Source organism: Flavobacterium profundi (assembly GCF_006491645.1).
GTDB classification, from domain to species: Bacteria; Bacteroidota; Bacteroidia; order Flavobacteriales; family Flavobacteriaceae; genus Flavobacterium; species Flavobacterium profundi.
This window is the reverse complement of record NZ_VDCZ01000004.1, coordinates 230,686-288,356: the sequence shown is the minus strand read 5'-3', so window position 1 is coordinate 288,356 and position 57,671 is coordinate 230,686. Positions and strand designations below refer to the sequence as shown.

At 31.5% G+C, this 57,671-nt stretch carries 47 protein-coding genes, 1 tRNA gene and 1 riboswitch (1 of these 49 running past the window's edge); of the genes, 8 read left to right on the top strand and 40 right to left on the bottom strand.

Annotation, left to right across the window (positions count from 1 at the left end; translation table 11 throughout):
* Both kynU and queA read right to left on the bottom strand, forming a co-directional pair.
* Positions 1-719, bottom strand: the 5' portion of a protein-coding gene (gene kynU / locus FHG05_RS07920) for a kynureninase (RefSeq protein ID WP_140997478.1). The gene continues 571 nt to the left of window position 1, outside the view; only the first 719 of its 1,290 coding nucleotides appear in the window; the start codon lies at positions 717-719; the stop codon falls past the left edge of the window.
* 200 nt (positions 720-919) lie between these two features.
* Positions 920-1,969 (bottom strand): tRNA preQ1(34) S-adenosylmethionine ribosyltransferase-isomerase QueA, encoded by a 1,050-nt coding sequence (gene queA, locus FHG05_RS07915; protein ID WP_140997477.1) that lies wholly within the window; start codon positions 1,967-1,969, stop codon positions 920-922.
* Positions 1,970-2,332: 363 nt separating this feature from the next.
* Between queA and FHG05_RS07910 the strand changes: the two genes are divergently transcribed.
* Positions 2,333-2,406: transfer RNA gene (locus tag FHG05_RS07910), tRNA-Pro, on the top strand.
* Positions 2,407-2,413: 7 nt separating this feature from the next.
* On the opposite strand, the gene aroA is transcribed toward FHG05_RS07910, so the two are convergent.
* The 12 genes from aroA to FHG05_RS07850 all read right to left on the bottom strand — a co-directional run bounded on the left by aroA (position 2,414) and on the right by FHG05_RS07850 (position 16,046).
* On the bottom strand, positions 2,414-3,661 hold the full coding sequence (aroA, locus tag FHG05_RS07905) for a 3-phosphoshikimate 1-carboxyvinyltransferase (protein WP_140997476.1): 1,248 nt from the start codon (positions 3,659-3,661) through the stop codon (positions 2,414-2,416).
* Positions 3,662-3,715: 54 nt separating this feature from the next.
* The gene (locus FHG05_RS07900; RefSeq protein ID WP_140997475.1) at positions 3,716-4,042 is read right to left on the bottom strand and encodes a nucleotide pyrophosphohydrolase; all 327 of its coding nucleotides are present in this window, start codon (positions 4,040-4,042) and stop codon (positions 3,716-3,718) included.
* A complete protein-coding gene (locus FHG05_RS07895) occupies positions 4,042-6,051 on the bottom strand; it encodes a DUF3857 domain-containing protein (protein ID WP_140997474.1) in 2,010 nt (669 codons plus the stop codon). The genes FHG05_RS07900 and FHG05_RS07895 overlap by 1 nt, the downstream gene beginning before the upstream one ends.
* A gap of 5 nt (positions 6,052-6,056) precedes the next feature.
* Positions 6,057-8,003 carry a DUF3857 domain-containing protein gene (locus FHG05_RS07890; protein WP_140997473.1) on the bottom strand — a complete coding sequence of 649 codons (1,947 nt, stop codon included), beginning with the start codon at positions 8,001-8,003 and terminating at the stop codon, positions 6,057-6,059.
* A gap of 3 nt (positions 8,004-8,006) precedes the next feature.
* Positions 8,007-9,905 carry a DUF3857 domain-containing protein gene (locus tag FHG05_RS07885; RefSeq protein ID WP_140997472.1) on the bottom strand — a complete coding sequence of 633 codons (1,899 nt, stop codon included), beginning with the start codon at positions 9,903-9,905 and terminating at the stop codon, positions 8,007-8,009.
* 2 nt (positions 9,906-9,907) lie between these two features.
* Positions 9,908-10,360 carry a D-aminoacyl-tRNA deacylase gene (gene dtd / locus FHG05_RS07880; RefSeq protein ID WP_140997471.1) on the bottom strand — a complete coding sequence of 151 codons (453 nt, stop codon included), beginning with the start codon at positions 10,358-10,360 and terminating at the stop codon, positions 9,908-9,910.
* Positions 10,361-10,365: 5 nt separating this feature from the next.
* Positions 10,366-11,346, bottom strand: a complete 981-nt coding sequence (rsgA, locus tag FHG05_RS07875; protein ID WP_140997470.1) for a ribosome small subunit-dependent GTPase A — start codon at positions 11,344-11,346, stop codon at positions 10,366-10,368.
* 152 nt (positions 11,347-11,498) lie between these two features.
* Complete coding sequence (locus tag FHG05_RS07870) at positions 11,499-12,020, bottom strand: hypothetical protein (protein ID WP_140997469.1); 522 nt, start codon at positions 12,018-12,020, stop codon at positions 11,499-11,501.
* A gap of 70 nt (positions 12,021-12,090) precedes the next feature.
* On the bottom strand, positions 12,091-13,173 hold the full coding sequence (locus FHG05_RS07865) for a bifunctional 3-deoxy-7-phosphoheptulonate synthase/chorismate mutase type II (protein WP_140997468.1): 1,083 nt from the start codon (positions 13,171-13,173) through the stop codon (positions 12,091-12,093).
* A gap of 52 nt (positions 13,174-13,225) precedes the next feature.
* Positions 13,226-14,080, bottom strand: a complete 855-nt coding sequence (locus FHG05_RS07860) for a prephenate dehydrogenase (protein ID WP_140997467.1) — start codon at positions 14,078-14,080, stop codon at positions 13,226-13,228.
* Positions 14,080-15,222, bottom strand: a complete 1,143-nt coding sequence (locus FHG05_RS07855; protein ID WP_140997466.1) for a pyridoxal phosphate-dependent aminotransferase — start codon at positions 15,220-15,222, stop codon at positions 14,080-14,082. Before FHG05_RS07855 ends, FHG05_RS07860 begins: the two co-directional genes overlap by 1 nt.
* Positions 15,219-16,046, bottom strand: a complete 828-nt coding sequence (locus FHG05_RS07850) for a prephenate dehydratase (RefSeq protein WP_140997465.1) — start codon at positions 16,044-16,046, stop codon at positions 15,219-15,221. The genes FHG05_RS07855 and FHG05_RS07850 overlap by 4 nt, the downstream gene beginning before the upstream one ends.
* Before the next feature lie 264 nt (positions 16,047-16,310).
* On the opposite strand from FHG05_RS07850, the gene gldA reads away from it, so the two are divergent.
* Positions 16,311-17,222: a gliding motility-associated ABC transporter ATP-binding subunit GldA gene (gldA, locus tag FHG05_RS07845; protein ID WP_140997464.1), complete on the top strand. Its 912-nt coding sequence runs from the start codon at positions 16,311-16,313 to the stop codon at positions 17,220-17,222.
* 3 nt (positions 17,223-17,225) lie between these two features.
* Here gldA and FHG05_RS07840 read toward each other — a convergent pair whose 3' ends face one another.
* The 15 genes from FHG05_RS07840 to epsC all read right to left on the bottom strand — a co-directional run bounded on the left by FHG05_RS07840 (position 17,226) and on the right by epsC (position 34,725).
* On the bottom strand, positions 17,226-17,675 hold the full coding sequence (locus FHG05_RS07840) for a hypothetical protein (protein WP_140997463.1): 450 nt from the start codon (positions 17,673-17,675) through the stop codon (positions 17,226-17,228).
* A 199-nt stretch (positions 17,676-17,874) separates the two neighbouring features.
* The gene (locus FHG05_RS07835; RefSeq protein WP_140997462.1) at positions 17,875-18,264 is read right to left on the bottom strand and encodes a tetratricopeptide repeat protein; all 390 of its coding nucleotides are present in this window, start codon (positions 18,262-18,264) and stop codon (positions 17,875-17,877) included.
* 286 nt (positions 18,265-18,550) lie between these two features.
* Complete coding sequence (gene metF / locus FHG05_RS07830) at positions 18,551-19,507, bottom strand: methylenetetrahydrofolate reductase [NAD(P)H] (RefSeq protein ID WP_140997461.1); 957 nt, start codon at positions 19,505-19,507, stop codon at positions 18,551-18,553.
* 74 nt (positions 19,508-19,581) lie between these two features.
* Positions 19,582-22,260, bottom strand: coding sequence for a methionine synthase (gene metH / locus FHG05_RS07825; protein ID WP_140997460.1), 2,679 nt, complete (start codon positions 22,258-22,260; stop codon positions 19,582-19,584).
* Positions 22,260-23,249, bottom strand: coding sequence for a homocysteine S-methyltransferase family protein (locus tag FHG05_RS07820; protein WP_140997459.1), 990 nt, complete (start codon positions 23,247-23,249; stop codon positions 22,260-22,262). The genes metH and FHG05_RS07820 overlap by 1 nt, the downstream gene beginning before the upstream one ends.
* 67 nt (positions 23,250-23,316) lie before the next feature.
* Positions 23,317-23,423: riboswitch (SAM riboswitch) on the bottom strand.
* Positions 23,424-23,593: 170 nt separating this feature from the next.
* On the bottom strand, positions 23,594-24,691 hold the full coding sequence (locus FHG05_RS07815) for a homoserine dehydrogenase family protein (protein ID WP_140997458.1): 1,098 nt from the start codon (positions 24,689-24,691) through the stop codon (positions 23,594-23,596).
* Positions 24,692-24,696: 5 nt separating this feature from the next.
* On the bottom strand, positions 24,697-25,650 hold the full coding sequence (locus FHG05_RS07810; RefSeq protein ID WP_140997457.1) for an alpha/beta fold hydrolase: 954 nt from the start codon (positions 25,648-25,650) through the stop codon (positions 24,697-24,699).
* Between the two features lie 85 nt (positions 25,651-25,735).
* Complete coding sequence (locus FHG05_RS07805; protein WP_140997456.1) at positions 25,736-26,206, bottom strand: OsmC family protein; 471 nt, start codon at positions 26,204-26,206, stop codon at positions 25,736-25,738.
* Positions 26,207-26,208: 2 nt separating this feature from the next.
* Positions 26,209-27,501: an O-acetylhomoserine aminocarboxypropyltransferase/cysteine synthase family protein gene (locus FHG05_RS07800; RefSeq protein WP_140997455.1), complete on the bottom strand. Its 1,293-nt coding sequence runs from the start codon at positions 27,499-27,501 to the stop codon at positions 26,209-26,211.
* A gap of 495 nt (positions 27,502-27,996) precedes the next feature.
* Complete coding sequence (locus tag FHG05_RS07795) at positions 27,997-28,620, bottom strand: precorrin-2 dehydrogenase/sirohydrochlorin ferrochelatase family protein (protein WP_140997454.1); 624 nt, start codon at positions 28,618-28,620, stop codon at positions 27,997-27,999.
* Between the two features lie 8 nt (positions 28,621-28,628).
* Complete coding sequence (locus FHG05_RS07790) at positions 28,629-30,278, bottom strand: NADPH-dependent assimilatory sulfite reductase hemoprotein subunit (RefSeq protein ID WP_262710449.1); 1,650 nt, start codon at positions 30,276-30,278, stop codon at positions 28,629-28,631.
* 83 nt (positions 30,279-30,361) lie between these two features.
* Positions 30,362-32,059, bottom strand: a complete 1,698-nt coding sequence (locus tag FHG05_RS07785; RefSeq protein ID WP_140997452.1) for a diflavin oxidoreductase — start codon at positions 32,057-32,059, stop codon at positions 30,362-30,364.
* On the bottom strand, positions 32,049-32,867 hold the full coding sequence (cobA, locus tag FHG05_RS07780) for a uroporphyrinogen-III C-methyltransferase (protein ID WP_140997451.1): 819 nt from the start codon (positions 32,865-32,867) through the stop codon (positions 32,049-32,051). The genes FHG05_RS07785 and cobA overlap by 11 nt, the downstream gene beginning before the upstream one ends.
* 111 nt (positions 32,868-32,978) lie before the next feature.
* The gene (cysK, locus tag FHG05_RS07775; RefSeq protein ID WP_140997450.1) at positions 32,979-33,890 is read right to left on the bottom strand and encodes a cysteine synthase A; all 912 of its coding nucleotides are present in this window, start codon (positions 33,888-33,890) and stop codon (positions 32,979-32,981) included.
* Positions 33,891-33,900: 10 nt separating this feature from the next.
* A complete protein-coding gene (gene epsC, locus FHG05_RS07770; protein WP_140997449.1) occupies positions 33,901-34,725 on the bottom strand; it encodes a serine O-acetyltransferase EpsC in 825 nt (274 codons plus the stop codon).
* Between the two features lie 557 nt (positions 34,726-35,282).
* Here epsC and metK point away from each other — a divergent pair.
* The gene (gene metK / locus FHG05_RS07765; protein ID WP_140997448.1) at positions 35,283-36,533 is read left to right on the top strand and encodes a methionine adenosyltransferase; all 1,251 of its coding nucleotides are present in this window, start codon (positions 35,283-35,285) and stop codon (positions 36,531-36,533) included.
* A gap of 72 nt (positions 36,534-36,605) precedes the next feature.
* Here the strand turns inward: metK and FHG05_RS07760 are convergent, their stop codons facing one another.
* Both FHG05_RS07760 and FHG05_RS07755 read right to left on the bottom strand, forming a co-directional pair.
* The gene (locus FHG05_RS07760) at positions 36,606-39,314 is read right to left on the bottom strand and encodes a TonB-dependent receptor (RefSeq protein ID WP_140997447.1); all 2,709 of its coding nucleotides are present in this window, start codon (positions 39,312-39,314) and stop codon (positions 36,606-36,608) included.
* A gap of 101 nt (positions 39,315-39,415) precedes the next feature.
* Entirely contained in the window at positions 39,416-40,252 is an 837-nt protein-coding gene (locus tag FHG05_RS07755) for a GLPGLI family protein (RefSeq protein WP_140997446.1), read from the bottom strand.
* A 118-nt stretch (positions 40,253-40,370) separates the two neighbouring features.
* Between FHG05_RS07755 and FHG05_RS07750 the strand changes: the two genes are divergently transcribed.
* On the top strand, positions 40,371-41,858 hold the full coding sequence (locus FHG05_RS07750; RefSeq protein ID WP_140997445.1) for a sensor histidine kinase: 1,488 nt from the start codon (positions 40,371-40,373) through the stop codon (positions 41,856-41,858).
* Positions 41,848-42,528 (top strand): response regulator transcription factor, encoded by a 681-nt coding sequence (locus FHG05_RS07745; protein WP_140997444.1) that lies wholly within the window; start codon positions 41,848-41,850, stop codon positions 42,526-42,528. The genes FHG05_RS07750 and FHG05_RS07745 overlap by 11 nt, the downstream gene beginning before the upstream one ends.
* Positions 42,529-42,530: 2 nt before the next feature.
* Here FHG05_RS07745 and FHG05_RS07740 read toward each other — a convergent pair whose 3' ends face one another.
* Positions 42,531-43,436: a GLPGLI family protein gene (locus FHG05_RS07740; protein WP_140997443.1), complete on the bottom strand. Its 906-nt coding sequence runs from the start codon at positions 43,434-43,436 to the stop codon at positions 42,531-42,533.
* A 126-nt stretch (positions 43,437-43,562) separates the two neighbouring features.
* On the opposite strand from FHG05_RS07740, the gene FHG05_RS07735 reads away from it, so the two are divergent.
* From FHG05_RS07735 to FHG05_RS07725, 3 genes are read left to right on the top strand one after another with little or no spacing between them, the layout of a single operon-like run.
* On the top strand, positions 43,563-44,348 hold the full coding sequence (locus FHG05_RS07735; RefSeq protein WP_140997442.1) for a hypothetical protein: 786 nt from the start codon (positions 43,563-43,565) through the stop codon (positions 44,346-44,348).
* On the top strand, positions 44,348-44,962 hold the full coding sequence (locus tag FHG05_RS07730) for a deoxynucleoside kinase (RefSeq protein WP_140997441.1): 615 nt from the start codon (positions 44,348-44,350) through the stop codon (positions 44,960-44,962). Before FHG05_RS07735 ends, FHG05_RS07730 begins: the two co-directional genes overlap by 1 nt.
* A 56-nt stretch (positions 44,963-45,018) precedes the next feature.
* Positions 45,019-45,609, top strand: a complete 591-nt coding sequence (locus FHG05_RS07725) for a carboxymuconolactone decarboxylase family protein (protein WP_140997440.1) — start codon at positions 45,019-45,021, stop codon at positions 45,607-45,609.
* Here FHG05_RS07725 and FHG05_RS07720 read toward each other — a convergent pair.
* The 8 genes from FHG05_RS07720 to FHG05_RS07685 form a co-directional block, all read right to left on the bottom strand.
* A complete protein-coding gene (locus FHG05_RS07720; protein ID WP_140997439.1) occupies positions 45,606-48,071 on the bottom strand; it encodes a beta-mannosidase in 2,466 nt (821 codons plus the stop codon). The two genes, FHG05_RS07725 and FHG05_RS07720, sit on opposite strands and share 4 nt — an antisense overlap.
* The gene (locus FHG05_RS07715; protein ID WP_140997438.1) at positions 48,064-48,735 is read right to left on the bottom strand and encodes a copper homeostasis protein CutC; all 672 of its coding nucleotides are present in this window, start codon (positions 48,733-48,735) and stop codon (positions 48,064-48,066) included. Before FHG05_RS07715 ends, FHG05_RS07720 begins: the two co-directional genes overlap by 8 nt.
* Before the next feature lie 12 nt (positions 48,736-48,747).
* Complete coding sequence (locus tag FHG05_RS07710; RefSeq protein WP_140997437.1) at positions 48,748-49,740, bottom strand: isoaspartyl peptidase/L-asparaginase family protein; 993 nt, start codon at positions 49,738-49,740, stop codon at positions 48,748-48,750.
* Between the two features lie 121 nt (positions 49,741-49,861).
* A complete protein-coding gene (locus FHG05_RS07705; protein WP_140997436.1) occupies positions 49,862-52,402 on the bottom strand; it encodes a sodium-translocating pyrophosphatase in 2,541 nt (846 codons plus the stop codon).
* A 111-nt stretch (positions 52,403-52,513) separates the two neighbouring features.
* A complete protein-coding gene (locus FHG05_RS07700) occupies positions 52,514-53,044 on the bottom strand; it encodes an inorganic diphosphatase (RefSeq protein ID WP_140997505.1) in 531 nt (176 codons plus the stop codon).
* A gap of 108 nt (positions 53,045-53,152) precedes the next feature.
* Positions 53,153-53,758 (bottom strand): DNA-3-methyladenine glycosylase family protein, encoded by a 606-nt coding sequence (locus FHG05_RS07695; protein WP_140997435.1) that lies wholly within the window; start codon positions 53,756-53,758, stop codon positions 53,153-53,155.
* A 107-nt stretch (positions 53,759-53,865) separates the two neighbouring features.
* The gene (locus FHG05_RS07690; RefSeq protein ID WP_140997504.1) at positions 53,866-56,352 is read right to left on the bottom strand and encodes a DUF5686 and carboxypeptidase-like regulatory domain-containing protein; all 2,487 of its coding nucleotides are present in this window, start codon (positions 56,350-56,352) and stop codon (positions 53,866-53,868) included.
* Between the two features lie 71 nt (positions 56,353-56,423).
* Entirely contained in the window at positions 56,424-57,401 is a 978-nt protein-coding gene (locus tag FHG05_RS07685; RefSeq protein WP_140997434.1) for a pyruvate dehydrogenase complex E1 component subunit beta, read from the bottom strand.
* Positions 57,402-57,671 lie beyond the last annotated feature (270 nt).

Below are 57,671 nucleotides of genomic sequence, written 5' to 3'. Positions count from 1 at the left end.
TCCACATTCCAATCGTGTAATTTCAGTTCGATATTTCCAGCCGCATGTGCTAAATCCCAACCTACAAAGGCACCCACTTTATGTCCAGCTTCTGTAATGGTTTTCATATCAAACACTTGACCGGTATAGTAATTAACCCCGCCAATTAAAACTAAAGCCAATTCCTCACCAACTTCTTCAATTTTAGAAAGTACATCTTCGAGCCGAATATTGTGTTCTCCTTCTCTTCGTTTGATTTCAACAATGGCTTCTTTTGGATCAAATCCAATACTTTTCGCATGAAATGCTACTTGCGATTGAAACATGTATTGATCGGATGGAAAAGCTTTCTCTTCACAAATAATTTTAAATTTTTTTGATGAAGGTTGGTAAAAAGACACCATCAACAAATGAAGATTTACAGTTAGGGTATTCATTACACCTACTTCTGTAGGTTTAGCTCCTACAATTTCGCTTAACGGCTGGCAAAAACGTTCTTGGTAATCCCACCAAGGTTTGTCTGCATAAAAATGACCTTCTACAGCTAAGTTTCCCCAATCTTGCATAACCTCTTCCACATATTTTTTAGCTGCTTTAGATTGCAAACCCAGGGAATTACCCGTAAAATAAATGACATTTTTTCCGTTTACTTGAGGAAAAATAAATTCTTCTCTATATTTCGCTAATTCGTCTTGACGATCTAACTCTTGAGCAAATTCTCTCGTATTTTGAAAATTCATTGTGTTTATATTTGCACGTAAAAGTATTGAAAAGTTTAAAGGTTTGAAAGTTTTTATAAAAGTTAAAATTGTAATTTACATTAACCACAACTTAATACATAAAGAAAGTTTGTCGTTTAAAAAACAATTTGAAATCTCTCCTAAATAAAAAAATCTCACCATTGCTGATGAGATTTTATTTATCTTGAATTAATACTAAATTACAAAATTAACATCGCATCTCCATAAGAGTAAAACTTATACTTTTGCTCAATCGCTTCAGCATAGGCTTTCTTCATTAAATCATGGCCGCAAAATGCAGAAACCATCATTAATAAAGTTGATTTTGGCGTATGGAAATTCGTTACCATACAATCAGCAATACTAAAATCATACGGAGGATAGATGAATTTATTGGTCCAACCTATATAAGGATTTAGTGTTCTTTGAGAAGAAACCGAACTTTCCATCGCACGCATAGAAGTTGTTCCAATACAGCAAACTTTCTTCTTTGAAGTTTTAGCTTTATTTACTATATCGCAAGCTTCCTGACTGATAATCATTTCTTCAGAATCCATTTTGTGTTTTGATAAATCTTCCACTTCCACTGGATTAAAAGTACCTAAACCAACATGCAAGGTAACTTCTGCAAAATTAATTCCTTTAATTTCTAAACGTTTTAATAAATGCTTAGAAAAGTGTAATCCAGCAGTTGGAGCAGCTACCGCACCTTCCTCTTTTGCATAAATCGTTTGGTAACGTTCTGCGTCTTCAGGAGTAACTTCTCTGTTGATATATTTAGGAATTGGAGTTTCTCCAAGTTCAACTAATTTTTCTCTGAATTCTTCATAAGAACCATCATATAAAAAACGCAAAGTTCTTCCTCTAGAAGTTGTATTATCAATTACTTCAGCAACTAGAGAATCATCATCACCAAAATACAATTTATTACCAATTCTAATTTTACGAGCTGGATCAACCAATACATCCCATAAACGTTGTTCTGCATTAAGCTCTCTTAATAAAAATACTTCAATACGTGCCCCTGTTTTTTCCTTATTACCATATAAACGAGCAGGAAAAACTTTCGTATTATTTAATACCATTACATCACCATCATCGAAATAATCGATAATATCTTTAAACATCTTATGCTCAATTGTTCCTGTCTTACGATTAACAACCATCAAACGAGATTCATCTCTGTTCTCAGCTGGAAATTCTGCTAATAATTCTTCAGGTAAATTAAAATTGAAATGTGATAACTTCATAGTTAAATTTTAAATTTAAGATTTTAGAAATCAGATTTTTTCTGAAATCAAAACGGGTGCAAATATACGATTGTGAAATAGGGGTTGTCAAGTAAAATGAGATTTATTTTTAACAAACCTCTATTTACCTAGCAACCCCTAAGCATTTATTTAAAAAAAACTTACTTTTTACTGATTTTTTTATAGATACAGCCTTATTTTACTTCTGTACGCTTATGTAATTCGCTATAAATTTTTGTAAAAAATTATAATCTTATTTATTTAAAATATGATATTGAATGCAATAGGAACCAAACAATGAAAAACCATTTTAAATCAAATTCAAATTGTAAAACGATAAAATTTATTTACATTTGCAGCGTTCGGGATGTAGCGCAGCCTGGTAGCGTACTAGCATGGGGTGCTAGGGGTCGCTGGTTCGAATCCAGTCATCCCGACTTTATTTTAATTTTCTTCGATTGTAAATCCTACATTTCTTAAATCATTCCAAAAATCAGGATAGGATTTACTTACCACTTCTGCTTCTTCAATAACAATAGGAACTTTCAATGCTAAAGGCGCAAAAGCCATGGCCATCCTATGATCTTGATACGTCGCAATTTTTACATTTTCTAAAGGATTTTCCTTTGAGACTTTCAAATGCAAAGAATCATTAGTAACTGAAATAGCAGCTCCTAATTTTGATAATTCCTTTTGTAGTGCCTCTAAACGATCTGTTTCTTTAATTTTCAACGTATGCAAACCATATAAATCGCAACCCATTCCTAGACCAAAACAGGTTACCGCAATAGTTTGAGCAATATCTGGAGAATTATTTAATTCAAAACGAACTACTTCATCTAATGCCCCTTTAATTTTAGAAAGGGTAATAGAATGATTAGCATTAAAAACAGTTTCGACTCCAAATTTTTGATACATTTCAGCTAAGGCAGCATCCCCTTGCAAACTATTTTTTTTATAACTAGATAACGTAACTTGAGTGCCCATTTCCGACAAAGCAATTATTGAATACCAATAAGATGCAGAACTCCAATCACTTTCAACCGTTACTACTTGACTGGCCACTTCTGCTTTTGGTTTTACTATAATTTGATTACCTTCAAAATGTGTAGAAACCCCTAATTCTTCCAATAAAGCTAACGTCATTTTTAAATAAGGCATTGAAGTAATGGTTCCCTCTAAATTGAGCTGCAAACCGTTTTCTAATTGAGGCGCAATTAATAATAAGGCTGAAATATATTGACTACTGATGTCTGCTTTGAGCGTAACTTCATTAGCGGTTATTTTTTTTCCTTTAATACGTATGGGTGGATATCCCATGTTTTTCTCATAGGTGATTTCCACACCGAGTTGTTGCAAAGCCTCTACCAAAATTTGAATAGGTCTTTCTTGCATTCTTTGAGACCCCGTTAAAACCACATCACTTAAAGCCTTAGTAGCAAAATAAGCGGTTAGAAAACGCATAGCAGTTCCGGCATGATGAATATCGACAATTCGTATATCTGAAGACTCTGCTTTTTCTTGTAATGCATTTTGCATGGCTTCAGAATCATCAGAATTAGAAATGTTTGCTACATGTAGGTTTGGAAACAAAGCCTTCAAAAGCAATAAACGATTTGTTTCTGATTTTGAACCTGTAATTTTTATAGTTGTCTGTGGATAAACAGTTGTTTTTTTTAAAGTTGCATTCATAATTTAGGTGAGTACCTCAAATAATTGTAAAAAAATTAGTTATACATAAAGAAACTATTTCAGTTTTTCGTTATTATGATGACGATCATGATCTCGTTTCGTTTTTAAATCCATTTTTTTATCGAAAGCTGCTTGTAAATCAACACCTGTTTGATTGGCTAAGCATAAGACTACAAATACAACATCAGCTAATTCTTCACCTAAATCTTTACTTTTATCAGATTCTTTTTCAGATTGCTCTCCATATCTACGAGCAATAATTCGGGCTACTTCACCAACTTCTTCCGTTAGTTGAGCCATATTGGTTAACTCATTAAAATAGCGCACTCCATGTTCTTTAATCCAAGTATCTACTTCTTCTTGAGCATTTTTGATATTCATTATATTTTCTTTTTAAGAATTATTTTTTCAGATTGCTTATCTAACATCATATTGTAAAAGCTTTTTAATCCTTTGTAATTTTTTGAAGGTACTGCAGGAGTATTTACCTCAAAAGTGATTGCTATCTGTAAGGTAGTATTCATTTGTGTAATTTTATACATAAAGGCACCATAATTATTTTCCATAAATAAATTAGCATCTTCAGGTGTAAATTCCACTTCATAACTTTCCGGTATTTTAATATTTATAACATAACTATCTTTAAAGGGAAAATTAAAATCTACGGGATAATTTCTATCTTCCATTTTAAATGGATTTTCTTTTGTTTGAAAAAAAAGAAGAGGTGAAAAATACAATTTATCTCCTATTTTTTCAACATTTTTATGATCCTCAAAACTAAAGGTTTCTGTGATTTTTTTATACAGGTCTTGGTCATTTTCAATTTTGTATTCACTAATCGAAATTCCATCTAATTCGTTTTCTAGAATTTCTAAATAATTCTCTTTATTTACATTCAAGTATTTATCTCTAAATTCAAATGCATAATAATCAGAAAACTGTTTTCTTAATTTTCCTGTAATCTTTGCATTTTCATTAATTTCACAAAGCAAAATGGTATTCGAATTAGATTTCATCTTTGGAATTAAATTTACAACGGTAGAAGATTGATTTTCTCTTATTAATCTACCAAACCAATTCAAATCTCTGAAAGGTAAAATATCAGGTAAGGCTATTTTACTTGTTGCATCTAATAACACTAAATTTTCTTTTAATTCGACTCCGCATACAACATAATTAAAAGCGTATCGATTTGGAAAAACGGGTATTCCATTAGAGCGTGTACTGATTAAAACTGGGTTGGCTTCAATACCAGCATATTTTAGCATAGCGATTAACATTAAATTAATTTCGGCAGCATTTCCTACTTTGTTTTTATATGCACTTTTAACTCCTTCATCACATGAATAACCATAAAATTTATTCCAATTCATTCTTGTTTTCACATATTCAAAAATACTGATAATTTTTTCGTCTTCACTATTAATTCCCTGTAGTAAATTATCAATGTCGCTTTTAAAATAATCTTGTTTTTTCAATTCATTCCCAAAATCCTCATCAGTCATAATTGTTTTAACAACAGATTCCCAATCTACCGAATAGTTTTGAATTGCTTGTTTAGGCATTTGTACAGATGACAATTCATGATGCAATGAAGAAACATAATTTTCAATATTATTTACATATTTTTCTTCTTTTATTGCAGGAACATTTCTTAAGGTATAAGATGTCATATATTCTTTGTATTCAATCTCATAGCTTTCTCTATCAAATGAAAAACCTCCAGGGTTATTTTTTTGAGCAGTATATCTACCTGAAAATGTTTTCGTTTTACTATCTGTTTCTATAACTGGGTTATAACTTCCTTTAAACTGATTATTATAAACAAAGTATTCGGGAATATTGGTTTCAAATGACGAATATTTAACTGGTATTTTGTATTGAAACTTCCATATGGGAAATATCCCATAACTAGGTGATTTTATCGTATACTTATACTCTATTATGGAGCCTTCTTTCACATTAGGCATTGTAATTTTTTTTATTGACCAATATTTATTCTTTTTTTCGTCAAATTCACCATCACTTTTTAATTTAGATTTTACAATTTTGCCATCTTCAAGATTATACGTTATTGCTTTTGTAAAAGTTACCTTTTGTTCTGCATTTCCTACTATGTAATAAGGAACTATTTTTGTAGCCCATTCGAATCCTTCTTTGGTATACACTTTAATTTTGGTTTCAACTTCTGTTAATGTGTAAAAACCTGTGTTAGTATCAAATTGAAAATAAGTTTTACCATTTTCAAACAAAATAGCAGCCTCCGCTGAAGAATCGTTTGGATATTGTTTTTCTTTTAATTCTTCTATAGTTACGTCCCCTAATTCATTTTTCTGAGCAAAATTAGCAACTGTAAAAAATAAAAAGATATAGTATATGTGTTTTTTCATTTAAATTAATTTTTCATTCTTAAAATAATTTTATCCGTTTGTTTTTCAACAATCAATCTAAAAAAATCTTTTAATGCTTCATAATTTTCTGCAGGAAAGTAAAAAGTATTAACATCTAAATTAGCTACTAACTGAATGTTATTATTAGTTACTGATATTAGATATTTAAATGTTGCATAATTGTTTTCTAAAGCAACACTTGTACCTTCGGGCAAATATTCTACTTCAAAACCTTCAGGTATTTTAATTGAAATATTGTAAGTATCTTTAAAAGGGAAAGGAAAATCTACTGGATATTTTCTCTGATTTAATTTAAAAGGGTTTTCATCCAATGCAAAAAACAATAAGGGCTTTATGTATATTTTATTACCTATTAATTCTACATCATTTTCATGCAGAAAGGTATATTGTTCAATTACAGGTTTGTTTAAATCCTTCAAATTATCAACCTTATACTCTTCAATACTTATTCCTTTATATCTATTTTCTAATTTTTCTAAATAAGAGTCTTCATTTACGTTTGTATAATTTTCTCTATGCATAAAAGAATTATAATCTGTTAAAACTCTTCTCAATTGCCCTTCAACTTTACCATCTTCTTTTATTTCTGCTAGAATAATTACATTATCTTTAGAAATTGGTACATCTAATAAGTCAATTTCGTTAGAACTCCCTCTTTCTCTTATAATTCTTCCGCTCCAATTTACTGCTCTTAATGGTATTAAATCAACTGTCGCATTCTTGTTTGTTGCATCTAATAGCAGTACATCATTTTTTACTTCTACTCCTGCTATTACATAATTGAATGCCGTTCTATTAGGAAATAACGCAATTCCATTTCTTCTCGTACTTAATAGAACAGGATTGGCTTGAATATTTGCATATCTCAACATGGCTGTCAACATCAAATTGATATCTGCCACATTTCCTGTTTTTTCTTTATATGCTTTTCTAACCCCTTTATCTGTGATTACTCCATTAGATTCATTCCAAGTCATTCTATTCTTTACGAAATTAAAAATAGCCTTAATTTTTTCTTCATCAGTAGCAAGTCCTTCCAATATAATTTTTAAATCATCTTCAAAATAGGATTTATTTTCTAATTCGTTCCCAAAATCTTCATGATCATATATACTTTTTACAACATCATCCCAAGTAATTGCTAAGTTTCTAATGGGTTCGTTTGGATAACTAATAGAAGCCAATTCATGTTTTAAAATAGCCGTATAGTTGTCAATATTGTTGATATAACTTTCTTCCTTAATTGGCGGTACATTATCAACTGTATACGTATACTTTTGTTTTAAAAACTGACCTAAAGCTACACTCTCATTTTTTGAATTTACTGTTTCATAACCCGTTAAAACGGTTCTATATTGAAAATATCCTGGAATAAAAATGCGGTATTCTACATGATTCATAGGTATATCTCCTTGAAAATACCAATCATCGATAGTAGTAATATTTGGCGAATTAAAAATATAGGTAAATTCAATAATTGATCCTTCTCTAACTTGAGGCATTGTAATCTTTTTTACTTTTACATTTTCATTTATTTCTTCTTTAAACTCACCATCTGATTTTAATTTTGTCTTTTCAATTTTACCATCAACTAGATTGTATGTATAAGCATTTTTAAAGTTTACTATTTCATTTCTGGCCCCTCCAGAATAATAAGGAACTGAATGTGTTGCGTAATCAAAACCTTCTTTTTTATAAAACTTAATTTTATAATTTACTTCTGTTGTAACTTTCCATTCGCCATCATTTGTTAAGAAAAAATCAGTTTTACCTGTTTTAAAAATAACAGCTGCAGCAGCCGAAGAATCAATAGGATGCTTTGTTTCTTTTAATTCATCAATTGTTACATTTCCCAATTCATATTTTTGTGCATTCCCCAGAAAACAGAAAAAAGCAAGTAAAAAAGTAATGTATGTTCTTTTAAAATTCATTGTCTATTTTTTTATTAACACCAATTTTAAATTATCATTTTTAGCAATTTGTTCTCTAAATTTTCGATAGGCTTCATAACTATCTTTTGGGAAACCACCACTATAAATGGTTAGGTCTCTCTTATAATACAACAAGTTATGTGCTTTTTTTTCGATAGAAATGGAGTAGGTTCCAAATTCTGTAGTCAGATCCACTTGATCTGGTAAAAATTCTATTTCGTAATCATTTGGTAGCGTAATTTCAATTGCGTCAGAATCGTAATAACCTCTATCGATTTCAAAATCATTTTTTCTATTCCTATATTTATCTGGAATATTTTCATTCTTATTAAAAACATTTATTGCAAAATATACGGTGTTACCTGCTTTATTACAATAATTTTCAGCTGAAAAAGAAAAATTTTCCACTAATTCTACAGCTTCTCTATTCTCCTCTATAGCGATGTTTTCAATATTTAGATTACTAATCCAACTCCATCTGTTTTTATAGGTTTTATGCAACTGTTTTTCATCGTTTATTCTAGATAAATATGCTCTTCTATCATATTGAATTCCTCCAGATTTAATTTGAGCACTAGCTTTCAAATTACCATCATTGTCTATAGAATAGTTTCCAATGGTTTTCTGATAACTATCTAAAGGTTTAAATTCATTTGTTTTTATGATAAATCCACCTTCAGGTTTTATCATCAAAGCATATCTATTATCTGTAAAAGAGCCGCCAAAAGCAAAAGGATTCGTTTGACTTGTACATTCTAAAAAATAATTCTTTTGATCATGAGGTATAGTTAAGATAATATGATTTCCTTGTTTGGACACAAAATCTTTGTCAAAATTAATAATATTATTATCTCCATATATAACCGTATAATAGGACTTAACTCCTACATTATCTAGCAAAACTCTTGTGTAGTTAGATAAAGCTTTACAATCTCCATAACCTAATCGATCAACATCTTTTACTAACATTGGCTTCCAGCCTCCAATTCCTAATTGAATACTTACATATCTAGTCTTATCTTGAACAAACTTATATATAATCTTTGCTTTTTCAATTGGACTTTCAACATTTTCTGTTAATTGCTTGATCTTATTAATTGTTTCTTGACTAACTTGAGAATCATCATTAATTAACTCTTTAAACCAAATTTTTCCAAATTCTTCCCAGGATTTAGCACTACCTTCAAAACCTTCTAGACTAAATTTTTCAAGACCAAAAATAACATTGGGTACAATATTTTCAAAAGCGGGAGAATAATCTTCAGGTTTTAAAGCTGGTAATTTTTCAACGGAATAATGCAATGAATTAGCATCTTCTTTCTTAATAATATCAAATTGACTAAAGTTATGTTCTTTATATTTAAAACCAAAGTTAGTAGAGAATTTAATAGTAAATTCAGATTTTTGAATACTTTCGAAGTAATGATTTACAACATACCAAGAAGGAAGAAAAGCCGTATTAATGCTTTGCTTTTCACTTTCGTAAACTATAGTAAAGGGATATTGTGTAGGTGTATAATCTAAATACAAAACTCTATTATCCGATAGAATAGAAAAACCGTCTGCTACACTTTGATCTATAAAGTCTTTCCTTTTAAATTTTTTAATTTCTTTGCCAAAAACATCATAAATAATGGCTTCAACAGCATTTATTTTCTCAGAATCGCTAAAATATTCACGAGCACCTATATTCCTTAAACCATATTCATTTAAAACTGTAATTACTTTTTTAGTATTTATTTTATACATTTTTTGAGATACAATTTCAACTTCAATTTTTTGATCTCGCACTACACTATTGGCTTTTTCTTTTAATTCTTTTGGAATCAATAAAGCATTCCAATTTTCCTGAGAAAATACATGTAAACTTACCAATAAGAAAAATAACATTTTCACTTTCATGTCTATTCTTTACTTTTACTATCCATAATTATTGTAACTGGTCCATCATTTACAAGACTTATTTTCATATCAGCTCCAAATTGACCAGTTTGAATGGGTTTACCAAAATCCAAGGCTAACTTTTGAATAAAACTTGTATATAATGGCACAGCAATCTCAGGTCTAGCTGCTTTAATATAACTAGGCCTGTTTCCTTTTTTTGTTGAAGCATGCAGTGTAAATTGACTTATAACAATAATTTCTCCATCCACATCTTTTACAGATAGATTCATTACCTCATTTTCATCAGGAAAAATTCTAAGATTCACAATTTTTGAGGTAAGCCATTCTATGTCTTCGATATTGTCTTCAGCTTCAATACCTACAAGAATAACTAATCCTTTATTTATATTTGCTACTACCTTTTGAGCAATTACGACAGATGCCTCAGCAACTCTTTGAATAACTATTCTCATACATCTTATGATTTTCTAGTTTCATCACTTGCTTTTCTGTCATCAGCATATTCGTCTGCTCTGTAGTTTTCATCATCTCCTTCTAAAATTTGCAAATAACTTTTATAACGGGTCCAAGAAACTTCATCTTTTTCTAGAGCTTCTTTAACGGCACAATGCGGTTCTTCTTTATGCAAACAATTGTTAAACTTGCAATTTTCTTTTAAAGCAAAAAATTCAGGAAAATAGTCTCCTATTTCTTGTTTCTCCATATCCACAACTCCAAAACCTCTTATTCCTGGAGTATCAATAATTTGAGCACCAAAGGATAAATCAAACATTTCTGCAAAAGTAGTGGTATGCTGACCTTGAGAATGCGATTCTGATATTTGCTTTGTTTTTAGATTAAGAGAAGGTTCTATTGCGTTCACCAAAGTAGATTTACCCACACCTGAGTGACCTGAAAACATTGAAACTTTGTGTAACATCAGTTCTTTTAATGCTTCAATTCCTTTGTTTTCTTTAGCTGAAACTCGCAAGCACTTATACCCTATACTTTCATAGGTATATTGTAAAAACAATTGCTCATCTAAAGCGTTATCATCAAAAGTATCAATTTTATTAAATACAAGCACTGCCTCAATTCCATAGGCTTCAGCCGTAACTAAGAAACGATCAATAAAACTGGTCGTGGTGGGTGGATTGTTAATGGTAACCAGTAAAAATACTACATCAATATTTGCAGCAATAATATGCGTTTGTTTAGATAGATTTACGGACTTCCTAACAATATAATTTTTACGTTCATGAATAGCCGTTATTACTCCAGTAGTCTCATCTGTAGAATTTTCGATATGATAATCTACTACGTCACCAACTGCAATTGGATTGGTACTTTTAATTCCTTTGATACGAAATTTACCCTTGATACGGCATTCTAAAAAGCTACCATCTTCTTTTTTTATGGTATACCAACTACCTGTAGATTTATAAACGATTCCTGTCATGCAAAAAATTAGAAATTGAAAGTAGTAAGTTCAATTTCTTTAAACTTATTTACTTTATTGTCTTTTTACAAATATAGTATTAATTAGAAACATTTTAAGATAAAAAAAGCTACTTAAAAAAGTAGCTTTTTAAATGTATAATTTGAATACTATTAATATTTATAAGCGATTCCTTTTTTGATAGCTTGTGAACCTCCTAAAGCATTAGAATTAGCACCAACAGTTGTTTTATCAGCAGTTAATAAAATAAATGCACAACCTTGAGCAGCCGCATCCATTTTTAATTTTTTCTCTGCTTTTTTATCTCCGGTGTTTCCAGTTTGAAAATTAATTAATCCTGTTTTCCCTCTTACTTCACCAGCTTTTTTTAATCCTGCGATGTATGCTTTATCTTCAAGAATAACTACTTTTTCCCAATCTTTCTCACTGTTGATAACAATTTTTTCTGTTACTTCTTCTTCACGACCACTTGCTCCGTATACAATTCTTTCAATTGCATATTTACCGATAGTGTTTTCAGCTTCTTCACCATTATACACAAATACAATTGTATACTCTTCCACTTTTTTTACTTTACCTTCCACAACTTCTCCACTGTGTTTGTAAATTTTGTCTGTTTGTGCATTTGACATAAAGCCAACAAGAAAGACCGCTAATAAAATAATTTTGTTCATTTTTAAAAAATTTTAGTTAATACTTTTTTGCACAATAATACAACTATTATGCCAAAAAAAAATTTTTATTTTAGTTATTCACCACTTTTTCTTGATGGCTAATACTTTCTTGATGTATCGCTTTAAACATCTGCATTACAAATTCGTTACTTAGTCCTTTTTCTTCTCCTTCCAAAATCATTTTTCCTAAAATCTCATTCCATCTTTTATTTTGAAGAATAGCTACATTCTTTTCTTTTTTAAGCGAGCCAATTTTATCTGCAACTTTCATTCTATTGCCTAAAATTTCAAGTAACTTTCCATCGAATTCATCAATCTGCGCTCTTAACTGGGCCATTTTTTGATTGAATTCACTTTCATCATCAGTAACTTTCCTTACTCTTAAATCGGTAAAAATTTGTTTTAAAGTATCTGGAGTAACTTGTTGTGCTGCATCACTCCAAGCATTATCAGGATCAACATGTGTTTCAATAATCAAACCGTCATAATTCAAATCTAATGCCTGTTGGGAAACTTCCTGAATCATATCTCTCTTACCCGTAATATGAGATGGGTCGCAAATAAGAGGTAAATCTGGAAATCTATTTTGCAATTCGATAGCAATTTGCCATTCTGGATTATTTCTGTATTTCGTTTTATCATAGGTAGAAAAACCTCTGTGAATAACACCTAATTTTTTAATATTCGCATTATACAATCGTTCTAGTCCTCCAATCCAAAGTGCTAAATCTGGGTTAACTGGGTTTTTTAACAACACAATCTTATCTGTTCCCTCTAAAGCATCGGCTACTTCTTGAACTGCAAAAGGATTTACCGTTGTTCTAGCACCAATCCACAACACATCTATATCGTGTTCCAATGCTAATTTTACATGCGCAGCTGTTGCTACTTCGGTTGCTAGCAACAAACCAGTTTCTGCTTTTGCTTTTTGTAACCATTTCAATCCAATGGCTCCAACCCCTTCAAAACCTCCTGGTCGCGTTCTTGGTTTCCAAATTCCTGCTCTAAAAATAGAAACATCAGAATCTTTCAATTCGTGAGCAATTTTCAACACTTGATCTTCTGTTTCTGCACTACATGGTCCCGCAATTACTAAAGGATGATCTAATTTAAAATCCTCTAACCATGTTCTTAATTCTTTTTTATTTTCCATAATTTCACTTAATTCTTGAGAAAACTATTAGCTTACTAATACTCAACTCAATTTATTTTAATATTTGTTTTATTCTATTGGTTTCTTCTAATGTGGCAAATACTTCTTCGTATTTTTCTTGCTCTAATAACTCCTTAAAGCTATTCAGATTTGCAATGTATTCTGACAATGATTTAATAACATGATCTTTATTTTGTTTAAAAATGGGCGTCCACATAGCAGGTGAACTTTTTGCCAAACGAACTGTACTTTCAAAGCCACTTCCTGCCATATCAAAAATATCCCGTTCATTTTTTTCTTCTTCTATTACTGTCTTTCCCAACATAAAAGAACTAATATGAGATAAGTGCGACATATAAGCAATGTGTTTGTCATGAGAGATAGGATCCATATATCGAATTCTCATGCCAATTTGTTTAAATAATTCTAAAGCTTTCTCTTGAAAAACAAATGCTGTTTTCTCTACTTCACAAATAATATTGGTTCGCTCCATAAACAAACCTTTCAATGCTGCTTGAGGACCTGAAAATTCAGTTCCTGCAATAGGGTGAGCTGCAATAAAATTTCTTCTGTTTTGATGATTTTTAACCGCTTCACAAATTTGACTTTTTGTAGAACCTACGTCAAAAACGATTGCAGTTGAATTAATTTTATTTAAAACATCTACCAAAACATTCATACTTTTATCTACTGGAACAGCAACTATCACCCAATCCGCTTCTTGTATATCTTCTTGAGTTCCCTCTTTGTCAATAACACCTAATTCTTTCGCTTTTAAAACATGCTCCGAATTAGTATCTATACCTACTACTATTGCATTGGATCTTTTATCTTTAATATCCAAAGCAAAGGAACCTCCAATTAAACCGAGACCAATAACAACAATTTTTTCAACTCTTATTTCCATTACAACCTGCTTATAGCTTCTTTAATTTTTTCTTCTTTAACACACAACGAAAAGCGAATGTAGCCTTCTCCTTGTGACCCAAAAATAGTTCCTGGAGTTATAAAAAGACTTTTTTCGTATAATAACTTATCTATAAATAATTCGGAGGACGATGATTGCGGTAATTTTGCCCAAACAAACATTCCCACTTGTTTCTTATTTACTGCTACTCCTAATTTTTCACACAATAAATAAACAAGCTCTCTTCTTCTTTTATATTGCTCATTCAAACTTTCAAACCAATCATTCCCTAATTTCAAGGCTTCAATAGCTCCTTTTTGAATACCAAAAAACATTCCACTATCCATATTACTTTTCACCTTTAATACAGAAGCAATGTTATCGGAATTTCCAATAACCATACCCACTCTCCATCCTGCCATATTATAAGTCTTGCTTAACGAATTCAACTCTATCGCAATATCTTTAGCGCCATTCACTTGAAGAATTGACAAAGGAGTATCGTTTAAAATAGAACTGTACGGATTATCATTTACAATTAAAATGTGATGTTTTTTACCAAAAGCAATTAATTGTTCGAATAATTCCAAACTCGCCTGAGCACCTGTTGGCATATGAGGATAACACACCCACATTAATTTCACTTTAGACAAATCTTGTTTTTCTAAAGCTTCAAAATCAGGATACCAATGATTTTCTTCAGACAAATCATACAATATCGCTTTGGCACCTACCAAATTACAAACCGATTGATACGTTGGATATCCTGGATTAGGTATTAGGACACCATCACCTTCGTTTAAAAATGCAATGGCAATGTGCATAATTCCCTCTTTAGACCCCATTAATGGTAAAATTTCAGATGTGGAATCAATACTAACGTTGAAATTATTGGCATAGTAATCACAAAAACCTTTTCGTAAATCTGGCAGTCCTTGATAACTTTGATACATATGAGCAGTTGGTTCAAGAAGCGATGCTTGAATGGCATTTATAACGGATGGATGCGGAGCTAAATCGGGACTCCCGATTCCCATATTAATTACAGGCTTACCTTCTGTAATTAATTGATTTACCTCCTTCAGTTTTTTAGAAAAGTAGTACTCTTCCACTGTGTTTAATCTCTTCGCTGTTGTAATCATGGTTTACCTTGTTTGTATTCACCTAAAACTTTAAAATGAGTTGTCATAATTTCTAATAACTTCTTAGCTTTTTCATAGTGCTTGTATTTTTCGAAAATAACGTCCACGAAAAATGCGTATTGAAAAGGCGTTTCTATGATGGGCAGTGATTGAATCTTGGTTAAATTCAATTTACAATTATTCATTACGTTCAAAACAGTAGCTAAACTTCCTGGAGTGTCATCTAATTCAAATTTCAAGGATGCTTTATTGATTTCTTCTTTAGGCAATTCTTTATTCTTTGTTTTGACAACAACAAATCGTGTTTTGTTACTTTTTATCGTATGTATTCCTGCTGCCAAAATCTCCAAATCGTACATTTGTGCAGCAATAGGAGCTGCAACAGCAGCAATTCCTTTTAAGTTATGTTTTTGAATCCGATGTGCAGTTTCAGCTGTATCGATACTTTCAACCAACTTAATATGTGGATGTTGACTAAAAAAAACTTCACACTGTAATAAAGCTATAGGATGAGAATGTACTTCTTTAATATCTTCCATTTTTTGGCCTTTCAAAGCCATTAAATTCATGTGAATATCTAAATAATACTCTCCAATAATATGCAAGTCATTTTTATCAATTAAAGCATAATTAGGTAAAATAGATCCTGCGATAGAATTTTCAATTGCCATAACCGCTTTCTCCGAACGGTTCGCTTTTAGAGCTCGTACCACTTCATTAAAAGAATCACATTCCTCTAAAAGAATTGATTCTCCAAAGTATTGTTGGGCCACCTGATGATGAAAAGAACCCTTTATTCCTTGTATTGCAATTTTTAAATCCATAATGGTTATAAACAAAAAAATCCCGATTTTCATCGGGATTGTATCTTATATTGTATAATTTATTTTAAATTAATGTATAGCATAACAATCCCTTATCTCTCTCCAGAAATAATAAAAAGAATTGTTAAAATAAAATGTTGTTGTTACTAACATTAGTTGCTATAATTTGAAGTAGCTAATATATAAAAAAAAACTTTCCAAAATACTTTTTCAAAAAAAAATATTTTGAGTAAAAAACTTTATTTTTGCTAAAACTTATATGGTATGTCTATTGAAGTAGTTAACATCTCCAAGAACTATGGAGATCAAAAAGCACTAGATCAAATATCCTTTTCAATAAAAAAAGGAGAAATTGTGGGTTTCTTGGGGCCAAATGGAGCTGGCAAATCGACATTGATGAAAATCTTAACTACATATATCGCTGCTGAAGAAGGAACGGGAAAAGTAAATGGATTTGATATTCAAACCGAAACTAAATCTGTTCAAAAATCTGTTGGTTATCTTCCCGAACACAATCCATTATATTTAGATTTATATGTTAGAGAATATTTAAGTTTCAATGCAGATGTATACCATGTTTCTAAAAAAAGAATAGAAGAAGTAATTGTACTAACAGGTTTAACACCCGAAAGCAATAAAAAAATTAGCCAACTATCAAAAGGTTATAGACAAAGAGTTGGATTAGCATGTGCTTTGTTACACGATCCTGAAGTCTTAATTTTGGACGAACCCACAACAGGTTTAGATCCGAATCAGTTAGTGGAAATAAGAGAATTAATAAAAAATATTGGCAAAGATAAAACGGTGTTTTTATCGACTCACATTATGCAAGAAGTGGAAGCCATTTGCGAACGCGTAATTATTATCAATAAAGGCAAAATAGTAGAAGACAAAAATTTAAAACATTTGGTTAAAGAACAACTACATCAAACAATAAGTATTGAGTTTGACCAAATTTTGCAAGAAAAAGAGTTTACAGTTTTCACTAATTTGATAAAACTAACTACACTAACACCTTCTTCATTTGAACTAACTTTTGAATCAAACACCGACATGCGCCCGTTATTGTTTGATTTTGCAAAAGAAAAAGGATTAAAAATTCTACAGTTAAGTTTAAAAAATAAAAACTTAGAGCAAATCTTTAGAGAAAAAACTGCAAATAATAAAACCGTTTAAGGATTAAGAAGTTTTTATTTCAGAAGCAACTTCAGCCAATAGTTTTTCTTTTTTATCAAATTTTGAGACGTATTTATTTCTATACGAATCGTATTTATCACCAATAACTTCAAATAAAGAATGTACTAATTGGTCGTCTAATTTATTTGTATCCAGTAAATCTTGCTTTACCGCTCCAAAGCGATAAATTGAAAACTTTAATACTTTTACAGCCATATTTTCTTTTCCTGATTTGTAAAAACAATCCGCAATATCAAAATAAACTTCTTTCACCATTGCATCGTCATTTTGTACAGATCGAATGGCTTTTAGATAACAATTGATAGCTTTAGTAAATTTTTGTTCTTTTTTAAAAGCTTCAGCTTTAGCTAATTGAACTGAAAAAATGGTATTTGAAAAACTTAAATTCGTTACAAAAAAAAGAAACAGAATGAATATTGCTTTTGTTTTCATAAAAATAGTAATAGTTAATACAACTGGTAATTTGAAAACAAAAATGTGGTAAAATTTGATAAGTATTCTTTTTTTTCGTTCTATAGAAACAAATAATCGTTAAATGGAAAAAAATTGATTATCAATGAATTAAATCCATAAAAAAATGGTTACAACTACTAATTCAAAGTTGTAACCATTTGATTGGGTTTTGTTTTATTTAGTTTAAAGAGGCTATATACTTATTGTGTAAGGTATCTAAATCATCATAAACAATAGCTAGAGCATATTTAGACAATTCAGTATCTAAAGTGTCATTATAAATAAAATCTTCTTCAGAAAAACCATAATTTGTGATTGCTTTTTTGATAAAATTTACTGCTTCATCCTTCTCATTTAACTTGTAATAGCAATTTGCAATTTCGACATAAACATTTTTTAAGTTCTTATCTTCTGTCTTACTTAAATATTGGTTATAAACCGAAATAGCTTCAGAATAATTTTCTTTTGAACTCAATTCTTTAGCTTTATTTAAAAGTGGATCATTTGAGTTAGCATAATTCAATTGGCATGCTAAAGAAAACAACAGGATTAATACAATTTTTTTCATAATGTCTTGTGATTTATTACGTTACGAAAGTATAACATTCGAATGTATCTACCAAATTCACATTATGAAAATCCCATAAAAAACACCAAAAAACAAGGTTTTTGAAGTGTAATTTTAACAATATTGATAAATATATTTTATATTTTAATGTGTTTTTTTAAGTATTTTTCAATATCATCAAGAGAGACGGTGCAAAAAAGTGAAAAATTCGCAAAAATGAAAAAAAAGTGCATTTCATCTAAAAAAACATACTTTTAATCGATGAAATACAACATTTTAGCTTTATCTAAAAAATTTCAGAAGCAATTGCTTTGATATTTTCTGCTTTACCCATTGAGTAATAATGCAATACAGGAATTCCAGCTTGAATTAATGCTTTACTTTGTTGCAAACACCATTCAATACCTATTTGTTTAACAGCATCGTTATCTTTTGCTTTCACCACTTCCATAATTAAATCATCAGGTAAATCAACTTTAAAACGATGCGGAATTAAATTGAGTTGTTTTTTCGTTGCAATAGGTTTCAATCCAGGAATAATAGGAACCGTAATTCCTGCTTTTTTACATTTCTCGACAAAATCAAAAAACTTTTGATTATCAAAAAACATTTGGGTAATTATATAATCGGCTCCGTTTTTTATCTTTTGCTTTAAAAAATGCAAATCGCTATCCATACTAGGTGCTTCCATATGTTTTTCAGGATATCCAGCCACTCCAATACAAAAATTTGTACAGGAAGAATTTTGCAAATCTTCATCTAAATACACCCCCTTATTGAGATTTGAAATTTGTTTTACCAAATCAGAAGCATAGGCATTTCCTTCTTTTTCTGGTTTAAAATAAATTTCATTCTTTAAAGCATCTCCTCTTAAAGCTACCACATTGTCAATTCCTAAAAAATCCAAATCAATTAATAGATTCTCCGTATCTTCTTTGGTAAAACCACCACATAGAACATGAGGAATAGCATCTACTTCATACTTATTTTGAATACCTGCACAAATACCAACAGTACCTGGCCTTTTTTTAACAATTTTCTTTTGTAACAAACCACTTGGCAATTCTTTAAATTCATATTCTTCTCTATGATACGTTACATCGATAAATGGTGGATTGAATTCCATTAACGGATCAATACTATCAAAGATAGACTGAATATTTTGTCCTTTTAAAGGAGGTAAAATTTCAAAAGAAAAAAGAGTTTTCCCGTTTGCTCTTTCTATATGTTGTGTAACTTTCATACTTATGTCTTAAAGTCATAAAGTCAAAAGCTGAAAGTCATTTACTATTTTCAAACATTTGACAATCGACAAATTTAATCTACTATATTTGGTGCCAACCATTTTGAAGCCATTTCTACCGAAATACCTCTACGCTTCGCATAATCTTTTACTTGATCTTCTTTTATTTTTCCCAATCCAAAATATTTACTTTCTGGATGTGCAAAATAATAACCAGAAACCGATGCTGCAGGCCACATTGCCATGCTCTCCGTTAAAGTAACCCCTATATTTTCTTCTACTTGCAACAACTTCCATATGGTTGGTTTCTCCAAATGATCAGGACAAGCAGGATAACCTGGCGCAGGACGAATACCTTTGTACACTTCTTTAATCAATTCTTGATTGTTAAGATTTTCATTTGTTGCATAACCCCAAATTTCTTTTCTCACTTTTAAATGCAAATATTCTGCAAATGCCTCTGCCAATCGATCTCCTAAAGCCTTGACCATAATGGAATTATAATCATCTAACTGTTGTTCAAATAGGGTTGCTTTTTCGTCTACACCAAAACCTGTAGACACACAAAAACAACCGATATAGTCTTGTATTCCAGTATTTTTAGGCGCCACAAAATCAGCCAAAGCAATATTCGGGGCACCAACTGTTTTCTGAGACTGTTGTCTTAATGTTAGAAACTTCTCGTCTCCGCTAGAAGTAATTACGTCAATATCATCATCATTTATTTGATGAGCTGGAAAAATCCCCAAAACTCCTTTGGCTTCAAACCATTTTTCATCTACAATTTGATGCAACATTTTTTGAGCATCTTGGAATAACTGACTTGCTTGCTCTCCTACCACTTCATCATTTAAAATCGCAGGATATTTACCAAACAATTGCCAAGATTGGAAAAAAGGAGTCCAGTCTATAAAATCTACTAATTCCGATAATTGTACTTGAATAACCTTGGTACCTATAAAATTAGGCTTGGAAGGCAGATAATTAGTCCAATCAATTTTATATTTATTTTGACGAGCTTCTTCTATAGATAAGAAATTTTTCTCTCTACTTCTATTTAAATAGCCTTCACGAAGGGTATCATATTCTTCTCTAATTGCTTTAACATAAATTTCCTTGGTTTCCTTTTGAAGCAGGTTACTAGCAACCGTTACTGCTCTTGAAGCATCATTAACATGCACTACAGTTTCTTTATATTCGGGAGCAATTTTCACTGCAGTATGAGCCCTAGAAGTAGTAGCACCACCAATCATTATGGGTATTTTGATGTTTAACTTATCCATTTCTTTGGCTAAATACACCATTTCATCCAAAGATGGCGTAATTAAACCACTCAAACCAATGATGTCCACTTTCTCTTGAATCGCTGTTTCAATAATCTTTTCTGGAGGTACCATAACCCCTAAATCAATGATTTCAAAATTATTACATCCCAAAACCACAGCAACAATATTTTTACCTATATCATGTACATCTCCTTTAACAGTTGCCATCAACACTTTTCCAGCACTAGAAGAGTTTCCAGTTTTTTCTGATTCAATGAAAGGCAATAAATATGCTACTGCTTTTTTCATCACTCGGGCAGATTTTACCACTTGAGGCAAAAACATTTTACCACTTCCAAACAAATCTCCAACTACATTCATACCAGCCATTAAATTGATTTCAATAACTTCAATGGCTTTATTTGATTGCAATCTTGCTTCTTCTACATCAATTTCGATAAATTCATCAATTCCTTTTACTAAAGAATGCGTCAATCGGTCTTGAACACTTCCATTACGCCACTCTTGAATAGCCTTTTCGTTGGTTTTAGCTACATCTCCTTTGTAACTTTCCGCTAATTCTAATAATCTTTCAGTAGCATCTTCCCTTCTGTTAAGCAAAACATCTTCAACGTGTTCTAGCAATTTTGTATCAACCTCATCGTAAATCTCTAGCATTTCAGGATTTACAATTCCCATTGTCATTCCGTTTTGAATAGCATGATATAAAAAAGCAGCATGCATGGCTTCTCTCACTTTATCATTACCTCTAAAAGAAAAAGACACATTACTTACACCTCCTGAAACGCCTGCATAAGGCAAGTTTTCTCTAATCCATTTTGTAGCTCTAAAAAAATCTAACGCATTTAATTTATGCTCTTCCATACCGGTAGCAACAGGAAATATATTGGGATCAAAAATGATATCTTCAGCTGCAAAACCCACTTGATTTACCAATATTTCATACGATCTTTTGCAAATTTCAATACGCCTTTCATAAGTATCGGCCTGACCAAGCTCATCAAAAGCCATCACAATAACAGCCGCACCATATCTTTTTATCAATTTTGCATGATGTACAAAGGTTGCTTCTCCTTCCTTTAAAGATATGGAATTCACAATTCCTTTTCCTTGAATTACCTTTAAACCAGCTTCAATAATTTCCCATTTGGAACTATCAATCATGATAGGAACTCGAGCGATATCTGGTTCAGCAGCAATTAAATTCAAAAATTTAGTCATTGCCATTACACCATCTAACATCCCTTCATCCATGTTAACATCAATGATCTGTGCTCCACCTTCAACTTGGTTTCTTGCAATATCCAATGCCTGATCGTAATTCCCTTCTTTAATGAGGCGAAGAAATTTACGCGAACCCGTTACGTTAGTGCGCTCTCCAACATTAACAAAATTAGTTTCCGGTGTAATAATTAAAGGTTCTAGCCCCGATAATTTTAAATATTTTTTACAATCCCCTTCTTTCATTATGCTTCAAGTTCAACTTTTCTAGGTTTAAATTCTTTGGCAACTTCTGCAATTAATTGGATATGTTCTGGAGTTGTACCGCAACAGCCACCAATAATATTTATAAGATTATCTTGAAGATATTCTCGAATTAAAGATTGCATTTCTTCTGGAGATTGATCATACTGCCCAAAAGCATTGGGCAAACCTGCATTCGGATGTGCAGAAATATTCAATTGGGTATTATTTGCCAATCTTTTTAAATACGGTTTTAACTGATCTGCTCCTAAAGCACAATTAAAACCAATACTTAACAACGGAATATGACTTATTGAAATTAAAAAAGCTTCCACCGTTTGTCCAGACAAAGTACGACCAGAAGCATCAGTAATAGTTCCTGAAACCATTATCGGAATATCTATTTTCCTTACTTCTTTAACTTCTTCAATAGCAAAAAGAGCCGCTTTTGCATTTAAAGTATCAAAAATAGTTTCTACCAAAAGCACATCACAACCGCCGTCGATTAAAGCTTCCACTTGTTGCTTATACGCTTCTTTTAGTTCATCAAAAGTTACCGCTCTAAAACCAGGATCATTTACATCAGGACTCATACTTGCCGTTCTATTTGTAGGTCCAATAGAACCAGCTACAAAACGCGGTTTGTCTGTAAATTCATCCGCCACTTCACGAGCAATTTTAGCTGACTCATAATTTAATTCATAAACTAAATCTTCCAAATGATAATCAGCCATACCAATAGTTGTTCCAGAGAAAGTATTCGTTTCTACAATATCTGCACCCGCTTGAAAATACAAACGATGCACCTCTTTTACCGCTTCGGGTTGTGTAATTGAAAGTAAATCGTTATTTCCTTTCAACGGATGCGGAAAATTTTTAAAGCGTTCCCCTCTAAAGTCTTCTTCTGAAAAATTATTGCGTTGCAACATGGTTCCCATGGCACCATCGAGTACTAATATTCTTTTTTGAATTTCATCCAAAATCTTTGACATATGCATTTATTTGCGCTACAGCATTTATTTTTTTAAAATTTTGTTATCAAGAAAAGGAGACTTTCTTACGTTATCTTTTTCTGAGAAATCAGAATAGAATGTAGCACCTTCTATTAAGGAATAGGGTTGCTAAGCTTTCACAGAGTCTAATCTCTCCAGCTTTCATGATAACAATCAGTATTTTTACGAACTCCGCAAAAGTACTAATGTTTTTATAAAATAGAAATATTTTCTAATTTTAATTTGAACCAAACACAATTTTAGTTTTAAAAACTAATTAACAATAAAAATATAGTTTTTTAGATTGCAATAATTTAAAATCACTTAATTTAATACTATTTCTTCTATACCTCTAAAAGTTGTTTTTTAACCTTAAATTGTTTGGCAATTTTAATAATATCAGACAAAACTCCTCTTGCAGTAACTTTTTTCCCAGCACCAGCCCCTTGAATAACAACAGGAATATCACCATAGGATTCTGTAAAAATTTCAATTAGATTATCTGCTCCTTTAAGTTGTCCTAATGCAGATTGGACAGGAACAGAAACTAATTTAACTTCTAAGTTGTTTTGTAACACATCCAATTCACCTACATATCGCAACACATGATTTTCACTTTGAGTAATTTTGGCAATTTCATAATCTTTATCCAACAGCTCTTTACTAATTGAATAATTTCTTTTAGATAATCCGTCAATTTTTTCAGTGGTAAGCGAGGTAATTTTTACATCTTCAAATTCATTATTTAAATCCAATTCTCTGGAGAGAATTAATAATTTCCTAGCCACATCTTTTCCAGATAAATCTTCTCGAGAATCGGGTTCTGTTAAACCTAATTTTTCAGCTTCAATTAGTATTTTTGAAAAAGAAATGTTTTCATTACCAAATCGATTAAAAATATAACTTATAGTCCCTGAAAAAACACCCCTTATTTTTGTTATTTTTTCCCCTGCCAAATACAAATCTTGTATGGTATTAATAACAGGTAATCCTGCACCAACATTAGTTTCATACAAAAATTGTTTTTCTTTTTTTTCCAAAACTCTTCTTAGTTCTTTATAAAAATCGGAATGTAATGTATTCGCTTTTTTATTAGCTGCAACTATATTGAAATTATTCTGAATAAACGGAATATAATTTTTAACGATACCTTCATCAGCGGTAACATCAACAGCTATAACATTTTCTAACTCATTCTGAAGCACATAATCATAAATATCTTCAACTACATAATTTTGACTTAACGATTTAAATTCATCCACCCAGTTTAAAGGCAATGGCTTTTTAGTAAATAATGCAAATTTTGAATTGCAAACAATAGGTATTCTCAAATTAACCTTAAACTTTTCTTTAAAAAAGTCATGTTTTTCGATAATTTGATCCACAAGTGTACTACCCACATTCCCAATTCCAAAAATGATGATATTTATTGTTGTATTCATAGCTTTTAATTTAAAAAAATTTGTTTTAATATTTCGTTCAGTTGTTGGTATTCCATCAAAAAAGCATCATGCCCATGAATAGAATTAATTATATAATGATTGAAATTGGCATTATTCTCATGCAAGGTTTCGTATTCATCTAAATTATTTTGAAACAGCAAATCAGAATTAATATTAATGGCATGTACTTCAATTTTGGTTTCTTTTAGAAAACGATTCAAATCGAAACCATTTTTCACAATATTAATAGTACCTAATAAGAAATTCATTTGACGATAAGCATTTAAAGAAAAACGTTCCGTTAATAAAATACCATGATAAGACAACCAATCATTTACGGTGTAAATATTTCCTTCTTTTGCATTCTTAAAGCGTTGATTAATCGACAAAGGCGTTCTATACAATAACATAGCGTGTTTTCGAGCAACTGCAATTGGATCCTGACTAAAATTAAGAATATCATCTTGAACACCTACATTTGCAATCACCCAATCACTAGCAAAATAATGAGTAGCAATAGGAATCACTTTTTGAATTCTTTCGGGATGCAAAACAGCCATTTCCCAAGATATTCCACCCCCTAAACTACCACCAATAATTGCGTAAAGATTCGTAATATTTAGTGTTTCCAAACCAAGCCAAAACAACCTAGCAATATCTAAAGTTGAGATTTCTTTATAATCGGAAGACAAGCCATTTTCAGTTTGAAAGTTATTTCCTGGAATATTAAAAGCAATAACGGTATATTGATGTAAATCGATAATATGATCGTAATCAATTACATTTTTCCACCATCCGTTTTCACCTGACACATTTGAATTTCCAGTTAAGGCATGATTAATCAAAATTACAGGGGCGTTACCTATGGGTTTACCAAAAACTTGATAAAACAAAGCAACATCTGCTTTTCTTTTCTCGTTTTCTAAAACAAAATTTGCAATTTCTATTTTTTGTAGCATATTTCTTCCGCTTAACACATTTAAAATTGAAAAAGAGTCTTTGATTTTGTCAACCAAAGACCTTTTCCACAACAAACGTAGCCCTTCATTTCATTTTTAAATTACACTCACTGTATCGAATGCACTTACTAAATCCACTTTCGATAGGAGTTGGGTTAACCAGATTATCATAAACTGGACAACGACTCTCAACTGTTTTTAACCAATTTTCCAATTGTTTTTTAGAAATATCGGCTTCTAATTTAATCGTTGCTTTTAGCTTACTAAAACCAGCTCTCTCTGTAGTTTCTCTTCCATAAAATTTATCAACATCAATATCGCCTGAAACATCAACTTGTAAAGATTTATATTCAATTTTTTGCTCTTTAGCCACTAAAGTCCCCACTGCATTTATACAACCCGCATAACCCGCCAAAACATATTCCAAAGGGCTTGGCGCATCTAAATCAGGATGGTTTTTATTTTTACTAATTCGAATATCGTAGTTTTCTGTTTTTATTAAAAACTGCTCGTCTCTTTTAGCTCTACCATATATAGTTACTGTTTTTGCGCTCATATTTATACTTTTAATCCGTTTTTAACTGTTACAAATGCTTCTTTCAAATCTGCTTTTAAATCTTCAATATCTTCTAACCCTACAGAAAGACGAATTAAATCTTGTGTTACACCTGTAGTCGCTTGTTCCTTTTCAGATAATTGTTGGTGTGTAGTACTTGCTGGATGAATGATTAAGGATTTCGTATCACCAATATTTGCCAAAAGAGAGAATAATTTTGTTTCATCTACCACTTTTTTCGCTGCATCAAAACCACCTTTTAATCCAAAAGTTACAATACCACTTTTACCCTTTGGAAGATATTTATCCGCTAAATCTTTGTATGCAGAAGTTTCTAATCCAGGATAATTTACCCATGCCACTTCCTCTTGTTTTTCTAGCCATTGTGCTAATTTCAAAGCATTTTCAGAGTGTTTTTTAATTCTAATTTCTAAGGTTTCTAAACCTTGTATGGTTTGAAATGCATTAAATGGACTTAAAGCGGCACCAAAATCACGTAATCCTTCAATTCTTACTTTTGCAATAAAAGAAGCTGCTCCTAAAACTTCGTAATATTTTAACCCGTGATATCCTGGAGAAGGCTCAGTAAATTCAGGGAATTTTCCGTTACTCCAGTCAAATTTTCCAGCATCGATAATAACACCACCTAAAGAAGTACCATTTCCTGTAATGTATTTTGTTAATGAGTGAATTACAATATCCGCCCCGTGTTCAATTGGATTTAACAAATAAGGTGTAGCAACAGTATTATCTACAATAAAAGGCACTTTATAATCGTGTGCTTCTTTAGCAATCGCTTTTAAATCTAGTACATCTAATTTTGGATTTCCTAAACTTTCTGCAAAAAAAGCACGTGTATTTTCTTGAACAGCATTTTTAAAGTTTTCAGGATTAGAAGGATCAACGAAAGTAGTTGTAATTCCTAGCCTCGGTAATGTTACATTTAACAAATTGTAAGTTCCACCGTACAAACTACTAGAAGCTACAATATGATCACCAGCTTTTAACAAAACTTGTAAAGCAGTTGCAATTGCAGCAGTTCCTGAAGCCGTCACTACAGCTCCAATACCACCTTCTAAAGCTGCCAATCGTTGTTCTAACACATCATTTGTAGGATTATTCAATCGGGTATAGATATAACCTGCTTCAGACAAATTAAATAAGTTGGCTGCATGATCTGAATTATTAAAAACATAAGAAGTTGTTTGATAAATAGGGACAGCTCTAGTTCCTGAATTTTTAGTAACATCGTGACCAGCATGTAAAGCGTTCGTTGCGAATTTTTGAGTACTCATAATTTTTTGATTTAATTGTTTTTATTATTTATTTTTTTATTTTTTCTCATTAAAAAAACCCTTTTGAAAGTTTTTTCCAAAAGGGTTCAATTTTTAAACATAACTAAAGTTTAACCATTATCTTTTGGACATATTAAGGTGGTGCGCACATGCACATCATCATCATACAACACATTTTATTATTATTTTTCATTTTTATATTTTAAAATTATAGAGATAAAAAAACCTCTGTTTTGTATTACAGAGGTTTTGTATCATTTATTAATATTATGCATACGTTACCTCTGCGGAATGTTCCACATCATTTTACACATCATACACATAATTGTTCTCATTGATTTTGTTTTTATTACTTTGCAAATTTAGAACTAAATTCTACATTTACAAATATATTAGTATATTTTTCTAATTTTTGTTATTTAAAACAATGTAAATAGATTTATATTCTATATTATCATTTGTTAAGCCTAAAAAAATTTACAAGTTGTCCCTTTTTCAGTTTATCGCAAATAATCTTCTGAATTTATTCCAAAAACCCGGTTTCTTTTGAACAGAAAAAGCGGCTGTAATTGTGTTTAAATCTTTTAATTTTTGCTGCAAATCTCCTTTATGATTTGATCTAAACTGATGTAAAACAGCTAAATTTTCATCAATAGTATCTGGGATAATAGCGGTAAAATATTCTCGCATTCGCTTTGCCAGAACAGGAGACTTCCCATTCGTTGAAATTGCAATTTTAAGATTTCCTTTGTTCACAATAGATCCCAGATAAAAATCACATAAATCGGGTTGGTCTGCTGCATTTACCTTAATACCTCTTCCTTTTGCTAAGTTTCTTACATTTAAGTTTACCTCAGCACTATCAGTAGCAATGATTACAAAATCTTTTTCCGCTAAATCATTCTCTTCAAAAGGCCTTTCAAAAAAAGTAATGTTAGCATACGAATCTACAATTTGCTTTAATCTTAGATGTATTTGTATCCCAATAATAGTAATTCGAATAGTAGGATTCTGTCTCAATAAGGTTTCTGTTTTTTCTAAACCAACATTTCCTGCTCCAACAATCAAAAAGTGAGCTGTATCTGTTTTTAAAAAAACTGGAAAAAGTGTGTTCGTCATGATTCAAATTAATTTAAAACCACTCTAAATGCAAAATCACCAAAAGTTTCGTTTTCTAGTTTTTCTTTCACATATTTCCCTAATAAAAGATCAACTTCTTCTAAAATTTGACTTTCAGTTTGCTTTTCTTTATATAGTTTATTCAATCGTTCTCCATATCGATCACCGCCTAGCATAAAATTATATTGTTCTGGACCTGTACCAATAAAACCTAATTCAGCTACATAAGGTCGGCCACAACCATTAGGACAACCCGTCATTCTAATTGATATTTCTTCGTTGGATAGATTATATTTTTCTAGCAACGGTTCTATTTTGGTTACCAAAACGGGTAAATAACGCTGTGCTTCCGCTAAAGCCAAAGGACAAGTTGGCAAAGCCACACAAGCCATCGAACTTTTTCTAAGCGCACTAACATGAGTTTCAATAGCAAACTGTTCCAATAAGGCTACTATTTTTTCCTTTTCACTTTCTTTTATTTCACCAAGAATTAAATTTTGGTTCCCCGAAAAAATAAAATTAGACACCTTTAATTTTGCTACTTCTAACAAAAAGGCTTTTTGATTGGGTTGCACCACACCATGTTCCACAAAAAGAGTATAAAACCAATTTCCTTGATGATTTTTTTCCCAACCATAACGATCATTTCTTTCCGTAAATTGAAAGGGTTTTGCTGCTTCTAAAGAGAAACCAATTCTTTTTTCTAATTCTTTTTTAAATCCATCAACCGTTACTTTTTCGATAGTATATTTCAAACGAGATAATTTTCGATCGGATCGATTTCCAAAATCTCTTTGAATGGTTAGCACTTCATAAACTGCTTTTAAGATTTTTTCTTCAGAATCGATAAACCCAAGTACATTTCCCAAACGCGGAAACGTATTTTCATTTCCATGTGTTGTTCCTAAACCACCACCTACAACAAGATTAAAACCTTTCAACTCCTCATTTTCAACAATCGCAATTAACCCTAAATCATTGGTAAACAAATCCACATCATTACTTGGCGGAATGGCAATTGCTATTTTAAACTTTCTCGGCAAATAACGATCTTCATATAACGGATCTGCTTCAGCCGAACGCTCGTATATTTTTTCTCCATCAATAAAAACCTCATAATACGATTGTGTTTTTGGCAATAATAAGGTTGAAATTTTATCCGCATAATCGTGAATTTGTTTATGCAATGGAGATAATTGCGGATGTGCAGAAACGATAACATTTCTATTTACATCGCCACAAGCTGCAATTGAATCTAATTTTGCTACATTAAAAGACTGAATCGTAGGTCGTAATTGATGTTTTAACAACCCATGTAGCTGAATGGTTTGTCGCGTTGTAATTTTCAATGTTCCCGTTCCATATGATTCTGAAGTTTCATGAATTGCCAACCATTGATCTGCTGTAATTTGTCCGCCAGGAATACGCAAACGAATCATAAAAGAGTACAATTTGTCTAATTTTTTAGCGGCTCTTTCTGCTCTTCTGTCTCGATCATCTTGCACATACATTCCATGAAACTTAACCAATGTTTCATCATCTGGTCGTACATTGCCGGTATGATTATCTAAGTCGATACTTTCTTTTAAAGTTCCTCGTAAACCGTCACTTTTTGTTTTTATAAATTCTACTGGAGATAATTTAGTGCTCATTTTTATTTTAAATTTGATTTTTTTAATGTTCTCGATACATTTTTTGCTTCATTCCCTTCCACAAAAAACACTCGAACCGACGAATGGATTTAATACACGTCTTTTTGATATTTTCCTGTTGCTTCTAACTCTTCTAAAATTTGTTTTGCTTCTGTAGTAGCTATGTTTCTTTCTTTAGACAACACTTCGACTATCGCTTGTTCTACATCAGTACTCATAGGATTTTTTTGTCCGCAGATATAAAGATGAGCACCACTTTCTAACCAAGCATTAAATTCTTTTGCATTTTCTTTAATACGATCTTGAACATATATTTTATGTTCTTGATCTCTAGAAAAAGCCGTATCCAATTTTGTTAAAACGCCAGTTGCAATCCATTCTTGAATTTCGGTTTGATAATAAAAGTCTTGTACAAAATGTTGTTCTCCAAAGAACAGCCAGTTTTTACCTTCTGCACCTGTTGCATCTCTTTGCGATAAAAAACTTCTAAAAGGTGCAATTCCTGTTCCTGGACCAATCATTATAATATCGGTATCTTCCTTAGGCAATCTGAAATTTTGATTTTTATGAATGTAAAACTCAAGTGTTTCATGTAAAGGGAAATCTGCTAAAAACTGTGAAGCCAATCCTGTTTTAAGTTGATTGTTTACAGTAAAAGTGTTCAAATTCACTGTTAAATGCACTTCTCCATCATGTGCTTCATTAGAAGAAGCAATAGAATATAACCTTGGCGCAATAGGCAAAAGAATTTCTAATAAATTTTCAATTTGAAAAGAATCTGGTTTAGCAAATAATCGCAAAACATCAATTAAATCAGCCTTTTCAAAAGTAATTTCAGCTTGTAACAATTGTCCTAATTGTTCCAAAGAACGCTTACTTAGTCCTTTTATATTTTTTTCTTGAAGCCAATTTTCTATTGTTTTTTGCTCGTCTTGTATGGCAATTAACTTTTGAGCGTCTGCTTGAAAATAATCAATAATAATTTGGGCGTCTTCTTTCGTATTTTTAGGTACAATACCAAGAGCATCTCCAGGTTCATACAAAACCTCTTCTTCTGCAACAATTTCTATATGATAGGTTTCTTTATTAGAACCTACATCATTTAATACAATCTTATTATTAATTCTTCCTGTATATTTTTTTTTATGTGATGTTACAGTAGCTACCTTTGAATCCAAGATTTCCGGAGCTACTTGTTGTTTAAAAACCTGTTGTAAATCTTGTTCCCATTGTAACACATTTGGAGCAAAATCCACATCTGACTTCACTAAAGGTAACAAACGTTTCGCTCCCTTTTTCGCTAAAATTTCATCCAATAAAACACCCGCGTGACAAAACAATGGATAAGAAGAATCTCCTAAACCAAAAACTGCAAAAGAAATATGCTGTAAATCCAAATCATGCGTTTGTAGATAATTATAGAATTGAATCGCGTTTTGAGGAAATTCACCTTCTCCTTGCGTACTCATAACGAATAAGATAATAGTTTCTTTATCCAATTTTGCTGTATCATATTGAAAGACATCAATTGCTTTGGCTTGAATTTTATTTTTCTTGAAATTAGCTAGCAATTGAGAAGCCACTTTCTTAGAGTTCCCAGTTTCCGTGCCATAAATAATCAAGGGTTTAACAGCGACATTTTCAGTTGAAGCAATCACTGGAATTTGAATTCCGTTTTTACTTCCTTCTAAAAAACCAGCCAAGTAACCTTTTGTCCATATTATTTCTTCCCTAGAAGCATTTTGAACGAGTTGTTGCAAATAATTTAATTTAGTATCAGATAGCATTTTGTAAAAGGGTTTTATGATTATCAAAATAAGATGCGGTTTCTTTTTGCTCTTTAAACCAAGCAAACTCGTGATGTAAATTCACCACATTACCCACAATCAATAATGTGGGCACGTATTCAAAGCTTGGCAAAGACTTTTTTTCTAAGTCGCCAAATTGAAACACTTGTGTTTTTTGTTCAGTTGTTGTCGCTTGTTGCACTACAGCCAAACCTTTATTTTTTTCAATTCCGTGAACTATAAATTGATTCACCAAAGTATTTAAACGTTGGCCACTCATATAAAAAACTAGAGTATCCTCGGTACTTGACCAATCTTTCCATTGTTCATTACTAACATTTTTCAAATCATATAAAGTAAGAAAACGCACTCCTCTTGAATAAGTTCTAGCTGTTAGCGGTATTCCTGTATAAGCAGCAGCTCCAAAAGCGGCAGAAATACCAGGAACAATTTCATAAGCAATATGATTTTCAACCAAAACTTGCAATTCGTCTAAAACATTGGAAAATAAAGAAACATCTCCTCCTTTTAAGCGAAGGACTAGCTTTCCAAGAGTCGCAAACTCCACCATTAATTCGTTAATTTCATTTTGTGGTGTATGAATTCCTTTGGAACATTGTTTACCAACATAAATTATAGTAGCCTCTTTTTTTGCATGTTCTTCTACCAAAATTGGTGAAACCAATCGGTCAATTAAGACAACATCTGCCATTTGCAAATATTTTAGTGCTTTTACACTTATTAAATCAGGATCTCCAGGACCTGCACCAGCAAGTATCACCTTGCCTTTTGTTGAAATTTGTATCATTATCAATTTTTAAAAAAACACTTACCCCATAGATTTTATAGAGTAAACAATTAAAGTTTTTATTTTTTTCTTCTAAATAATCAGTCTCAATAAATTAATTACATCTACTTATCAAAACAAATCTTCTACAGAAAGATAACGCTCTCCTGTATCATAATTAAACGTCAGAACCACTGCATCATCCGGTAATGTTGCTATTTTTTTTGCGACAGCAGCTAAAGAAGCACCCGTTGAAATTCCAACAAAAACCCCTTCTTCCAAAGCAATTTTACCAGCAAAATCATAAGCCTCTTCTTTAGAAACAGAAATGATTTCATCAATATATTTAGCATGATAATTCCTTGGAACAAAACCAGCTCCTATACCTTGCAATGGATGTGGTCCAGGAGCTCCACCACTTAAAACCGGAGACAATTCAGGTTCCACTGCAATCACTTTCAATTTAGGAAACTTTTCTTTTAACACTTCAGCAACTCCAGAAATATGCCCACCCGTTCCTACTCCTGTAATAATATAATCCAATCCCTCTGGAAAATCTTCGATAATCTCTAAAGCAGTTGTTTGCTTGTGTGCTTCCACATTAGCAGGATTATCAAATTGAGAAGGTGACCAAGCATTAGGAATTTCACGAACCAATTCCGCAGCTCTTTCAATAGCGCCTTTCATACCTTTCTCTCTAGTGGTCAATTCAAATTGGGCACCATAAATTTCCATTAATTTTCTTCTTTCCACACTCATAGATTCAGGCATTACTAAAATAACTCGGTATCCTTTCACGGCAGCAACTAAAGAAAGTCCAATCCCTGTATTTCCAGAAGTAGGCTCAATAATTACACTTTCAGGATGCAGTAATCCCTTTTTTTCCGCATCTTCAATCATACCTAAAGCAATTCTATCTTTAATACTTCCTCCAGGATTTGCTTTTTCTAATTTGATCCAAACATTTTTATTTGAACCATACATTCGATTAATTCTAATTACGGGTGTATTCCCAATCGTTTTTAAGATATTTTCTACTTTCATATGATTTATTTTAAATGATAAAGTTTATGGGTTCAGATGATTTATTTTTTGATTTTACGATTGTTTCACTTTTATGATATACTAATGTCTCTTTTTGAATAGATTCGGTTAACCAAACATTTCCTCCAATTACCGAACCTTTGCCTATAACTGTATTTCCACCCAAAATAGTTGCATTCGCATAAATAATAACATTATCTTCTATCGTAGGATGTCTTTTTTGAGTAGCTTTATCTTTACTTACACTTAATGCGCCCAATGTCACACCTTGATATATTTTTACATCGTTCCCAATAATTGCAGTTTCACCAATAACAATCCCGGTTCCATGGTCTATAAAAAAACGTTTCCCAATACTAGCCGCAGGATGTATATCTATTCCCGTTTTTCCATGTGCATATTCAGACAAAACTCTCGGCAAAACAGCAACTCCTTTATTCCAAAGGTTATTTGCAATTCGATAGACTGCAATAGCAAAAAAACCAGGATAGGAAAGTAAAACCTCATCCTTTGATTTAGCAGCTGGATCAAACGCTATGATAGCTTCCAAATCATCAAGCAAATCCTTATGAATCGTAATTAAGTCTTCAAACAAACTCGTTGCTGTAGTAACTTTATCCAAAACACCTACTTGAGACAAAAACAGCTGCAAATACAATTGTAAAGCTTCTTCTTTATGTTTAAATATTTCAATATTATTACATTCTCCACTTTTACAAAACAACCATGCAAACAATTCTTCAATCCAAAATTCTATTTTCTTTTTAGTAATGGATAGACTTGGAGAAGTATTATTTTTTTCAAATAAAATTGTACTGATAGTTATTTGTTTCATATACTTGATTAAAATTGATTGCTAATGTGCTAAACAAAAAAACCTCTGCATTTCTGCAGAGGTCCTATAACTCATATAATAATTATTATTTTTAAGCAATAGAGATACTCTGCGGATTTTTCCACATCATACAACACATATTGCAAACGAATAACATCATTTTGTTTCTATTATTTATTTGTATCAAAATTAGAAAAAAAAAACTATTTAAAAAAACTAAATAGTATAATTTTCTAATTTTTACATATTTAAAAGAACAAAGCAAAATAAAAAACTAAAAAACAACATTAAACCCATTTTAAAAACCAAAAAAACCAACCATTCTAGTTTTTAATTAAAAATGTTAATATATTTAAAAAATAAAAACGAATCGCTTTTATATTCGAATTGATTTCCTAAATTTGCCCCATTAATAAAAAAGAGGAAAAATTTGAACTGATTGCAACCTCTTAATACTAAAAATTAGTATTAAAAAAAATGCTAAAGCAGTACCTACTTCTTTAGTGTTTTCTATACAATTAGCTCAAAAACAACCTCACTTAATTTAAAAAGAAACTATGGCTTATTTATTTACGTCAGAGTCTGTGAGTGAAGGACATCCAGACAAAGTAGCTGACCAAATTAGTGACGCATTAATTGATAATTTTTTAGCATTTGACCCTGAGTCAAAGGTTGCTTGTGAAACCTTAGTTACTACTGGCCAAGTAATATTAGCAGGTGAAGTAAAATCGAAAACATACTTAGATGTACAACAAATTGCAAGAGAAGTAATTCGTAAAATTGGTTATACTAAAAGCGAGTACATGTTTGAAGCAGATTCTTGCGGTGTTCTTTCTGCGATTCATGAGCAATCTGCAGATATTAATCAAGGTGTTGACAGAGCAACAAAAGAGGAACAGGGAGCTGGAGATCAAGGAATGATGTTTGGTTATGCAACTAATGAAACAGAAGAATACATGCCGTTAGCATTAAAGCTTTCTCATGAAATTCTTCAAGTATTAGCAGAATTAAGAAGAGAAAACAAGGATATTACCTACTTAAGACCTGATGCAAAATCCCAAGTAACATTAGAATACAATAACGATAACAAACCTGTTCGAATTGATGCTATAGTTGTTTCCACACAACATGATGATTTTGCTGATGAACCAACTATGTTAGCAAAGATTAAAAAAGATATTATCGAAATTTTAATCCCTAGAGTGATTGCTAAAAATCCACAATACGCTCATCTTTTCAATGATAGTATTAAATATCATATTAATCCTACTGGAAAATTTGTAATTGGCGGACCTCATGGCGATACTGGTTTAACAGGTAGAAAAATTATTGTAGATACGTATGGCGGAAAAGGAGCTCATGGTGGTGGTGCTTTTTCTGGAAAAGACCCAAGTAAAGTAGACCGATCTGCAGCTTATGCAACGAGACATATTGCTAAGAATTTAGTAGCAGCTGGAGTAGCAGATGAAATTTTAGTACAAGTTTCATATGCTATTGGAGTAGCAGAACCAACTAATATTTATGTAAATACTTACGGAACAAGTAAATTAACTAGTACAGATGGTGAAATAGCTAAAAAAGTAGCTGAAATATTTGACATGAGACCTTACTTTATTGAGCAACGCTTAAAATTAAGAAATCCAATTTACAGTGAAACTGCAGCTTACGGACATATGGGTAGAAAATCAGAAACCGTAACAAAAACTTTTTCAGCTCCAGGAGGCAATGAAAAAACAGTTACTGTGGAATTGTTTACCTGGGAAAAATTAGACTTTGTAGATAAAATTAAGAGTGCATTCGGACTTTAATTTTAATCCTAATAGACAAAAAAGCCTGACATCAATTACTGTCAGGCTTTTTTATAACTAACGCTACTATCTTTATAAATTGTATTTCAAACTTAAGATAATATATCTTGGTTGTACAAAATAACTGGAAAAATTACTAATTCCAGCAATTTGATTAAAACTATTATTATTTAATGATTTTGTATCTAAGATATTGGTTCCTGAAAGTTTATATTCCCATTTACTATCTTTCTTTTGATAAATAAGACTTGCGCTTAAGAAATCATATTCATTGTCTACCGATTTTGATTTGTTTCTGTTATGATTGAATGTATAATCAGATACAAATGAAAAAGCATCTAAAAAATAATATTCCAAACCTATCGTTGGGCTATCTGTATAAAATGTATCGGTAAAATTATCATTAATTGTATACGTATATCCTAAAGACAAATTAGGCAACGTTTTATAATTCGTTGCAAATTTTACATTATAATTTTGCGTAAAAGATTCTGTCGATTCAATGGATGATGTAATTCCATCTTGAGACACACGAATATTATTAAATTTTCCCCAATTCATACTTAAACCTACAGAAGCTTTATAGTATTTTGCAAAAGAACGTCCGTAGTTAAATGCGCCTGAAATGGATTCATCAGCAAAATTAGAAGGCATGTTTACCGAAGTTGAACTTTGAAAAACACCATTTAAAAAAGCTTGACTTTTAATTGCATCTACTTGTTTCGTATAATTTAAAAATCCAAAAATATTTTCGAAGTTAAACATATTGTATTTGAAATAACGCAAACTATGATTTTGTGACAAGGAGTTTTCTAAGTTTCGGTTTCCATTAAACAAACTGTTATAACTAGAGAACACATAGCCTTCCGCGAGTTTTGCAATGTCAGTAAAATTATTTTGTAAAGAAAAATTATAGGTTAATGTTTCCGATTTTTTAATTTGGTATAAAGCATAAACATCTGGTAAAAAACGTGTAAAACTCATGGTATTAGAACTTCCTAACTGATTGTCTTTTGTGTTGTATTGGTGCACACTAAAACCAGGATTAAAAGTAAATTTACCCCTAATGAATTTGTAATGCAATCCTGCAAAAACATCATTAAAGGCATAATTCACTTGATTATTATTTTGAATTTCATTCATGTCGTTTTGCGACCCATCATCCAATATTTGAAAAATATGAGAATTGAAATTTTGATACGAATACGTATTACCAATGGTAAGATTAATATTGCTTTTTGGCGTAACCATATAATAATAATCTCCTTTCACATCCAATTTATTCGTTTTAACAAATCGATTTTGATTAATATTATAAGGAGAAACATCGGGCGTTTGTGGATCAAAATGGATTATTGGAAATGGATTATTTGCCAAAATAGCATTGTAAAAAGGATCTTCCTCTTGATAGAGATGTTGCATTTCAAAAGCAAAAACACTCTTATCATTTAAAGTATAATAGTAATTGAAATTCTGATTTAAAGAAATTGGATTTTGCTTTTTATTGGTATAAATCGCCCCTAGAACATTGGAAATAGAAGATTGATTTTCTTTTTGATCCGAAAACTTCAACAAAGCATCATAATCGATGTGTAATTTATCTGAAGGAACATAACTTGAACTCAATTTCAGCAAGGTTTGTGTCGTAGTTTGACTGGACAAATCTTCCCTTGTTTCATCTTTTAAATCACCTTCATTAGGTCGATCGGTAATCGAAAGATTTCTAGTATCGGTTTTATTTCCCAAAACGATACCAAAACCACTAAATGTTAACGATTTTGTAGGATTGTAACTGAAATTGGCCGCCCCAAATTTAGTATCAATATTTGCTGCTTGATTGTTATTCAAATTTCCAATACCTAAATCATTGGAAGCAATATTAAAATTAGAACCTCCTTTACGCATCATGTTTCGAAAACCACCTGTAAATTTAAAATAATCACGAGTCGTTAAAGGCAATTCTCCAATATTATTAAAATTACTAATCACATTGATGCTAATTTTAGGGTTATAGTAAAATAATTTGGGATTTATCAAATACCGATCTTCTTCATGTCCAACGCCAATTCCAGCAGTAATATCGCCAAACCAAAAATTCTTTTTCCCTTCTTTCAATTTGATATTTAGCGCTACATTTTCTTCATTATTTTCTAAACCACGAAGATTGGCTACTTCATTATAATTACGCAACACCTGAATTTTATCCAATGCATTTGCCGGAATATTTTTAGTAGCAATTTTAGTATCTCCATCAAAGAAATCTTTTCCTTCTACCATTACTTTTTGAACCGATTTTCCTTCCACTGTAATTTGACCTTCAGAATCCACCTCAACACCTGGCAATTTTTTCAAAACATCTTCTAATTTGCGTTCCGTTCCATTAGTAAAGGAATCTGAATTATAAATAATGGTATCTCCTGAAATAGAAACCGGCATCTCATACACCACTTCCACATCTTTCAACTGAACACCTTGTAACATTTTTATGTCAAAAGTGGTGTTTTCTGCAGTGGTTTTTACATTTTGTTCAAAGGATTGAAAACCTATATAACTGGCTTTTATTTGATACGAAGTATTGGCTTTCAGATTCAAAGCATATTTCCCTTTTTCATTGGTAATTGCATAGGCATCCATTGCTTTAGTTTCTGTATTAATTGCCATTACATTGGCCATCTCTAAACCTAAGCCCGTACTATCTTTAACAATTCCCTCAAGCCGGATATTTTGAGCAAAACTAAAAGAGGTAACAAATAATAAAAAAGGAAAAAGAATTTGCTTCATGAGGTTTGTTTTTTTATTTATATACAAGACTAAATTTAATGGCATTTGTTACATTTAAATCGTTAATTTTCATCGTTTAGACCTTTTATTTTTGAAAAGGTTTAATTGATTCTAATTTCAATCACACCATTTTCATTCGTCATACTTTTTAACTTTTTCTCTTGTATTGCATCAAATTCCTTTTGAGTAACCTTTTTTCCATTTTTTGGAACTTTTATTTCGATCTTCTCTTTTGGATTTAAAACAATTTTAGTGCACAAAAAAATAGTATTAAACTCATGTAATTCCAAAATTAAACCAGGTAGTCCCCAATATTTTCCTGGGCCATTTGAAATAGGAATATCTAAAGTATACCAAGCTTCTATAATTTCTTCTTTTGGTTCTTTTAATTCTAACAGATTGGTTTTACCTGCTTCTTTTTTCTTTTTAAATTCATCATATTTTTTTCTGTCTTCTTCACTAACTGGAATACTTAATTCTGCTTTCAAGCATACATAATTCCCAATTTTCTTTTGTTCGTTTGTTAATTTCCAATTCATTTTTTGCAAAGAATCTAGTATTAGAAATTCTTTCCCAAAAATATCGTCTTCTTTTATGTATTGCTTGTTTTTAAAATTTTTATACAGTTTTCCAGTAGTACTACTCCCTATGAAATCCATTTTTACGTTTGGACCCGATGTAGGTTTTGGTGCCGCTAATTTTTTCTCTTCTTCGTATATGGATTCAAAGTTGGTAAAATGTAAGGTAAAGTTTTTTTCAAATGCTTTTTTCATTTTTTCCATCATTTCATCTTTCATTTCAGGTGTTAAGTCATTACTTGTAATATTAAAATCTTTTAATTGCGTTTTGGAGGTATAATACACTACACCTTCAAGGCTTTGTGCCCAATTATTTACTATAAAAAACAAGAATAGTGTTGTAAAAATTGAAGTTTTCATTTTTGCTTATTTAAAATTATAAGACAAACTAAAAACTTCTTATACAAATGATGGGTTAATGTTTGTTAACGTATGTTAACGGTGTAAATTCTTTTGAAATACTTCCTATTTTTGAAACATGAATGTGAATATCAAAAAAATATTTTTATTTATAAGTATTGTTATTTTAAGTACTATATGCCTTCAAGTATATTGGAATTATAAAAATTACATTACCAATAAAAATCGGCTTTTTAATGAAATTCAGATTGCTTATGACAAAGCATTAGAAATTTATTTTACCGAGCAATCAAAAAAAGATGTAATTAGTTTTTTTAGTACGGATAAAGATTTAAAATCAAAAGATTTTATCAATTTGGTTTTAAAAGATTCTCTTTTCAAGAACGAAATTAGGATGAACTCTCCTAAAAGAAAAGAAACAGATAGTCTTTTTTTGGAAAGTTTTAGCGATGACAATGTCAAAATTGATACAAAAATATTTTTTGCAGACACTAAACAAGATTCGTACCCAAAAAACAAATCCATTCGTGTTTTAAAAGGCATGACTGCTCAAAAACAAATTGGTGGTTTAGAACAGTTTCCGAATCGCATAGTAATTAACATGTCAAGTGATACTATTCGATATAAAACCCTAGATTCCATTTTTAAATCCGAATTAGACCGAAAAAAAATTGGACTTAATTATGGTTTTGAGCATCTAAAAAAAGATTCTCTATTTTATTATTTCTCTGCAAATAAAGCGTCATTTTCAGAAAAAATAACACCTAAATCTTCCTTTTTCAAACCAGATGAAACTTTACTATTAGATTTTAAGTATTCCAACATGCAACTTTTGCAACGCATGGGAATTGAACTTGTATTGTCTTTTATTTTTTTATTAGCTGTAATAGGCTGTTTGTTTTTTATGCTTTATATCATTAACAAACAAAAGAAAATGGATGAAATAAAAAACGATTTTATCAACAATATTACCCATGAATTTAAAACGCCGATAACTACAATTACTACTGCTTTAGAGGGTATGAGTAATTTTAACCCCACCAACGATTTAGAAAAAAATAAAAAATACATTTCCATTTCTAAAAGCCAACTTACTAAACTAGAAAGCATGGTAGAGAAGATTTTAGAGACCGCAACTTTACACACTGAAGAATTAAATTTAAATCATGAAGAAATCGATATTAATTCCTTTTTAAAAACCATTACTGAAAAATATAAAACCATCACAACTAAAGAAATTGCTTTTATTGGGTCCGAAAAACCACTTTATGTTTCTGGTGATTCCTTTTATTTGGATAATGTAGTTTCAAATTTGATTGATAATGCAATTAAATATGGTGGAAACACAATAAATATAAAACTTAGAAAAGAGAACAACGACATTATTATTGATGTAGAAGACAATGGTAATAGTATTCCAAAAACTGAAGAAAAATCTATTTTTGAAAAGTTCTACCGAATTCCAACTGGAAATTTACATGATGTAAAAGGGTATGGAATTGGTTTGTATTACTCGAAAGAAATTATACACAAACACAACGGTACATTAGCGTTAATAAGCACTAACCCTACTATCTTTAGAATTACTTTGCCTTATGGAACCTAAACTAAAAATATTGTTAGCAGAAGATGAGTCCTCATTAGGGTTAATCATCAAAGAAAGTTTAGAAAATCGTGATTTTGAAGTTACTTTGTGTGAAAATGGAGAAAGTGCACTAGAAGCGTTTTACAAAAAATCATTTGATGCAATAGTATTGGATATTATGATGCCTAAAATTGATGGCTTTTCAGTGGCAACCGAAATAAGAAAAGTAGACAAAGTAATTCCCATTTTATTTTTAACTTCTAAATCACAAACCCAAGATGTAGTGACAGGCTTTAAAATAGGCTGTAATGATTACATTAGAAAACCCTTTAGTTTGGAAGAATTAATTGTTAGAATCATTGCTTTGTCAGAAAGAAAACTTCATATCGATAAAAAAACAAATTTTCAAATTGGTAAGTATCATTTTAATCCAGACACACAATTATTATCACATCCCAAAGAAACATTTTCATTAACAAATAGAGAAGCCTTACTTTTAGAATTATTATTAAAAAATAAAGGAGAAATAATCGCTAGAGAGACTATTTTAAACATGGTTTGGGAAAATGATGATTTTTTTAGCGGTAGAAGTATGGATGTTTTTATTACGCGATTGAGAAAAAAATTAAACCTCGACCCTACCGTTCAAATTATTAACAGTAGAGGTCGAGGTTATAAATTAATTGGGTAAAATTAGAAACCTCTTCTTCCGCCTGTTCCACCACCTCTTTGACCACCATACATCTCTCTCATTTCTTCCATTTTTTTCTTCACGATTTCATCATATTCCTTTTGAGTAACTTCTTTACCTTTTGTAGGCGCTTTAATTTCTACTTTTTCTTTAGAATTTAATACAATTTTCGAACATAGTAATACTGTTGTACCATCATTAACCTCTAAAATTAATCCAGGCAAACCCCAATATTTATCAGGTCCTTGATTGATTGGAATTTCAGGACAATACCAAGCCGTAATCGTTTTTTCCTTTATCTGTTCGATATCGTCGTTCATGAAATTTGTTTTTTTAGTCCCATTAACAGAATCTTTCTGTTTTTGCTCTTTTTCTTTATTTTCCTCGTTACGCGGACCTCTCATTCTAAAATTTCTAAAATCTGTTGGATCTGTTGCCACTACTGCAGTAGCTTTAAAACAAGTATACTCTCCAATTTTTTTAGTTTCAGACACCATTTGCCATTGGTACTTTGGTAAACTATCTTTAATTAAAAATTCTTTACTAAAAAACTCTTTATCAACCGCATACATCTTCTCCTTTACATTTTTATATTGTGTTCCACCGCCACCCATCATCGACATCATCATACGTCCATTATTATTGGTTCCAGGTGCATCTAATTTTTCTTCTTCCTTATAAATAGACGCCGATTTGTTAAAATTTAAAATAAATGTTTTCTCAAACATTTTTTTCATTCGTTCTTCAATATTTTTTTGCATTTCTGGGGTAATTTCTCGATTTCCACCAAAGTTTTTCATAAGCTCAGCTGTGCTTGTCTTAGACTCATACACTGCAGTACCTTGAAACTCTTGTGCAAAAAAGTTTAGGGAAACGAATAAAGCTAAAAATAAAAGTATTTTTTTCATGTTTTTAGTTTTTATAGCTATAATATAGACTCTCAAATATGGTTTTTGTTACAGTATTTCAGTAAATATAAAGTTAAAATACTATCTTTAGATTCTATTTTTTAAAAAAGGTTTAATTTTCCTTAGATGAAATTGAATTACACATTTTTATTTTTTGTTTTTTTTATTGTAGCATTTGGACAAGAAAAAATTACAACCGTTCCGTTGGATTCTATTCCTAAGGATAATAAAGTGTTTTTTGAAAAGAACAATCAAAACCTTTATTATGTAACCAATAATGTTTTCTACAAAAAAGGAACAGACAAAACAATTAGCTACAATACTATTTCATTAGGAAATTTAACTCATGTTGACTTATACAATCCTTTACAAATTGTTTTATTCTATAAAGACTTCAATACTATTATGTTGGTTGATAGTCAATTAAACGAAACACATAAAATAGAAGGAAACACTTTAGATGAAATTATTAATTTCGATTGTATTGGACTTGCCATTCAAAATCAACTTTGGTTTTATGATTATCTAAATCAAAAGATTGGTTTGTACAATTTCAATACGAATGCTTACAAATATTTATCTATACCTTTAACTCATAAAATAGTAGATTATGCTACCGATTATAATTATTTTTATTGGATAGATGATGAAAATAATGGGTATCGCATCTCTATTTTTGGTAAAATAAATTATTTAGGCAAACTTCCAAATTATGATAGTATACAAATCCTTTCTAATGAAAATTGTATTTTCAAAAGAGAAGAGAAGCTCTATTTTTTGGACATCAAAAAGAACAAAGAGTATGAAATAAATATTTCTAAAAATTCATTTGATAAATTCTATTATAAAAATGGAATTTTATCTATTTTTACCCCAAACAAAGTTATTAATTATAAAATACTTTTACCGTAATGCATATAGCAGTTGCTGGAAATATTGGAGCCGGAAAAACCACTTTAACGAAATTATTAGCGAAACATTTTAAATGGGAAGCACATTTTGAAGATGTTGTTGATAATCCGTATTTAGATGATTTTTACCATCAAATGGAACGTTGGAGTTTTAATTTACAAATTTACTTTTTGAACAGTCGTTTTAGACAAGTATTACAAATTAGAGAATCAGGTAAAACTACCATTCAAGATAGAACAATTTATGAAGATGCGCATATTTTTGCACCTAACCTTCACACTATGGGTTTAATGACAAATAGAGATTACAACAATTACAAATCTTTATTTGATTTAATGGAAGGTTTAGTAGGTTCTCCTGATTTATTGATTTATTTAAGAAGTTCAATCCCAAATTTAGTAAGCCAAATTCACAAAAGAGGTAGAGATTATGAAAACACAATTTCTATCGAATATTTAAGTCGCTTAAATGAACGCTATGAAGCATGGATTGAAACTTATGACAAAGGAAAATTAGTCATTATCGATGTAGACAATATAAATTTTGTTGACAATCCTGAAGATTTAGGAAGTATTATTAACAAAATAGATGCCGAATTAAACGGTTTATTTTAATTTAGAAACCCCTCCAAAAGAGGGGATTTTCGTATCACAACATAACACAAACAAAGATGCCATTAGTTACTCCTTTACACCCTGATCATGATACTGCCACAAAAGAATTAGCCACTTTCTTTAATGAAACTTTAGGTTTTTGTCCTAATTCGGTTTTAACCATGCAACACAGACCTGCAATTTCCAAAGCATTTATCAATTTAAATATGGCTGTAATGGAAAACCAAGGTCGCGTAACTTCTGCTTTAAAAAGAATGATTGCTTGGGTAAGTAGCAATGCAACTGGCTGTCGTTATTGTCAAGCGCATGCCATAAGAGCAGCAGAACGCTACGGTGCAGAACAAGAGCAATTGGATAACATTTGGGAATACAAAACACATCCTGCTTTTTCAGACGCTGAAAGAGCGGCTTTAGACTTTTCTTTAGCAGCTTCTTTAGTTCCAAATACTGTTGATGAAACTATTAAAACTGAATTATACAAGCATTGGAACGAAGGTGAAATAGTAGAAATGCTAGGTGTTATATCACTTTTTGGCTATTTAAATCGTTGGAATGATTCTATGGGAACTACTTTAGAAGAAGGAGCCATTGAAAGTGGCAACCAATATTTGGAAAAAACAGGTTGGGAAGTTGGCAAACACATCTAATTTAGAGTATCAAATAAGCTTTTAACTGAAATTGCTTTTACCAGTTGATTAACTGTTATTGTGTAGACTTCATTAGGCAAAACATCAAAATAATTGTTACTAAAATGTGCGTTTTCATCTGATGACAAATACACATCTTTCGCAACCACATCAGAAGTAATCTCATAAGTTAACGCATCTACTTTTGTAATCTTTATAGTTGGTTTTTGCAACTGTAAGTCTTTGGGTTTAACCCAATAAAAAATAGTATTTATTTTTTTCTGCTTAGTAACAAACAGAAGTTGTACAACCGATTTTTTTCGGTATTTCTTAGGAATATCTTTTTTTGCAAAGGAATATACGATTTGACTGGCATTCGCATTTGAGACAGTAGGTATAGATTTTTCATAAAGAATATTTCCCTTAAAATCTAAGGCTTTCACAATTAAATTACCTGAAACATCTTGCCAATTATCATTTACCAAATACACTTGATATTTTTCTTTAGTTTCTTCAACTGAAAGAAGCAGGTTTTCAAAACTTTGTTTTACCTGATAATGTAAGGCTTTCCAATTTCCAAAATAATCAACAGAACTCCATGATGTAACTGGCCAACAATCATTGAGTTGCCAATAGAGGGTTCCCATACAATTTGGTTTTGCTCTTCTATGCGCTTCTATTGCCGTTTTCACCCCTTTTGCTTGCAACAATTGAGAAACATAACCATAATCATCAAAGGTTTTTGGAATTATATAGTCGCGTTGCATGTATTCTTTTATGGTTTCATAACCCGTGGGATGCTTTTGGTGGCTTTTTATACTTTCGGAATCAAATTCTAACGACTTACCTTTGGTAAAATAATTAAAAGTAGTCATATTTGGCATTCCTTGAAATCCATATTCGCTCATAAAACGACCTACTTTTCTCTCATACATTTCAAAAGGCTCTTTTCCCCACCAAACACCCCAATAATGAGCATCTCCTTGTAGCAAACTTTCCTTTCTTCCCCAACCAATGGAAGGAGAAGATGGCCAATAAATAGCTTTTTTTTCTGGATACAAACTATCCAAAGTGTTTGGAATTAATTCATGAAATACTTTCTGGTAATCCTTCCATATTTGAGTAGAATCTGCTTTAGAGTACTTCAATTGCTTTTGCCAACCCCAATTGTGCCACGCTTCATCTATTTCATTATTGCCACACCAAATAGCTAGAGAGGGATGATTTCGAATTCGAGTTACATTATCGATTACCTCTTGTTTTATGTTTTCTAAAAAATCTTTTCCTCCAGGATACATGGCACATGCAAACATAAAATCTTGCCACACTAGAATTCCATTTTTATCACAAGCATTATAAAAAGTATCACTTGCATAAACACCGCCTCCCCACACACGCAACATATTCATATTTGCTGCCACTGCGTCTTCAATTCGTTTTTGAGAAACACTATCGGTAACTCTTGGCAAAAAACTATCTTCTGGAATATAATTGGCCCCTTTCATAAAAACAGATTTTCCATTCAACTTAAAATAAAAACTTCTACCGATTGCATCTTGTTCTTGAATTAATTCAATGGTACGTAAACCAATATTCATTTCCTGAGATTCTATTTCTTCCAAATCAGCAAACAAACTTATTTTGAAAGCATATAAATTAGGTTCACCTAAACCATTACACCACCACAATTCAGGATTATTTATTTTATATTTTATAGGAATCGTTTGTAAACCCTTTTGCAATTCAACCTTTTTAATTGAGTCATTAACTTTTACTGTAATTACTTGTTTTTTTTCAGAAAACACAGCAACGCTAAACTCTAAATCAGCTTTTTTTGAATCCAATTGAACTTGTTTGTAATTACAGTTTACCAAAATAACTTGGTTCCAAAAATGCAATTTTACATCTTTCCAAATGCCTGCTGTAACCAATCTTGGTCCCCAATCCCAACCATATTGATAGGGTGCTTTTCTAGAATACACTCTTTCATCTGTAGGCAATTGAACAGATTGTTTCTTAGCAATGTTTTGCTCTTCCATTACTGCTGATTTGAAAACCACTTTGAGTGTATTTTCTCCTTCCAATAAATATTTCCTAACGGGAATTTTCCAAATTCGAAACATATTATTGGCTTCCAAAATTAGTTGGTCATTTAAAAAAACGGAAGCATAGGTATCAAGACCATCAAACTGTAAATCGATATTTTTAAAATGGAATTCAGATTTCGAGAGGGTGAAAGACGTTTTATATTCCCAATCTTTTTTTTCAATCCATTGCACTTCTTTTTCGTTGGTTTCCAAGAACGGATCTGCTATTACCTGATTGACTAACAAATCGGTATGCACTGTTCCTGGAACTGTTGCGTTCAACCAATTCGTTTTATCAACTTGTTTAAATTTCCAGTTTTCATTGCATAGTGAGCGTTCGAAATTTTGTCCGATTAATAAAATAGGGAATAAAAAAAGAGCAAAAAACTTATTCATTTAAAATAGATTGTAAGCGTTGAATTTCAATAGGATTGGCAATTTCGGTTTTATCAGTAATTGCAGAAGAATGGTAAAACTTGGCTTTTGTTTGGGCATAAATTTCTTTTACATTTGAAGATCGTAAACCACCACCTGGCATAATCGTTATTCTGTTAGTTGCCTTTTGTACCAATAAAGTTAATTGAGTAACACCTTCGTTAACATTTGAAGCATTTCCAGAAGTTAGAATAGTTTGAAAACCACATGCAATCAGTTCTTCTAATGCTTCGAAAGGATTTGGAACCTCATCAAAAGCTCTATGAAAAGTACATGGTAAAGGTTTTGCCAAAGAAACTAGTGCTTTATTTTGAATCTTATTTACTTTATTTTGAGCCTCTAAAATTCCAAACACAAATCCATCAACTCCAATTTCTTTCAATGTTTTTATTTTCGATTGCATCCATTGAAATTCTGTTTCACTATATACAAAATTACCCCCTCTTGGACGAATCATTACATATATTGGAATGTTGATTTTTACTTTTGCTTTTTGAATCATTTCTAGTGAAGGTGTAATTCCTCCTGTATCCATTTCAACACATAATTCTATGCGATCAGCTCCATTTTTAAAAGCGATTTCAGCTGATTTTAAATTAAAACAAGCAATTTCTAATTGTGGCATTTTACAGATTAATTATTTCAAAAAGTAAGCTGAATCAACTAATTTATTACCAGAAGTATCCTGTACAGCATAATTAAAACCATTTTGTATACAGTAAGCACCGTATTCTCCTTTTTTATTAAGTGCAATAAACCCTACTTGAATGTCTTTTAGGCTTTTATTTCTGTTTTTTGTTAGTTTAACAATTCGTGATACTGCCTCTTCACATGCTTTTTGAGGTGTTTTTCCTTGTCTCATTAATTCGACTACTAAATGACAGCCTACAATTCGAATAACTTCTTCTCCGTGTCCTGTAGCTGTCGCTGCTCCAATTTCATTGTCTACAAATAACCCTGCACCAATAATAGGTGAATCACCTACTCTTCCGTGCATTTTAAAAGCCATTCCGCTAGTAGTACAAGCCCCTGAAAGATTGCCATGACTATCTAGAGCAATCATACCAATTGTATCATGGTTTTCAATATTAACGACAGGTTTATAATCGCTCTTTTTTAACCATTCTTTCCATTCTTTTTCAGAAGCTTCAACTAATAAATTTTCTTTCTGAAACCCTTGAGAAAGGGCAAATTGCAAAGCGCCATCTCCTACTAACATGACATGAGGTGTTTTCTCCATAACCGCTCTAGCAACTGATACAGGATGCTTAATATGTTCCAATGCAGCTACAGAACCAATATTTGAAAATTCGTCCATAATACATGAGTCTAAGGTTACTTTTCCGTCTCGATCGGGTCTGCCACCAAAACCAACACTTCTTTCATTCGGATCTCCTTCAGGGATTTTAACTCCAGCTTCAACTGCATCTAAAGCTCTCCCCTTGTTACTTAGAATTTTCCAAGCCTCTTCATTCGCTTGAATTCCGAAATTCCAAGTGGACAATACAATAGGTTTATTTATTATACTATTTATTTTATTACTATTTTCTTCAATCGTTTTAAACGACTGGAACGCTAAACCAACAGAAGCTGCTGCTGTTGTTTTTAAAAAATCTCTTCTGTTTTTCATATTAATTTAAATCAATTAATAATATATTATCTGTTATAAATGTATTGAAACAAATACTAGAAACAAAAAATCTCTTTTAAAATAGATTAAAAGAGATTTTCATTTGATTTATTTTAATTTTTTATTTCAACATTTTAATTTGCTCTGTTACTTCTGCATCAGTACCTTCAAAAGTTTTTTCAGTAACTTTTTCTTCTCCATCATGCATTTCTATAATTTTTACAACTGCTTTAACAGTACCATTATCAGCAACTGTTTTTTCAATTTGCACTTCTTTACGAATTTCTGAATGTGCATGATCGTCATGATTTAAACTATGAACTACTTCACCTAGTAACATTTTACAATTTGGGTTCACACAACCTTTTTCGATGCATTCAGCCTCACTCATCGAAGCACATTCCACCATTGCACCATGTTTATGACAACACGCTCCCATAGCCATTTCAGATGTAGCAGAATGCCCACCTAAAATTGGAGCAATAACCAAACCTATCAAACACGTTAATTTTATTAAAATATTCATCGAAGGTCCTGATGTATCTTTGAAAGGATCTCCCACTGTATCACCAGTTACTGCTGCTTTATGAGCATCTGAACCTTTATAAGTCATTTCTCCATTAATTTCAACACCTGCTTCAAAAGATTTTTTTGCATTATCCCAAGCACCACCAGCGTTATTTTGAAAAACAGCCCAAAGCACGCCTGAAACGGTAACTCCAGCCATATAACCCCCTAACATTTCTGCTACTAATTGATTATTGTCTTGATATACTAACATTCCTAATAGTACAATTGCAATAGGGAAACCAATAGTTAAAATACCTGGCAACATCATTTCGCGTAAAGCCGCTTTTGTAGAGATTTCCACACACTTACCATATTCTGGTTTTCCAGTTCCTTCCATGATACCTGGAATTTCTTTGAATTGACGACGTACTTCGTAAACCATATCCATAGCAGCTTTACCCACAGAATTCATCGCTAAAGCTGAGAAAACTACAGGAATCATTCCGCCTACAAATAACATGGCTAATACAGGAGCTTTGAAGATATTAATTCCATCTATCCCTGTAAAAGTAACATAAGCAGCAAATAAAGCCAATGAAGTTAATGCTGCAGAAGCAATTGCAAAACCTTTTCCAGTTGCAGCAGTAGTATTACCTACTGAATCTAAAATATCAGTTCTAGTACGCACTTCTTTTGGCAACTCACTCATCTCAGCAATTCCACCTGCATTATCAGCAATAGGTCCGAATGCATCAATAGCTAACTGCATAGCAGTTGTTGCCATCATTGCAGAAGCTGCTAAAGCAACACCATAAAAACCTGCTAAAGCATAAGATGCCCAAATAGCGCCACCAAATAATAATACTGTTGGGAAAGTAGAAATCATACCGGTTGCCAAACCTGCAATTACGTTGGTTCCTGCCCCCGTTGAAGATTTTTGAACTATCGCTAAGACGGGTTTCGTACCCAATCCTGTATAATATTCAGTAACTGATGAAATAGCTCCACCTACAAACAAACCAACAATTGTAGCGTAGAAAACACGCATAGATGAAATTTCTTTTAAGCCTTCCCCATAAAAATTTAATTTCATGGTTTCTGGCAACATATATTGTACTAAGAAATAACAAGAAACTAATGTTAATCCAATAGAAACCCAGTTACCAATATTTAAAGCTCCTTGAACTTGTTTTTCTTTAGCATCATCAGAAGCAATTTTTACTAACATAGTTCCAATGATAGAGAATAAAATTCCAAAACCAGCAATTGCCATTGGTAATAAAATAGGTCCAATCCCTCCAAAAGCATCTTGGATGGCACCCCCCATATCTTTGATAACATAATTACCTAATACCATAGCTGCTAGTACCGTTGCTACATAAGAACCAAACAAATCCGCTCCCATACCTGCTACGTCACCTACATTATCACCCACATTATCAGCAATTGTAGCAGGATTACGAGGATCGTCTTCTGGAATTCCTGCTTCAACTTTACCTACTAAATCCGCACCTACATCAGCCGCTTTAGTGTAGATTCCGCCACCTACACGTGCAAAAAGAGCAATGGATTCTGCTCCAAGAGAAAAGCCTGCTAAGGTTTCTAAAACGATAGTCATCAATTCAGTTGGAGATTTTTGAACCCCATCAAACATGGTTGATTCCCAAACTCCATTCATAAAAACTTGAAATAAAATAATAAAAAACACCGTTAAACCTAAAACGGCTAATCCTGCAACACCAAGACCCATAACAGTTCCACCGCCAAAAGACACTTTTAACGCTTGAGGTAAACTGGTTCTTGCAGCTTGAGTGGTTCTAACATTCGTTTTGGTAGCAATCTTCATCCCCATATTTCCTGCTAATGCAGAAAAAATAGCTCCAAAGATGAAAGCTACTACAATAAGTATATGTGTTGTTGGCACTATAAATGAAATTGCCGCTAGAGCAATACTGGCTCCAATAACAAAAAAAGTTAACAATTTATATTCTGCTTTTAAGAAAGCCAAAGCTCCCTCATATATGTAGTCGGAGATTTCTTTCATTTTACCATCGCCAGCATCTTGTTTTAAAACCCAGGCTCTTTTATAAAACATAAAAGCTAAACCTAATAATGCCATGATTACAGGCACGTAAATCATTATTGAATTCATACAGTTTTTTTGGTTGTTTTAGTTAAACTTATTTTAAGGTTTTTAACAAAAATAAACAAAAAAGGCAATATTCCTAATGAATATTGCCTTTTTTACATGGATTATCACAATTTATTTAATACTAAATAATCCTTCTGGTTTATTTTCTAATTCGTTGAAACGGTTGGTACATTTTACTAAAATCTCTTTTGCTTCATTTACGTCTCCCCAACCTTCTACATCTACTTTTTTATTTTCTAAGTCTTTGTAAACTTGGAAAAAATGTTCGATTTCTTTAATTAAGTGCGGATTTACATCACTTAAATCATTTAATTTATTCCAAATTGGATCAGAAACGGGTACACAAATTACTTTTTCATCTGGACCTTTATCATCAGCCATATGGAATACTCCAATAGGTTTTACTTCCATGACACAACCTGGAAAAGTAGGTTCGTTTACTAAAACTAAAACGTCTAACGGGTCTCCATCTAAAGCTAACGTTTCTGGAATAAATCCGTAATCTGCAGGATACATCATAGAAGAAAATAACATTCTATCAAAACGCATTCTTTTTAAATCGAAATCATATTCGTATTTGTTTCTACTTCCTCTTGGAATTTCTATCAATACATCAAATGTTGTAACTTTATCTGCTGTCATTTTTTTTATTTTTAAAGCGGGTGCAAATGTAATCATTCTAGATTTTTTTAAAGAATGAATTCCCAATTTATTTTGTAACTAAAGGTAAAATAATTGTTATTTAACAATTTAATAAACCAAAGGTGCTCTATTGCGCTTTTTTAAGTAATAATGCCAGAAAAAATAAGTCGCTAAAGAAGCTTGCGGTTCCCATTTTTTGGCTAAGGATAGCATTTCTTCTTTAGTTGTTACTGGATACAATTCTTTAAGCGTATTTTGCAAAGCGATATCTCCTATAGGAAATACATTTTCCTTTTGAAGACAGAACATCATATACACTTCAGCGGTCCAGTTCCCAATTCCTTTTACGGCTGTTAATTCCTTTTTAATTTGTGCTTCTTCTTTTTGGGAAAGGGTTTCTAAATCCAAGGTTTTTTCCACAACGGCAGTTGCCAATGCTTTGAGATAATTGGCTTTTTGTTTGGACAAACCATTATTTCTCAAATCAATTTCCGAAGCCTTAAGAATGGTTGTTGGTGTTACTGTTCCTAAGAAAGATTCCAATTTTACAAAACATGCTTTAGCAGAAGCTAAGGATACCTGTTGCTCAATAATTAACTTACAAAGCGACACAAAACCTTCTGGTCTCGCACCAATATAAGGCTCTCCATACAAATTTAGGATTTCCTGAAAAACAGCGTCTTTTTGGAGTAAAAAAGGAATGTCTTTTTTCATGCTATTTTTGTTTGTGTTAGCGGTTGCAACGGCATCCTTTTTTGTTTGCTACAAACAAAAAAGATAGAGTGAAAGACGCGACCTGAAAGGGAACACCTAAAAAATGCTTAAAAATAGAATCCGAAAGAAGCTTTTACGGTGAATTTATTCGCATCAGGAATCGTTAAATAACTTCCCCTCCAAGCAAAATCGATTCGCAACACTTTAAAGATATTCCCAATTCCAGCGTTGTATTCCCAATACACATCTTCTGGAGCTCTATATAGTAAACCCGATGCATTAATGAGTCGGTTTTGTTCTGAAACAGTACCATAAACCCCTTTGATACCAACAATTTCCCTCCAATTTAATTTTCTTAACAAAGGCACTCTTGAAAACAATCTACCATTAAAATGATGTTCAAAATGTAAAGAAGCATATTCATCGGCCACAAAATCGTAATAATTCAACAGATTATACGTGTTATCGATAATAAAATAGGATTGGTTTCCAGGGATGACCCCCATTAAACCCAATGGGATCTGACCATAGGTTTTTCCTAACTCTATCGTAGTAAACAATCTTCCAAAACCACCAATTAAAACAGGCTGACGGTAATATAATTGCACTTTTTGATAATCAAAATCGCTATTCATAACCCCTTTTAAACCCTGACTATAGCTAATAAAAACCCTTGGAAAATTATTATCTACTAGTAAACGTTCCACACCATAACCTACTGTTCTTCTTTTTGGAGTAAACTCGGCTACCAGATTAATTTCCGACTGTTTGACCATGCTTTCTGTAGTAGTTCTAGAGGCATCTGTATAATAATTCAAGCTAAATTCGTTAGAGGCAGATTCCAATGTTCTATAGGAAAAATTAGCTTGGAAAGTTAAGTTTTTAGCTGGTTCAATTTCAAAACCTAAAGTGGTTAAATTTACTGAAGTTAATTTATTATTCGTTCCGCTAGAAAATAAGGAAGAGGAAGCGAAACTTCTTCCCAACACATCATTTGAAGTGGTTAAACTGACTCCTATTTGTTCTACATCTCTTCTATTTCCAGCAGATAAGATAATTCTTGTTTTTTTATCGACCATCCATTTTCCAGAGATACCGTATTTTACTTTATCATCTTTGAAACCGTAAGCCAAATAACCTTGAATTCTCCATAAATCATTACTTCCAAAATAGGTTCTACCACCTACACGAGTTCGCACTCCTTCTACATCATTGTATCCAAAAGTAGAGAAAATAGGTCCGTAATCCATTTTCCATTTTGGAATTTCAATATAACCACTTCCTAAGATAGAAGCTAAATTGTAAATTCTTTTAAATCGAGGCACTTCTTTTAAAGTATCTAACATGGTATAGATTCCCGCTTCGTTTTTATTCAGTTCTTCGAAGCGATTGGCTTCCCAATATTCTTTAGGGCGATTGAAGACTTCATTATTGTAATAATTAACTTCTTCTTTATAGAATTTATCGTCTTTTTTGATATCAAATTGATGATTTTTAGCAAGAGTTGTTCTTTTGCCGTAGACTCCTTTAGATTCTTCTTTTTTAGAAAAACTAAAATCAGACATCATGTAATCTCTTTTCAATAGGAAAACAGAATCGTTTAATACATCGTACTCTTGCTCAATATAAATTTCTTTTACCCAGTTAATATTGGCACTTTTACTTGCTTCTAGATTTATCTTTTTGATAGCAAATGTGGTATCGTTCACCCAAAAATCACCTTTAAAGGTAAGTTCGTTTTTTCGTCTTGGATAATAAACAATATTATAACACCATTTATTATCGATAAACATACTATCATTTAGAACATAATTATACACATTGATTCCTGTACGAGATAAAGGACTTACAAAATCTTTATCGAAGAATTTTAAATAATTATCATAAATATCGTAGTCGGCATACAAATCTTTAATAAAGGTATTCACTCCATCACCAGAACTAAAACCTGAATTTTTATTCGCTTCAATAATTTCTTTGTATTTTTTGGAATCATTATCGCCGTATACTTTGCTCAACGTTTCATTGATAAAAATAGGCAAAAATGTTTTCCCAGAAATATTAGAGGTATCTATTTGTTCAAATACAAACTCCATCCCTTTGAACATCTTACTTGCCATAAAAGCAGAATCAATGGTGTTTAAATCGAATTCTACTTTTTCATATTTATCATATTCATATTGATTGAACATTTTGAGACCATTCTTTCGTCTTCGTTCCCAAATTTTCCTCAAAATATCTAAAGCAGGATTGTCTTTTTTAGAAGTTTTACCTGAATACACCACAATTTCCTTCAATTGCGTTCCTTCTTTTAAAACAATTGTAAGTCCAGTATTCAACCCTGGTTTTAAAGGAATTTCTTTTTTCTCAAAACCGATAAAAGAAATTTGTAAGGTGCTATAATTTTGTTTGGATTCAAAATAAAAACTACCGTTTTCATCTGTAATAACTCCTTCTTTTGAATTTTTAAAAATAACATTTGCAAATGGAATGGGTTCACCAAACTCATCTACTACTTTACCTCCAACTTTGGTTTGGGCTACACCAAAAACAGAAAATAAAAGAAACAGAAAAAATATCTTTTGTAAGCGCATATCTTTAAATTCAAAAAAAGAAAAAACTCCATCAATTACTTGATGAAGTTTCAAATATAATAAGTTTTTATTTACTTGTAAGCAACTTTTTTAACTGCTTTGATTAGATCATCAGCGTTTGGCAACCATTCTTTTAATAAAGCTGGTGAATATGGAGCTGGAGTATCGGCAGTTGTAATTCTTTGAATTGGCGCATCTAAATAATCAAATGCTTTTTCTTGAACCATATAGGTAATTTCAGAAGCAACACTTCCAAACGGCCAAGCTTCTTCTAAAATCACCAATCGGTTCGTTTTTTTAACCGAGTTTAAAACCGTGTCATAATCTAAAGGACGAACGGTTCTTAAATCTATAATTTCACATGAAATTCCTTCTTTTTCTAAAGCATCAGCAGCAATGAAAGCTTCTTTTAAAATTTTACCAAAAGAAACTATTGTTACATCTTTACCTTCTCTTTTCACATCTGCAACACCTAATGGCAAGGTGTATTCACCTTCTGGCACTTCACCTTTATCTCCATACATTTGTTCCGATTCCATAAAAATAACCGGATCGTTATCACGAATCGCAGATTTTAAAAGACCCTTTGCATCATATACATTAGAAGGAACCACCACTTTAAGTCCTGGACAATTGGCATACCAATTTTCAAAGGCTTGTGAATGCGTAGCAGCTAATTGACCCGCAGAAGCTGTTGGCCCTCTAAAAACAATAGGAATATTAAATTGACCACCAGACATTTGTCTCATTTTCGCAGCATTATTGATAATTTGATCAATACCAACTAGTGAAAAGTTAAAAGTCATAAATTCTACAATAGGACGATTTCCATTCATTGCAGAACCTACTGCAATACCAGCAAATCCCAACTCAGCAATTGGTGCATCAATAACTCTTTTGGGCCCAAATTCATCAAGCATTCCTTTAGATGCCTTATAAGCACCGTTATATTCCGCTACTTCTTCACCTATTAAATATATAGATTCATCATGACGCATTTCTTCGCTCATTGCCTCACAAATAGCTTCTCTAAATTGAATTGTCTTCATTATATGGATGTTAAATTTAAAAATGTTGCAAAAACAACACCTTGTATCTTTTAATTTATTTATTGAATCGCAAAAATAGGAAAAAATTAAATTATTACGTGTCGATAAATCAAATATTAGAATTTTAATATTAACGATAACCTTTTCGTAAACAAAAATTGAGAAATAAAACGTGAATTAAGGATTAGAACAAACAAATTTGATTACAGTAAGTATTTAACAAGAATCTACTCTTCACTTAAATTTGAAACAAAAAAGCTTTTTTCTTGT

Bases quoted from the DNA above. Each gene is read 5' to 3' on its own strand.
- queA (WP_140997477.1), bottom strand. From the start codon at position 1,969: ATGAAGTTATCACATTTCAATTTTAATTTACCTGAAGAATTATTAGCA.
- aroA (WP_140997476.1), bottom strand. From the start codon at position 3,661: ATGAATGCAACTTTAAAAAAAACAACTGTTTATCCACAGACAACTATA.
- FHG05_RS07900 (WP_140997475.1), bottom strand. From the start codon at position 4,042: ATGAATATCAAAAATGCTCAAGAAGAAGTAGATACTTGGATTAAAGAA.
- FHG05_RS07895 (WP_140997474.1), bottom strand. From the start codon at position 6,051: ATGAAAAAACACATATACTATATCTTTTTATTTTTTACAGTTGCTAAT.
- FHG05_RS07890 (WP_140997473.1), bottom strand. From the start codon at position 8,003: ATGAATTTTAAAAGAACATACATTACTTTTTTACTTGCTTTTTTCTGT.
- FHG05_RS07885 (WP_140997472.1), bottom strand. From the start codon at position 9,905: ATGAAAGTGAAAATGTTATTTTTCTTATTGGTAAGTTTACATGTATTT.
- dtd (WP_140997471.1), bottom strand. From the start codon at position 10,360: ATGAGAATAGTTATTCAAAGAGTTGCTGAGGCATCTGTCGTAATTGCT.
- rsgA (WP_140997470.1), bottom strand. From the start codon at position 11,346: ATGACAGGAATCGTTTATAAATCTACAGGTAGTTGGTATACCATAAAA.
- FHG05_RS07870 (WP_140997469.1), bottom strand. From the start codon at position 12,020: ATGAACAAAATTATTTTATTAGCGGTCTTTCTTGTTGGCTTTATGTCA.
- FHG05_RS07865 (WP_140997468.1), bottom strand. From the start codon at position 13,173: ATGGAAAATAAAAAAGAATTAAGAACATGGTTAGAGGATTTTAAATTA.
- FHG05_RS07860 (WP_140997467.1), bottom strand. From the start codon at position 14,080: ATGGAAATAAGAGTTGAAAAAATTGTTGTTATTGGTCTCGGTTTAATT.
- FHG05_RS07855 (WP_140997466.1), bottom strand. From the start codon at position 15,222: ATGATTACAACAGCGAAGAGATTAAACACAGTGGAAGAGTACTACTTT.
- FHG05_RS07850 (WP_140997465.1), bottom strand. From the start codon at position 16,046: ATGGATTTAAAAATTGCAATACAAGGAATAAAGGGTTCTTTTCATCAT.
- gldA (WP_140997464.1), top strand. From the start codon at position 16,311: ATGTCTATTGAAGTAGTTAACATCTCCAAGAACTATGGAGATCAAAAA.
- FHG05_RS07840 (WP_140997463.1), bottom strand. From the start codon at position 17,675: ATGAAAACAAAAGCAATATTCATTCTGTTTCTTTTTTTTGTAACGAAT.
- FHG05_RS07835 (WP_140997462.1), bottom strand. From the start codon at position 18,264: ATGAAAAAAATTGTATTAATCCTGTTGTTTTCTTTAGCATGCCAATTG.
- metF (WP_140997461.1), bottom strand. From the start codon at position 19,507: ATGAAAGTTACACAACATATAGAAAGAGCAAACGGGAAAACTCTTTTT.
- metH (WP_140997460.1), bottom strand. From the start codon at position 22,260: ATGAAAGAAGGGGATTGTAAAAAATATTTAAAATTATCGGGGCTAGAA.
- FHG05_RS07820 (WP_140997459.1), bottom strand. From the start codon at position 23,249: ATGTCAAAGATTTTGGATGAAATTCAAAAAAGAATATTAGTACTCGAT.
- FHG05_RS07815 (WP_140997458.1), bottom strand. From the start codon at position 24,691: ATGAATACAACAATAAATATCATCATTTTTGGAATTGGGAATGTGGGT.
- FHG05_RS07810 (WP_140997457.1), bottom strand. From the start codon at position 25,650: ATGCTACAAAAAATAGAAATTGCAAATTTTGTTTTAGAAAACGAGAAA.
- FHG05_RS07805 (WP_140997456.1), bottom strand. From the start codon at position 26,206: ATGAGCGCAAAAACAGTAACTATATATGGTAGAGCTAAAAGAGACGAG.
- FHG05_RS07800 (WP_140997455.1), bottom strand. From the start codon at position 27,501: ATGAGTACTCAAAAATTCGCAACGAACGCTTTACATGCTGGTCACGAT.
- FHG05_RS07795 (WP_140997454.1), bottom strand. From the start codon at position 28,620: ATGACGAACACACTTTTTCCAGTTTTTTTAAAAACAGATACAGCTCAC.
- FHG05_RS07785 (WP_140997452.1), bottom strand. From the start codon at position 32,059: ATGCTATCTGATACTAAATTAAATTATTTGCAACAACTCGTTCAAAAT.
- cobA (WP_140997451.1), bottom strand. From the start codon at position 32,867: ATGATACAAATTTCAACAAAAGGCAAGGTGATACTTGCTGGTGCAGGT.
- cysK (WP_140997450.1), bottom strand. From the start codon at position 33,890: ATGAAAGTAGAAAATATCTTAAAAACGATTGGGAATACACCCGTAATT.
- epsC (WP_140997449.1), bottom strand. From the start codon at position 34,725: ATGAAACAAATAACTATCAGTACAATTTTATTTGAAAAAAATAATACT.
- metK (WP_140997448.1), top strand. From the start codon at position 35,283: ATGGCTTATTTATTTACGTCAGAGTCTGTGAGTGAAGGACATCCAGAC.
- FHG05_RS07760 (WP_140997447.1), bottom strand. From the start codon at position 39,314: ATGAAGCAAATTCTTTTTCCTTTTTTATTATTTGTTACCTCTTTTAGT.
- FHG05_RS07755 (WP_140997446.1), bottom strand. From the start codon at position 40,252: ATGAAAACTTCAATTTTTACAACACTATTCTTGTTTTTTATAGTAAAT.
- FHG05_RS07750 (WP_140997445.1), top strand. From the start codon at position 40,371: ATGAATGTGAATATCAAAAAAATATTTTTATTTATAAGTATTGTTATT.
- FHG05_RS07745 (WP_140997444.1), top strand. From the start codon at position 41,848: ATGGAACCTAAACTAAAAATATTGTTAGCAGAAGATGAGTCCTCATTA.
- FHG05_RS07740 (WP_140997443.1), bottom strand. From the start codon at position 43,436: ATGAAAAAAATACTTTTATTTTTAGCTTTATTCGTTTCCCTAAACTTT.
- FHG05_RS07735 (WP_140997442.1), top strand. From the start codon at position 43,563: ATGAAATTGAATTACACATTTTTATTTTTTGTTTTTTTTATTGTAGCA.
- FHG05_RS07730 (WP_140997441.1), top strand. From the start codon at position 44,348: ATGCATATAGCAGTTGCTGGAAATATTGGAGCCGGAAAAACCACTTTA.
- FHG05_RS07725 (WP_140997440.1), top strand. From the start codon at position 45,019: ATGCCATTAGTTACTCCTTTACACCCTGATCATGATACTGCCACAAAA.
- FHG05_RS07720 (WP_140997439.1), bottom strand. From the start codon at position 48,071: ATGAATAAGTTTTTTGCTCTTTTTTTATTCCCTATTTTATTAATCGGA.
- FHG05_RS07715 (WP_140997438.1), bottom strand. From the start codon at position 48,735: ATGCCACAATTAGAAATTGCTTGTTTTAATTTAAAATCAGCTGAAATC.
- FHG05_RS07710 (WP_140997437.1), bottom strand. From the start codon at position 49,740: ATGAAAAACAGAAGAGATTTTTTAAAAACAACAGCAGCAGCTTCTGTT.
- FHG05_RS07705 (WP_140997436.1), bottom strand. From the start codon at position 52,402: ATGAATTCAATAATGATTTACGTGCCTGTAATCATGGCATTATTAGGT.
- FHG05_RS07700 (WP_140997505.1), bottom strand. From the start codon at position 53,044: ATGACAGCAGATAAAGTTACAACATTTGATGTATTGATAGAAATTCCA.
- FHG05_RS07695 (WP_140997435.1), bottom strand. From the start codon at position 53,758: ATGAAAAAAGACATTCCTTTTTTACTCCAAAAAGACGCTGTTTTTCAG.
- FHG05_RS07690 (WP_140997504.1), bottom strand. From the start codon at position 56,352: ATGCGCTTACAAAAGATATTTTTTCTGTTTCTTTTATTTTCTGTTTTT.
- FHG05_RS07685 (WP_140997434.1), bottom strand. From the start codon at position 57,401: ATGAAGACAATTCAATTTAGAGAAGCTATTTGTGAGGCAATGAGCGAA.